This window comes from Nocardioides jejuensis (assembly GCF_004337475.1).
Classification (GTDB): Bacteria; Actinomycetota; Actinomycetes; order Propionibacteriales; family Nocardioidaceae; genus Nocardioides; species Nocardioides jejuensis.
On record NZ_SJZJ01000008.1, the window covers coordinates 1 to 57,671 of the forward strand.

At 71.5% G+C, this 57,671-nt stretch carries 46 protein-coding genes and 1 tRNA gene (1 of these 47 running past the window's edge); 28 read left to right on the forward strand and 19 right to left on the reverse strand.

Annotated features, from left to right (window positions below; genetic code table 11):
* On the reverse strand, positions 1 to 803 hold an 803-nt coding region (locus EPD65_RS16425; protein WP_207891433.1), incomplete at its 3' end, for a DUF8189 domain-containing protein.
* A gap of 244 nt (positions 804 to 1,047) precedes the next feature.
* Here EPD65_RS16425 and EPD65_RS06525 point away from each other — a divergent pair.
* Positions 1,048 to 1,956, forward strand: coding sequence for a hypothetical protein (locus EPD65_RS06525; protein ID WP_131582395.1), 909 nt, complete (start codon positions 1,048 to 1,050; stop codon positions 1,954 to 1,956).
* Here the strand turns inward: EPD65_RS06525 and EPD65_RS06530 are convergent, their stop codons facing one another.
* The gene (locus EPD65_RS06530; protein ID WP_165872912.1) at positions 1,957 to 2,469 is read right to left on the reverse strand and encodes an RDD family protein; all 513 of its coding nucleotides are present in this window, start codon (positions 2,467 to 2,469) and stop codon (positions 1,957 to 1,959) included.
* A gap of 219 nt (positions 2,470 to 2,688) precedes the next feature.
* Between EPD65_RS06530 and EPD65_RS06535 the strand changes: the two genes are divergently transcribed.
* From EPD65_RS06535 to EPD65_RS06570, 8 genes are all read left to right on the forward strand, one after another.
* Positions 2,689 to 3,312, forward strand: a complete 624-nt coding sequence (locus EPD65_RS06535) for a TetR/AcrR family transcriptional regulator (protein ID WP_243640482.1) — start codon at positions 2,689 to 2,691, stop codon at positions 3,310 to 3,312.
* Positions 3,309 to 4,136, forward strand: coding sequence for a TIGR03084 family metal-binding protein (locus tag EPD65_RS06540; RefSeq protein ID WP_131582399.1), 828 nt, complete (start codon positions 3,309 to 3,311; stop codon positions 4,134 to 4,136). The genes EPD65_RS06535 and EPD65_RS06540 overlap by 4 nt, the downstream gene beginning before the upstream one ends.
* Positions 4,133 to 5,899 (forward strand): acyclic terpene utilization AtuA family protein, encoded by a 1,767-nt coding sequence (locus EPD65_RS06545; RefSeq protein ID WP_131582401.1) that lies wholly within the window; start codon positions 4,133 to 4,135, stop codon positions 5,897 to 5,899. Before EPD65_RS06540 ends, EPD65_RS06545 begins: the two co-directional genes overlap by 4 nt.
* A complete protein-coding gene (locus tag EPD65_RS06550; RefSeq protein ID WP_243640483.1) occupies positions 5,896 to 7,062 on the forward strand; it encodes an acyl-CoA dehydrogenase family protein in 1,167 nt (388 codons plus the stop codon). Before EPD65_RS06545 ends, EPD65_RS06550 begins: the two co-directional genes overlap by 4 nt.
* A 7-nt stretch (positions 7,063 to 7,069) precedes the next feature.
* Positions 7,070 to 8,239, forward strand: a complete 1,170-nt coding sequence (locus tag EPD65_RS06555; protein ID WP_243640484.1) for an acyl-CoA dehydrogenase family protein — start codon at positions 7,070 to 7,072, stop codon at positions 8,237 to 8,239.
* A gap of 68 nt (positions 8,240 to 8,307) precedes the next feature.
* Entirely contained in the window at positions 8,308 to 9,861 is a 1,554-nt protein-coding gene (locus EPD65_RS06560; RefSeq protein ID WP_207891437.1) for an acyl-CoA carboxylase subunit beta, read from the forward strand.
* The gene (locus EPD65_RS06565; protein ID WP_131582407.1) at positions 9,858 to 11,834 is read left to right on the forward strand and encodes an acetyl/propionyl/methylcrotonyl-CoA carboxylase subunit alpha; all 1,977 of its coding nucleotides are present in this window, start codon (positions 9,858 to 9,860) and stop codon (positions 11,832 to 11,834) included. The genes EPD65_RS06560 and EPD65_RS06565 overlap by 4 nt, the downstream gene beginning before the upstream one ends.
* On the forward strand, positions 11,834 to 13,000 hold the full coding sequence (locus EPD65_RS06570; protein ID WP_131582409.1) for an acyl-CoA dehydrogenase family protein: 1,167 nt from the start codon (positions 11,834 to 11,836) through the stop codon (positions 12,998 to 13,000). Before EPD65_RS06565 ends, EPD65_RS06570 begins: the two co-directional genes overlap by 1 nt.
* 85 nt (positions 13,001 to 13,085) lie before the next feature.
* Here EPD65_RS06570 and EPD65_RS06575 read toward each other — a convergent pair whose 3' ends face one another.
* The 10 genes from EPD65_RS06575 to EPD65_RS06620 all read right to left on the reverse strand — a co-directional run bounded on the left by EPD65_RS06575 (position 13,086) and on the right by EPD65_RS06620 (position 23,114).
* Positions 13,086 to 13,607, reverse strand: coding sequence for a pyrimidine dimer DNA glycosylase/endonuclease V (locus EPD65_RS06575; protein WP_131582411.1), 522 nt, complete (start codon positions 13,605 to 13,607; stop codon positions 13,086 to 13,088).
* Between the two features lie 13 nt (positions 13,608 to 13,620).
* Positions 13,621 to 14,115 carry a glutathione peroxidase gene (locus EPD65_RS06580; protein ID WP_131582413.1) on the reverse strand — a complete coding sequence of 165 codons (495 nt, stop codon included), beginning with the start codon at positions 14,113 to 14,115 and terminating at the stop codon, positions 13,621 to 13,623.
* On the reverse strand, positions 14,112 to 14,918 hold the full coding sequence (locus EPD65_RS06585) for a DUF1295 domain-containing protein (protein ID WP_131582415.1): 807 nt from the start codon (positions 14,916 to 14,918) through the stop codon (positions 14,112 to 14,114). The genes EPD65_RS06580 and EPD65_RS06585 overlap by 4 nt, the downstream gene beginning before the upstream one ends.
* Before the next feature lies 1 nt (position 14,919).
* The gene (locus tag EPD65_RS06590) at positions 14,920 to 16,215 is read right to left on the reverse strand and encodes an SAM-dependent methyltransferase (RefSeq protein WP_131582417.1); all 1,296 of its coding nucleotides are present in this window, start codon (positions 16,213 to 16,215) and stop codon (positions 14,920 to 14,922) included.
* A complete protein-coding gene (locus tag EPD65_RS06595) occupies positions 16,212 to 17,531 on the reverse strand; it encodes an SAM-dependent methyltransferase (RefSeq protein ID WP_131582419.1) in 1,320 nt (439 codons plus the stop codon). The genes EPD65_RS06590 and EPD65_RS06595 overlap by 4 nt, the downstream gene beginning before the upstream one ends.
* Entirely contained in the window at positions 17,528 to 19,525 is a 1,998-nt protein-coding gene (locus EPD65_RS06600; RefSeq protein WP_131582421.1) for an FAD-dependent oxidoreductase, read from the reverse strand. The genes EPD65_RS06595 and EPD65_RS06600 overlap by 4 nt, the downstream gene beginning before the upstream one ends.
* A complete protein-coding gene (locus EPD65_RS06605) occupies positions 19,525 to 20,226 on the reverse strand; it encodes an anti-sigma factor (protein ID WP_131582423.1) in 702 nt (233 codons plus the stop codon). The genes EPD65_RS06600 and EPD65_RS06605 overlap by 1 nt, the downstream gene beginning before the upstream one ends.
* Positions 20,223 to 20,822, reverse strand: a complete 600-nt coding sequence (sigK, locus tag EPD65_RS06610) for an ECF RNA polymerase sigma factor SigK (protein WP_131582425.1) — start codon at positions 20,820 to 20,822, stop codon at positions 20,223 to 20,225. Before sigK ends, EPD65_RS06605 begins: the two co-directional genes overlap by 4 nt.
* Before the next feature lie 28 nt (positions 20,823 to 20,850).
* A complete protein-coding gene (locus tag EPD65_RS06615; RefSeq protein WP_131582426.1) occupies positions 20,851 to 21,465 on the reverse strand; it encodes a fasciclin domain-containing protein in 615 nt (204 codons plus the stop codon).
* Between the two features lie 95 nt (positions 21,466 to 21,560).
* Positions 21,561 to 23,114 (reverse strand): molybdopterin-dependent oxidoreductase, encoded by a 1,554-nt coding sequence (locus tag EPD65_RS06620; RefSeq protein ID WP_243640485.1) that lies wholly within the window; start codon positions 23,112 to 23,114, stop codon positions 21,561 to 21,563.
* Between the two features lie 159 nt (positions 23,115 to 23,273).
* Here EPD65_RS06620 and EPD65_RS06625 point away from each other — a divergent pair, with 159 nt between their 5' ends.
* The 5 genes from EPD65_RS06625 to EPD65_RS06645 all read left to right on the forward strand — a co-directional run bounded on the left by EPD65_RS06625 (position 23,274) and on the right by EPD65_RS06645 (position 28,679).
* The gene (locus tag EPD65_RS06625) at positions 23,274 to 23,747 is read left to right on the forward strand and encodes a GNAT family N-acetyltransferase (RefSeq protein WP_165872913.1); all 474 of its coding nucleotides are present in this window, start codon (positions 23,274 to 23,276) and stop codon (positions 23,745 to 23,747) included.
* A 62-nt stretch (positions 23,748 to 23,809) separates the two neighbouring features.
* Positions 23,810 to 24,562 (forward strand): enoyl-CoA hydratase family protein, encoded by a 753-nt coding sequence (locus tag EPD65_RS06630; RefSeq protein ID WP_131582432.1) that lies wholly within the window; start codon positions 23,810 to 23,812, stop codon positions 24,560 to 24,562.
* A gap of 56 nt (positions 24,563 to 24,618) precedes the next feature.
* Positions 24,619 to 25,143, forward strand: a complete 525-nt coding sequence (locus EPD65_RS06635; RefSeq protein ID WP_131582434.1) for a SigE family RNA polymerase sigma factor — start codon at positions 24,619 to 24,621, stop codon at positions 25,141 to 25,143.
* On the forward strand, positions 25,140 to 26,426 hold the full coding sequence (locus EPD65_RS06640) for a hypothetical protein (RefSeq protein WP_131582435.1): 1,287 nt from the start codon (positions 25,140 to 25,142) through the stop codon (positions 26,424 to 26,426). Before EPD65_RS06635 ends, EPD65_RS06640 begins: the two co-directional genes overlap by 4 nt.
* A gap of 84 nt (positions 26,427 to 26,510) precedes the next feature.
* On the forward strand, positions 26,511 to 28,679 hold the full coding sequence (locus EPD65_RS06645; protein WP_131582437.1) for a HelD family protein: 2,169 nt from the start codon (positions 26,511 to 26,513) through the stop codon (positions 28,677 to 28,679).
* Between the two features lie 152 nt (positions 28,680 to 28,831).
* Here EPD65_RS06645 and upp read toward each other — a convergent pair whose 3' ends face one another.
* Positions 28,832 to 29,473, reverse strand: a complete 642-nt coding sequence (upp, locus tag EPD65_RS06650; RefSeq protein ID WP_131582439.1) for a uracil phosphoribosyltransferase — start codon at positions 29,471 to 29,473, stop codon at positions 28,832 to 28,834.
* Between the two features lie 71 nt (positions 29,474 to 29,544).
* On the opposite strand from upp, the gene EPD65_RS06655 reads away from it, so the two are divergent.
* The 5 genes from EPD65_RS06655 (at position 29,545) to EPD65_RS16430 (ending at position 32,305) form a co-directional block, all read left to right on the forward strand.
* Positions 29,545 to 30,027 (forward strand): tRNA adenosine deaminase-associated protein, encoded by a 483-nt coding sequence (locus EPD65_RS06655; protein ID WP_131582441.1) that lies wholly within the window; start codon positions 29,545 to 29,547, stop codon positions 30,025 to 30,027.
* Positions 30,028 to 30,053: 26 nt separating this feature from the next.
* Positions 30,054 to 30,485 (forward strand): nucleoside deaminase, encoded by a 432-nt coding sequence (locus tag EPD65_RS06660; protein ID WP_131582573.1) that lies wholly within the window; start codon positions 30,054 to 30,056, stop codon positions 30,483 to 30,485.
* Positions 30,486 to 30,580: 95 nt separating this feature from the next.
* A tRNA-Ser gene (locus EPD65_RS06665) sits at positions 30,581 to 30,670 on the forward strand.
* A 125-nt stretch (positions 30,671 to 30,795) separates the two neighbouring features.
* Positions 30,796 to 31,983 carry an MFS transporter gene (locus EPD65_RS06670; RefSeq protein ID WP_243640486.1) on the forward strand — a complete coding sequence of 396 codons (1,188 nt, stop codon included), beginning with the start codon at positions 30,796 to 30,798 and terminating at the stop codon, positions 31,981 to 31,983.
* A gap of 151 nt (positions 31,984 to 32,134) precedes the next feature.
* Positions 32,135 to 32,305 (forward strand): hypothetical protein, encoded by a 171-nt coding sequence (locus tag EPD65_RS16430; protein WP_207891434.1) that lies wholly within the window; start codon positions 32,135 to 32,137, stop codon positions 32,303 to 32,305.
* Position 32,306: 1 nt separating this feature from the next.
* Here the strand turns inward: EPD65_RS16430 and EPD65_RS06675 are convergent, their stop codons facing one another.
* Together EPD65_RS06675 and EPD65_RS06680 are read right to left on the reverse strand one after the other, a co-directional pair.
* A complete protein-coding gene (locus tag EPD65_RS06675; protein WP_165872914.1) occupies positions 32,307 to 32,978 on the reverse strand; it encodes a GOLPH3/VPS74 family protein in 672 nt (223 codons plus the stop codon).
* 75 nt (positions 32,979 to 33,053) lie between these two features.
* A complete protein-coding gene (locus EPD65_RS06680) occupies positions 33,054 to 35,102 on the reverse strand; it encodes an SDR family oxidoreductase (RefSeq protein ID WP_131582445.1) in 2,049 nt (682 codons plus the stop codon).
* Positions 35,103 to 35,223: 121 nt separating this feature from the next.
* On the opposite strand from EPD65_RS06680, the gene EPD65_RS06685 reads away from it, so the two are divergent.
* From EPD65_RS06685 to EPD65_RS06695, 3 genes are read left to right on the forward strand one after another with little or no spacing between them, the layout of a single operon-like run.
* Positions 35,224 to 35,856, forward strand: a complete 633-nt coding sequence (locus EPD65_RS06685) for a TetR/AcrR family transcriptional regulator (protein ID WP_131582447.1) — start codon at positions 35,224 to 35,226, stop codon at positions 35,854 to 35,856.
* A gap of 56 nt (positions 35,857 to 35,912) precedes the next feature.
* Entirely contained in the window at positions 35,913 to 36,809 is an 897-nt protein-coding gene (locus EPD65_RS06690; protein ID WP_131582449.1) for an oxygenase MpaB family protein, read from the forward strand.
* A gap of 1 nt (position 36,810) precedes the next feature.
* A complete protein-coding gene (locus tag EPD65_RS06695; RefSeq protein ID WP_131582451.1) occupies positions 36,811 to 37,689 on the forward strand; it encodes an oxygenase MpaB family protein in 879 nt (292 codons plus the stop codon).
* A gap of 85 nt (positions 37,690 to 37,774) precedes the next feature.
* Here the strand turns inward: EPD65_RS06695 and EPD65_RS06700 are convergent, their stop codons facing one another.
* The gene (locus EPD65_RS06700; RefSeq protein WP_131582453.1) at positions 37,775 to 43,297 is read right to left on the reverse strand and encodes an ATP-binding protein; all 5,523 of its coding nucleotides are present in this window, start codon (positions 43,295 to 43,297) and stop codon (positions 37,775 to 37,777) included.
* Positions 43,298 to 43,446: 149 nt separating this feature from the next.
* Between EPD65_RS06700 and EPD65_RS06705 the strand changes: the two genes are divergently transcribed.
* Positions 43,447 to 52,329, forward strand: a complete 8,883-nt coding sequence (locus EPD65_RS06705) for a type I polyketide synthase (RefSeq protein WP_131582455.1) — start codon at positions 43,447 to 43,449, stop codon at positions 52,327 to 52,329.
* A complete protein-coding gene (acpS, locus tag EPD65_RS06710; RefSeq protein WP_165872915.1) occupies positions 52,326 to 52,784 on the forward strand; it encodes a holo-ACP synthase AcpS in 459 nt (152 codons plus the stop codon). The genes EPD65_RS06705 and acpS overlap by 4 nt, the downstream gene beginning before the upstream one ends.
* Here acpS and EPD65_RS06715 read toward each other — a convergent pair.
* The gene (locus EPD65_RS06715) at positions 52,754 to 53,371 is read right to left on the reverse strand and encodes a TetR/AcrR family transcriptional regulator (RefSeq protein ID WP_131582457.1); all 618 of its coding nucleotides are present in this window, start codon (positions 53,369 to 53,371) and stop codon (positions 52,754 to 52,756) included. The two genes, acpS and EPD65_RS06715, sit on opposite strands and share 31 nt — an antisense overlap.
* A gap of 138 nt (positions 53,372 to 53,509) precedes the next feature.
* Complete coding sequence (locus EPD65_RS06720) at positions 53,510 to 54,310, reverse strand: zinc metalloprotease (protein ID WP_131582459.1); 801 nt, start codon at positions 54,308 to 54,310, stop codon at positions 53,510 to 53,512.
* A 176-nt stretch (positions 54,311 to 54,486) separates the two neighbouring features.
* Here EPD65_RS06720 and EPD65_RS06725 point away from each other — a divergent pair, with 176 nt between their 5' ends.
* Positions 54,487 to 54,717 (forward strand): toxin-antitoxin system protein, encoded by a 231-nt coding sequence (locus tag EPD65_RS06725; protein ID WP_131582462.1) that lies wholly within the window; start codon positions 54,487 to 54,489, stop codon positions 54,715 to 54,717.
* Positions 54,710 to 55,048 (forward strand): type II toxin-antitoxin system PemK/MazF family toxin, encoded by a 339-nt coding sequence (locus EPD65_RS06730; RefSeq protein ID WP_165872911.1) that lies wholly within the window; start codon positions 54,710 to 54,712, stop codon positions 55,046 to 55,048. Before EPD65_RS06725 ends, EPD65_RS06730 begins: the two co-directional genes overlap by 8 nt.
* Before the next feature lie 8 nt (positions 55,049 to 55,056).
* Here EPD65_RS06730 and EPD65_RS06735 read toward each other — a convergent pair whose 3' ends face one another.
* The gene (locus tag EPD65_RS06735; RefSeq protein WP_131582468.1) at positions 55,057 to 55,692 is read right to left on the reverse strand and encodes a TetR/AcrR family transcriptional regulator; all 636 of its coding nucleotides are present in this window, start codon (positions 55,690 to 55,692) and stop codon (positions 55,057 to 55,059) included.
* Positions 55,693 to 55,772: 80 nt separating this feature from the next.
* On the opposite strand from EPD65_RS06735, the gene EPD65_RS06740 reads away from it, so the two are divergent.
* Positions 55,773 to 57,254 carry a flavin-containing monooxygenase gene (locus tag EPD65_RS06740; RefSeq protein WP_131582471.1) on the forward strand — a complete coding sequence of 494 codons (1,482 nt, stop codon included), beginning with the start codon at positions 55,773 to 55,775 and terminating at the stop codon, positions 57,252 to 57,254.
* On the forward strand, positions 57,247 to 57,671 hold the 5' end (the start) of the coding sequence (locus EPD65_RS06745; RefSeq protein WP_131582473.1) for a patatin-like phospholipase family protein. 514 nt of this gene lie beyond the right edge of the window; the window shows 425 of its 939 coding nt (coding positions 1–425); the start codon lies at positions 57,247 to 57,249; its stop codon lies beyond the right edge, outside the window. Before EPD65_RS06740 ends, EPD65_RS06745 begins: the two co-directional genes overlap by 8 nt.

Here is a 57,671-nt window from a genome sequence, read left to right on the forward strand (position 1 = left end):
GAGAACGTCGAGCCGTTGAGGGCGAAGAGCTCGAGCCGGCCATCGGCGTTCGGGACCAGGCTGAGCTTGGCGTCCGTCGGGCCACCGATGAGGGACCAGGTCGACCACGTGCCGTTCACCTGGTTCTGCCACGCGTGGTAGATGCCGTTGGAGGCAGCCGCGAAGGTCTCGAGTCGCCCGTCAGCCGAGCGGGCGGAGACGATCCGGCCCGCCTCGAACGACGAGCCGGTCGACGAGGTGGACCCGCCGCCGTCGTTCATGACCTTCTTGTAGCGGTAGGGCTGCGCGGTGAGGGAGCCGACCTGGAAGCCCTTGGACTCGGTGGTCCGGATCGCGCCGGCGCCGCCCTGCTCCTCGAGGCTGTTGAAGACGGTGTGCTCGGGGTTGGCCCAGCCGTTGAAGATGACGACGTGGCCGTTGTCGCCGCCCGAGCCCGCGCCGAGGGTGCCGACGATGTCTCCCGGCAGGAGTTGCTCCCATCCGATCGGGTCGAGGAACGCCGGCAGGCCCTCGGTGTTGGGCTGCTGGCCCAGGTGCAGCGCCATGTCGACGAAGCCTGAGCAGTCGTTGCGGTACGCCGCCCCCTGCGGGTCGGTGTAGCCCTGCGTGCACTGGCAGTAGGGCACGTGCTGGTCGATCCAGGTCTGGGCCCGCGACAGGATCTCGGTCCGGGTGATCGGGCCGTCGACGGCCGAAGCCGCCTCGGCGTGCGGCGTGGTGCTCTGGGTGATCGGCGCGACGAAGCCGAGGGTGAGGAGCGACAGGGCCACGCCCTGTGCGTAGCGGATGGAGCGGATCGGCATTTCTTCTCCTGAGAGGCGGCAGTCCAGGCCGCGGCGGACGAGTCAGGTGACCCGTCCGCCGTCCCCCTCGGCCCGTCGGGGAGAAGGCAAGCGGAGCGTGACCCAGCCCACAAGTCGCCGCAGTCGCGGAACTGTTCAGAACGGCGTTCATGCAGGTCAGCGGGCAAATGGGACGTTTGTTCAGAGGTGCGCATTTCGCTGGTAGGTTGCTCCGCGCTGACGGGCCAGAGCGAGGAGATCCACGGTGACTGCAGGCGTTCAGACCCGTTTGACGCAGGCACGTTCCTGGGCGGACTACCAGGCACTGCTCCGTTCGCTGCACGTCGAGTGCGGCACGCCGAAGTACGACGCGGTCTCGGCCCGCGGAGGCCTGCCGAAGTCGGCGGTCTCCGGCCTGATCGGCCGCAATCCGCAGCGGCGACCGACCGAGTCGGCGTCCCTGCGTTTCGTCGCCGCGTGCCTCGCGCACGCCGGCGTCGCCCCCGATCTGGCAGCCGTGCAGGTCGAGGAGTGGCGCACGGCGTGGCGCCGGCTTGCGACCCTGGACGAGGCGGGCGGTCACGTGGAGCGGCCGACGCACGCCGCACCTGTGGCGACGCGCGCTGTCCCGACTCCGGTCGGCCGTCGCTGGTCGAAGCTGCGCTGGAGCGTGACGGTGGGTGTTGCCGCGCTGGCCTGCGTGGCGGCGTTCGTGCTGGGTGCGGTGGTGTGGCAGCAGTTCGCCCCCGCCGGGCACCCCGCAGCATTCGCCGCGGCCGATGCGCACCCCGCGGCGGACGCCCCCGCGACGGCGTCCCGCGGGGGCTGCACGCCGGGCCAGGCCCGGATCCCCGACGCGCGGCTGAAGCGCAAGTGGGACGGCGTCTTCCTCTGCGAGAACGACCGCTCGCTGATGTACCGCTGGCCCACCGTCGACGGGATGCCGACCGCCGTCCTGCGGACCAGCCCGAGCTGGTTCATCTGCTGGACCCGCGGCCAGGAGGTCGGCGGCGACGACGTCTGGTACTACACGCAGGGCGACGACCCGCTGACGGATCCGCCCATCCCGTCGACGTGGGGCTTCCTGCCCGCGTCGTCCGTGCACTCGGCCGCGCACCCGGCGGCAGGGCTCACCCGCCAGTGCACCTTCCCGACGGAGCCCGCGCCCCGCTGATCAGACGCGCTTCACGACCACCGTGCTGAGGATCTTGTCCGTCAGCGTCTGCACCTTCGGCTGGTCCCACAGCGGCCACAGGTAGTCGAGGTAGAGCGCCTCGTTGATCAGGCCGTGCAGGAGCATCCGGCCCAGGCAGGAGCCCCAGCCGGGAGCGGCGCCGGTCTGCTCGTTGACGACCCAGATGCCGACGCGCGCCTTGCCGTACGTCTGTCCCGTGCGGCCCTGGCGGATGACGTAGTTGTTGATCGAGCGCCAGAGCGACCAGCAGGTCGCGGCGACCATGAGTCCGATGCCGGCGCAGAAGAGCGAGACGGCGGGCACGGAGACGGAGTCCTCATCGAACATGCTCCCGCCGATACCCAGCGGGATGATCGCCAGGAACATCAGCACGACCGGCGGCAGGTTGTAGACGAGGTCCCACAGCCAGGCGCGGGCGCGGTCGCCCCAGGTCGCGTACGACGAGGTCGGCTGCGGCGTGGGGGCGGCGTACGGCACGGAGGCGTCGGTCATGCCTGCATCCTGCATCACCGGCAGGGCGTGGCACTCCGCATCCGTGGAGATGCGGCGCCAAGTACGGCAGCAGCGGCCAGTCGGGGCTGGCATTCCGGACAACGCGCCGCAAGGCGCCCGGCGACGACGTTGGTCTGCCGTGGTTGGCGCCGCCGCCTCCCGCAAAACTCACTTAAAGACAGGCTTGACTGTTTCTTTCATGGGGGACAGGCTGTACCCGTGAGCCAGGAGACCGCCACCCAGCACGCGCGCGTGCCGCAGGAGGAGCGCACGCGTCTGATGCGGGCCCGCCTCCTCGAGGCGACGATCCAGTGCCTGGTCGACGCGGGATTCGCCGGCACGTCGACCACCCTCGTCTCGAAGATCGCCGGCGTCAGCCGGGGCGCGCAGCTGCACCACTTCCCGACGAAGAACGACCTCGTCGTCGCGGCGGTGCGCCACCTCTACGACCAGCGGGCGGCGGAGTTCGAGGCGGCCCAGCGCGACCTCCCCGTGGGGGAGGGCCGCACCCGCGCCGTCCTCGGCGCGCTCGCGGAGTACGTCACCTCGCCGTTCTTCACCGCGGCGCTCGAGCTGTGGGTGGCTGCCCGCAGTGACGAGCAGCTGCTGGCGGCGGTGGCGCCGCTCGAGATCGAGACCGGCCGCGGCCTGCACCGGATCGCTGTCGACCTGTTGCAGGTCGACGAGACGCGCCCCGGCGTACGCGAGCTCGTCCAGGCCACGCTCGACCTGCTGCGCGGCCTCGGCCTCGCCAACACGCTCGGCGACGACTCCCGTCGCCGGGCACGGATCCTCGACCAGTGGGCCCAGACCCTCGACCGCGAACTGAAGGAGCTCGGATGAACGCCGTGCTGGACGGGGTCCTCGCGGACCTCCAGGCGGAGAGCGCGTACGTCGAGTCGCTGCTCGCCGACCTCGACGAGGCGGGCTGGCGCACCGCGACCCCGGCCGAGGGCTGGGACGTCGCGACCACGATCGCGCACCTGCTGTGGACCGACGAGTCGTCGGTGAAGGCGGTCGCCGGCACCCTGCTCGTCAACGGCGACGCCGACAAGGAGCCGTGGGACGCGCTCGTGCTGGACGCCTTCGGTGACCCGACGGGCTTCGTCGACACCGCCGCCCTGACCATCGCCAAGACGCACACGGGCGCCGAGCTGCTGGCCCGCTGGCAGGAGTCGAAGGCCGCCCTCGCCGATGCGCTCCGCAGCGTCCCTGACGGCCAGAAGCTGATGTGGTTCGGTCCGCCGATGGCGCCCGCGAGCATGGCGACCGCGCGACTCATGGAGACCTGGGCGCACGGCCTCGACGTCGCCGACGCCGTCGGTGCCCCGCACTCGGTCACCGACCGGATCCGGCACGTCGCCAGCATCGGCTTCCGCACCCGCAACTTCGCCTTCGCGCAGAACGGCCTCGAGGCGCCGGCCGAGCCGATCCGGCTCGAGCTCGTGCTGCCGTCCGGCGAGACCTGGATCGCAGGGCCGGAGGACGCCACGCAGACCGTCACCGGGTCGGCGTACGACTTCGCGGCGCTGGCCACCCAGCGCGTGCACCGCGACGACACCGACCTGGTCGCCACCGGCCCCGACGCGGAGACGTGGCTGACCATCGCCCAGGCGTTCGCCGGCCCCGCCGGCGGCGGCCGAGCACCCAAGGGAGAGAACGCATGAGTCTCGACAAGCTCGACCAGCGTGTGGCCCGCATCGGCAACTGCTCCGGCTTCTACGGCGACCGCCTGTCGGCGTTCCGGGAGATGCTCGAGGGCGGTCCGCTCGACTACCTGACCGGCGACTACCTCGCCGAGCTGACCATGCTGATCCTCGGCAAGGACACCTTCAAGGACCCGAACCTCGGCTATGCCCGCACCTTCGTGCGGCAGGCGGAGGACGCCCTCGGCCTCGCGCTCGAGAAGGGCGTCAAGGTCGTCGTCAACGCCGGCGGCATCAACCCGAAGGGCCTCGCGGAGAAGCTCGCCGAGGTCAGCAACGGCCTCGGCCTCGCCCCGAAGATCGCGTACGTCGCGGGCGACGACATCCGCAGCCAGACGGAGGCGCTGGGCCTGGCCCACCCGACGTACGGCAACCCGCTGACGGCCAACGCCTACCTCGGCGCCTTCGGCATCGCGAGCGCCCTCGACAAGGGCGCCGATCTGGTCGTCACCGGCCGCGTGACCGACGCGAGCGTCGTCGTCGGACCGGCCATCCACCACCACGGCTGGACCCCCGAGTCGTACGACGAGCTGGCTGGCGCCGTCATCGCGGGCCACATCATCGAGTGCGGCACGCAGGCCGTCGGCGGCAACTTCTCCGGCTTCCTGGAGCTGCCGGCCGAGGCGCGGAGCAGGCCGTTCGGGTTCCCGATCGCGGAGATCGCCGCGGACGGCAGCATGGTGATCACCAAGCACGACGGCACGGGCGGTGCGGTCACGGTCGACACCGTCACCGCGCAGCTCGTCTACGAGATCCAGACGACGAAGTACCTCAACCCCGACGTGACCGTGGACCTCACCACGATGCGCCTCGAGCAGGAGGCGCCCGACCGGGTCAAGGTCACCGGCGTCACCGGCACCCTGCCGCCGGCGAAGCTGAAGGCCTGCCTCAACTACTTCGCCGGCTACCGCAACTCCATGGAGCTGATCCTCAGCGGCCTCAACGTCGAGGCGAAGGCGGCCTGGGTCCGCGAGCAGGTCGAGCGGGCATGGGGCGAGGACGGCCCGGCGCGGGTCGTCTGGTCCGACGTCATCCAGCCCGACACGGACGCCGACAGCCAGGAGGCGGCCTCCGCGCTGCTGCGAATCACCGCGTTCGACAACGACGCCACCAAGGTCGCCAAGGGCTTCACCGGTCCGGTCATCGAGCAGGTCCTCGGCTCCTACCCGGGCTTCGCCCCGATGCGGATGCCCGGTGCCGGCACGGCGTACGGCGTCTACACCCCGGCGTACATCGAGCGGGACGTCGTCGAGCACACCGTGGTCCACCACGACGGCTCCGTCGAGGTCATCGCCGACCCGGCGACCGACCCCGCTCCGCTCGACAAGAGCATCGGCCTGCGCCCGTCGCCGTACCCCTCGCCGGCGGACACGCTGACCCGACGGGTGCCGCTCGGCACGTTCGTCCACGGGCGCTCGGGCGACAAGGGCGGCGACGCCAACATCGGCCTCTGGGTGAAGAACGACGGCCACCCGAAGTACGCCGAGCGCGTCACGTGGCTGACCAAGTACCTCAGCCCGCGCAAGGTGCGCGAGCTGATCCCCGAGGCTGCCGACCTCGACATCGAGGTCTACCCGCTGCCCAACCTGGGCGGCGTCAACATCCTCATCCACGGCCTCCTCGACGAGGGCGTGGCTGCCACCGCACGTTTCGACCCGCAGGCCAAGGGCCTCGCGGAATGGGTTCGTGGCCGGACGGCCACGATCGAAGGGAGCCTTCTGTGAGCTGGTCGCCGACCTCGGGGTTCAACGAGGACCAGATCGCCCTCAAGCAGAGCGCCAAGGCGTTCGCCGAGCGTGAGCTGATGCCGCACATGGACGACTGGGAGCGCGCGGGCGAGGTGCCGCGCGAGATCCAGAAGAAGGTCGCCCAGGCGGGTCTGCTCGCGGTCGGCTTCCCGGAGCGCGTCGGCGGCGACGGTGGCAACCTCTTCGACAACCTGGCCCTGCAGGAGGGCTTCATGGAGGCCGGCGTCTCGGGTGGCGCCCTCACCGCGATCTTCACGCACGGCATCGCCCTGCCGCACATCGCGCGCAACGGCTCGCAGGAGCTCATCGACACCTGGGTCAAGCCGACGCTCGCCGGCGACCTGATCGGCTCCCTCGGCATCACCGAGCCGGGTGCCGGATCGGACGTCGCGGGCATCACCACCCGTGCGGTCCGCGACGGCGACGAGTGGGTCATCAACGGCGCGAAGATGTTCATCAGCTCGTCGGTCCGCGGTGACTTCGTCACGGTCGCGTGCCGCACGGCCGACACCGGTGCGCACGGCATCTCGCTGATCGTCGTCCCCAAGGGCACGCCCGGCTACACGGTCTCCCGCAAGCTCGACAAGATGGGCTGGCTCGCCTCCGACACCGGCGAGCTGTCGTTCGTCGACGTCCGCGTGCCGATCACCAACCTCGTCGGCCAGGAGAACCACGGCTTCTACTACATCGCCGACCAGTTCGTCACCGAGCGGATCGGCCTCGCCCTGCAGGGCTACGGCCACGCGATCCGGTGCCTCAACCTGACGGCCGAGTACGTCGCCCAGCGCACGGCGTTCGGCAAGCCGCTCAACGCCAACCAGGTGGTCCGCGCGAAGCTCGTCGAGATGCGCCGGCAGACCGAGGTGGCCCGCACCTACACACTCGAGGTCGCCCGCCGGTACGCCGCGGGGGAGTCCGTCGTGGCGGAGGCCTGCATGGCCAAGCAGACCGCGGTCGAGGCCGGCTGCTGGGTCGCCGACGCGGCCGTCCAGCTCCACGGCGGCATGGGCTACATGCGCGAGACCGAGGTCGAGCGCCACTACCGCGACGTACGCCTGCTGCCCATCGGGGGTGGCGCAACGGAGGTCCTGACCGATCTCGCCGCTCGCCTCCTCGGCTACGCGCCGGACAAGAAGTGAAGCCCTCGTGACGTACTCACCCACCCACGGCTGGACGCCGGAGCAGCTGGCGCTCAAGCAGTCGGCGATGGCGTTCACGCGACGCGAGGTGCTCCCGCACCTCGACAGCTGGGAGCGCGCCGGCGAGATCCCGCGTGAGCTCCAGAAGAAGCTCGCGCACGCGGGGCTGCTGGCCGTGGGGGTGCCCGAGGATGTCGGGGGAGACGGCGGCACGCTGCTCGACGTCTCGGCCATCCAGGAGGGCTTCATGGAGGCCGGCTGGTCCGGCGGCCTCATGGCGAGCGCGTTCACCCACGGCATCTCGGTGCCGCACGTCTACCAGAACGGCACGCCGGAGCAGGTCGACCGGTGGGTCCGGCCGGTGCTCGCGGGCGATGCGATCAGCTCGCTCGCCATCACCGAACCGGGCACCGGCTCCGACGTCGCGGGCATCACCACGCGCGCCGTCCGCGACGGCGACGAGTGGGTCATCAACGGCGCGAAGACCTTCATCACCAGCTCGGTGCGCGGTGACTGGGTCGTCACGGTCTGTCGCACGTCGGACGCCGGTGCCCATGGCCTGTCGCTGATCGTCGTACCGCACGGCACGCCGGGCTTCACGGTCTCCCGCAAGCTCGAGAAGATGGGCTGGCTCGCCTCCGACACCGGCGAGCTCTCCTACGTGGACGTGCGGGTGCCGGTCGGCAACCTGATCGGCGCGGAGAACGCGGCGTTCTACTACATCGCCCAGAACTTCGTCACCGAGCGGATCTTCCTCGCGCTGCTGGGCTACGGCCATGCGCTGCGCTGCCTCAACCTGACCTCGGAGTACGCCGCGCAGCGCACGGCGTTCGGCAAGCCGCTCCACGCCAACCAGGTGGTCCGCGCGAAGCTGGTCGAGATGCGGCGTCAGGTCGAGGTCGCCCGCGCCTACACGCTCGAGGTGGCCCGGCGGTTCGACGCCGGCGAGGACGTCATCGCCGAGGCCTGCATGGCCAAGCAGACCGCGGTCGACGCCGCGGTCTGGGTCGCTGACGCGGCCGTCCAGCTGCACGGCGGCATGGGATACATGCGCGAGACCGAGGTCGAGCGCCACTACCGCGACGTACGGATCCTGCCCATCGGGGGCGGCGCGACCGAGGTGCTCACCGACCTCGCCGCGCGCCTCCTCGGCTACGCACCGGAGAAGAAGGCATGACTACTGAGACACCCGAAGCACCCGCACCCGAGCAGGAGCTGACGCAGGAGCAGAGCCGGCGCCGGGCGATGCTCGCGAAGATCGCGCACATCGACGAGCAGAACCAGAAGGCCGTCAACGCCGGTGGCAAGTACATCGCCCGCCACCACGAACGCGGCAAGCTCACCGCCCGCGAGCGGATCGAGCTGCTGGTCGACGAGGGGTCGGCGTTCCTCGAGCTGATGCCGCTGGCCGGCTGGGGCTCCGACTTCGCCGTCGGTGCCTCGATGGTCACGGGCATCGGCGTCGTCGAGGGCGTCGAGTGCATGATCGTCGCCAACGACCCGACGGTGAAGGGTGGCGCCCTCAACCCGATGTCGCTGCGCAAGTCGTTCCGCGCGGCGGAGATCGCCGAGCGCAACTGGCTGCCGACGATCAACCTGACCGAGTCCGGTGGCGCCGACCTGCCCACGCAGAAGGACATCTTCATCCCAGGCGGCAAGGGCTTCCGCGACCTCACGCGTGCCTCCGCCCGCAAGCAGCCGACCATCTCGGTCGTCTTCGGCAACTCGACCGCGGGCGGCGCGTACGTCCCCGGCATGAGCGACTACGTGATCATGGTCAAGGAGCAGGCGAAGGTCTTCCTGGCCGGCCCGCCGCTGGTGAAGATGGCGACCGGCGAGGAGTCCGACGACGAGTCGCTCGGCGGCGCCGAGATGCACTCGCGCATCTCCGGCTCGTCCGACTTCCTCGCCCTCGACGAGCGCGACGCCCTGCGCCTCGCGCGCCGATGCGTCGCCCGCCTCAACTGGCGCAAGAAGGGCACCCCGCCCGACCCGACGTCGTACGCCGAGCCGGATCTGGATCCGGAGGAGCTGCTCGACCTCTTCCCGGAGGACCTCAAGGAGCCGTTCGACCCGCGCGACGCGATCCTGCGCATCGTCGACGGGACATCGGCCACCAACGGCCAGGCGTTCGACGAGTTCAAGCCGCTCTACGGCTCGGCACTGGTCACCGGCTGGGCGACGCTGCACGGCCACCCGATCGGCATCATCGCCAACGCCCGCGGCGTCCTGATGAGCGAGGAGGCGCAGAAGGCTGCCCAGTTCATCCAGCTGGCGAACCAGAAGGACACCCCGCTCCTCTTCCTGCACAACACCACCGGCTACATGGTCGGCGCGGAGTACGAGCAGGGCGGCATCATCAAGCACGGCGCCCAGATGATCAACGCCGTCTCCAACTCCAAGGTCCCGCACCTCACCGTGATCATGGGAGCGTCGTTCGGTGCTGGCAACTACGGCATGAACGGTCGTGCCTACGATCCGCGCTTCCTCTTCACCTGGCCGTCGGCCAAGTCCGCGGTGATGGGGCCGGCGCAGCTCGCCGGCGTCATGGAGATCGTGGCCCGCGAGTCCGCGGAGAAGAAGGGGATGCCGTGGAACCAGGAGGAGTTCGACGGGATCAAGGCCTTCGTCATGCAGATGGTCGAGGACCAGTCGCTCCCGGAGTTCCTCTCCGGCCTCGTGTACGACGACGGCGTCATCGACCCGCGTGACACCCGGACGGTGCTGGGCATCTGCCTCTCCGTCATCGACAACCAGCCGATCGAGGGCGCCATGAACTTCGGAGTGTTCCGCCTGTGATTACACGTCTCCTCGTCGCGAACCGGGGCGAGATCGCCCGCCGCGTCTTCCGCACCTGCCGCGAGCTCGGCATCGACACCGTCGCGGTCTTCTCGTCCGCGGACGAAGGCATGCCCTTCGTCCGGGACGCGGACCAGGCCGTCCACCTTCCCGGCAACACCCCGGCCGAGACCTACCTCCGCGGTGACCTCGTGATCGCCGCTGCCCTGGCGGCCGGCGCGGACGCGATCCACCCGGGCTACGGCTTCCTCTCGGAGAACGCCGCGTTCGCGCGCGCCGTCGTCGACGCCGGCCTGACCTGGGTCGGACCCGCGCCGGAGTCGATCGAGTCGATGGGCTCGAAGATCGAGTCCAAGAAGCTGATGTCGAGTGCCGGTGTCCCCGTGCTCGGCTCGCTCACGGCCGACTCCGCCACCGAGGCTGACCTGCCGCTGCTGGTGAAGGCGTCCGCCGGTGGTGGCGGGCGCGGCATGCGCATCGTCCGCTCGCTCGGCGAGCTGGCCGGCGAGATCGACAAGGCCGCGTCCGAGGCGGCCTCGGCGTTCGGAGACGGCACCGTCTTCGTCGAGCCCTACATCCAGACGGGCCGCCACATCGAGGTTCAGATCGTCGGCACCGCCGACGGCGCGATCGTCTTCGGCGAGCGCGACTGCTCGGTGCAGCGCCGTCACCAGAAGGTGATCGAGGAGGCCCCGGCCCCCGCGCTCCGCGATGCGACCCGCAAGGCGCTGCACGACGCGGCGCGGCTGGCCGCCGAGGCGATCGACTACCGCGGCGCGGGCACGGTCGAGTTCCTCTACGACGTGGCCAAGGACCGCTTCTACTTCCTGGAGATGAACACCCGCCTCCAGGTCGAGCACCCGGTCACCGAGGCGGTCTACGGCGTCGACCTGGTCGCGCTGCAGATCGCCGTCGCCGAGGGTCGTTCGTTGGCTGATGTCACGGTGGGGGAGCCGCAGGGCCACGCCATCGAGGTCCGGCTCTACGCCGAGGACCCGGCCAACGGCTACCAGCCGCAGTCGGGCGCCATCACCCGCTTCGAGCTGCCCGGTGTGGTGTCGGAGTTCGAGACCGTCCGCCACGGCATCCGGCTCGACTCCGGCGTCGGTGCAGGCGACGAGATCGGCACGTTCTACGACGCGATGATCGCCAAGGTGATCGCCTTCGCGCCGACCCGTGAGCAGGCGCTGCGCCAGCTCGCCGGGTCGCTCGCGAAGGCCGAGCTGCACGGTCTGAAGACCAACCGCGATCTGCTGGTCAACCTGCTCCGCTCGTCCACTGTCGTGGACGCCACGATGGACACCACGTGGCTCGACGGTGCGGACCTGGCCGTCCTCGGAGCTCCCGTTGGTGGCGCGGACGCCATCCCGCTCTCGGGCTTCTCGGCCGCTGTCGCGCTGGCCGAGCGCGCGCGTCTCGACGCCCCGGTGCAGAGCCGGATCCCCGCCGGCTTCCGCAACGTCGTCTCGCAGCCGCAGGTCACCACCTTCCTCATCGGGGACGACGAGCTGGCAGTCGGCTGGTACGGCGGGCGGTCCTTCCGCTCCGCCGACGTCGACGGTGTCGTGGTGGTCGCAGCAGGGCCGGACGCGGTCACTCTCGAGCACGGCGGTGTCCGTCGTACCTTCGCGGTGTCGGTGGTCGGTGACCACGTCGACGTCGAGTCCTCGCTCGGCCACGTCGCGCTGACCCGCAAGCCCCGCTTCGTGGACCCGTCCACCCAGGTCGCCGCGGGTTCGCTGCTCGCGCCGATGCCGGGTTCGGTCGTGGCGGTCCACGCGGCCGTCGGCGACGCGGTCACCGAGGGCCAGCCGCTGCTGGTCATGGAGGCCATGAAGATGCAGCACACCATCGCCGCGCCGTACGCCGGCGTGGTCACCGAGCTCGACGTCACCGTCGGGCAGCAGGTCGAGGCCGGCGCCGTGCTGGCCATCGTCGAATCCGACAGCACCGACTCCGAGGAGGAGAACTGATGAGCACGATGTTCACCGAGCCCGAGGAGCGCGTGGCCCTGCGCGAGGCGGTCGCGAAGCTGGCCGGCAAGTACGGCCGTGAGTTCGTCGAGAAGCAGGCGGCGACCGGCGGCAAGATGACCGACATGTGGCTCGAGATGGGCCGCAACGGCTTCCTCGGCGTCAACCTCCCCGAGGAGTACGGCGGCGGTGGCGGCGGCATGAGCGACCTCGCCGCGGTGCTCGAGGAGGCCGCGGCCGCAGGTGCCCCGCTGCTGATGATGGTGGTCAGCCCGGCGATCGTCGGCTCGATCATCGCCCGCTGCGGCACCGAGGCCCAGAAGAAGCAGTGGATCCCGCAGATCGCCTCCGGTGAGGTGACGGCGGCGTTCGGCATCACCGAGGCGGACGCCGGATCCAACGCCCACAACATCACCACGACTGCCTCGCGCGATGGCGACGAGTGGGTGCTCAACGGAAGCAAGACCTTCATCTCGGGCGTCGACGAGGCGCAGGTGATCCTGATCGTCTCCCGCACCGAGGACGCCAAGACCGGCAAGCTCAAGCCGGCGCTCTTCATCGTGCCGACCGATGCTCCGGGCCTGACCCGGCAGGTCATCCCGATGGCCTGGAAGGCGCCGGAGAAGCAGTTCACGCTCTTCCTCGACAACGTCCGGGTCCCGGCCGACGCGCTCGTAGGTGACGAGGACGGCGGCCTGTGGCAGCTCTTCGCCGGCCTCAACCCCGAGCGGATCATGGGCGCGGCGATGTCCTGCGGTCTGGCCCGCTACGCCCTCGACAAGGCGGTGGAGTACGCCAAGGTCCGCTCGGTCTTCAAGGATGTCCCGATCGGCGCCCACCAGGGAATCGCGCACCCGCTCGCGAAGATCAAGATCGAGCTCGAGCAGGCCCGCCTGCTCTGGCAGAAGGCGGCCGCGCTCTACGACGCCGGCGACGACTTCGCTGCCGGCGAGTACGCCAACATGGCCAAGTACGCCGGCGGCGAGATCTCCTGCAACGCCACGGATGTCGCGGTGCAGACCCATGGCGGCAACGGCATGACCGAGGAGTACGGCCTGGCCAACCTCCTGGTCGCCTCCCGCCTGGGCCGGATCGCCCCGGTGAGCCGCGAGATGATCCTCAACTTCGTCGCGATGCACTCGCTGGGTCTGCCGAAGTCCTACTGATCGCCCCCGCTGTAACGCGGTGTTCTCGTCGCGTGTGCGCCTCTGCAGCGGCGCCGAGGCTACGAGAACACCGCGTTACAGCTGCTCACTGGCGGCGGGTGACCGGCCAGAGTCCGTCCGGGTCGGGTACGTCGGTCCAGCCGAGGCGGCCGTACCAGTCCGGGTCCTTGGCCAGCAGCGTCGCGCGATGGGCAGCGTGGAAGCGGTCGCTGCCGAGCCACGCGGGCTGCGCGGGGTCGTCGTCGGCGTGCCCGGTGGCCTCGAGCAGGAACGCGGTCTTCTCCGCGCAGGTGTCGCGGTAGCCGCGGCCGGTCCACTCCGCGCAGATCGCCTCTTGATACGCACCGAGCGCGGCGAGATGCCCGCTCCACATGAGGACCGCCGGATGGTGTGACCAGCCGCCAACCGCCCGCGCCTCGAGGTGCCACTCCGCAGGCGGCAGGGGCACCGCGCGCGCCGCCCCCTCCTTCCGGGCGGAGCTCACCAGCCGGAAGCCGGTCAGGACCTGGAGGATCTGGAGCGTCTCCACGCGCTGCTTCCCGAGGCGCTGCCGGTCCAGCACGGCCGCGCTCCCGGCGTACGACGGATACGGGAGGAAGGTCTGCATGCGGAGGACGACGTTAGTCGAGCCGGTGCTCGGCCAGGGCTGCCTCGATCCGCGGCGCGATGCTGGCGGGCGTCGTGGAGCTGCCGTAGCGGGCGAGCACGGTGCCGTCGCGGTCGATGAGGAACTTCGTGAAGTTCCAGCGGATCTTCCGACCGAGCAGGCCGGGGCGTGCGTGGGTGAGCCAACGGAAGAGCGGATGGGCGGTCGACCCGTTGACGTCGACCTTGGCGAACATGGGAAAGCCCACGCCGTAGTTCCGTGCGCAGAAGGCGCCGATCTCGGCCTCCGTGCCGGGCTCCTGGGCTCCGAACTGGTTGCAGGGAAAGCCGAGCACGGTGAAGCCCCGGTCCCCGAACGTGTCCTGGAGCTCCTGCAGGCCGGCGAACTGCGGGGTGAAGCCGCACTGCGAGGCGGTGTTGACGACCAGCACCAACTGCCCGGCGTACGACGAGAGCGGCTGCTGCTGGCCGCCCAGCGTGGTGGCGGTGAAGTCGGCGAGGGTCGTCATCGAGCCTCCCGGGGTCCGCGCCCGGTGTGCCGTGGCGGCCGGGGCAGGAACATGCTGGTGCGGGAGGCGTACTCCGCCCAGCCGGGCCGGCCCTCCATGTGCCGGTCGAGGAGCCGGGCGCCCGTGGCGAAGACGAGGAAGTAGGTCATGGCGAGCGGGGCGACGACGGTGAGCAGCGACCACGGCGTGGTGAGGGAGACCAGCCAGATGCCCCACCAGACGCAGGCGTCGCCGAAGTAGTTCGGGTGCCGGGTCCACGACCAGAGCCCGCGGTCCATGATCAGCCCGCGGTTGGCCGGGTCCGCCTTGAACCGGGCCAGCTGGGCGTCCCCGACGGCTTCGAAGGAGACGCCCAGCAGCCAGAGCGCCACGCCGGCGGCGGCCATGGGGGGCCAGCCTCCGGTGGTCACCGCGGCGACGGTGACCGGCAGTCCCACCAGTACGACTGCGGCGCCCTGCGTCACCCAGACCTTGACCGCCCGCTGGAGAGGGCTCGCCCCGGCGAGCATCGCGGTGTAGCGCGGGTCCTCGCCGTGGCCGCTGTTGCGGCGGTGCATGTGCCACGACAGCCGGCTGCCCCACACCGCCACGAGGACGACCAGCAGCCAGCGCCGCCACGACTCGCCCGTGTCGAGGGCGGCCCCGCCGGCGGCGGCGACCAGGGCGACCGCGGCGAGGGCCAGCCCCCACGTGGTGTCGACGACCGAGTAGCGGCCCGCGCGGCGGGCGGCGTACGCAGTCAGCGCCATCGCCGCGGCCACGACCAGGACCTCGACCGCGAGCACCTGCAGCAGCTCGGTCATCTCACCAGCCTCGCTCGGGGGCCAGCGCGTGGGGCTCGCCGGGACGGACCGCGAGGATCTGGTCGACGCCCATGCGTCCGTCGCGGAACGCCATCCGGCCGCCCACCAGGTAGAGGTCCCAGACCCTCATGACCTCCTCGCCGACCAGGTCGGTGAGGTGCTCGCGGTGCGCGGTGAAGTTCTCCAGCCAGGCGTCGACGGTCCAGACGTAGTGCTCGCGCAGGGCGTGGACGTCGCGCACCTCGAGGCCCGCCTGCTCGATCAGGTCGACGGTCCGCCCGACGGGACGCATGTGCATGTCGGGCGCGATGAACGACTCGATGAACGGGCCGCCGCCCGGGTGCTTCCCGCTACGGGACATCTGCTGGACCAGCACGCGGCCGCCGCGGCGTACGGTCCCGGCCAGGACGCGGGTGTACTCGGGGTAGTTCTCCTCCCCGACGTGCTCGCCCATCTCGATCGAGGCGACGGCATCCCAGCGTCCGACGACCTCGCGGTAGTCCTGGAGGCGGATGGTGACCCGGTCCTCCAGCCCGCGCTGCCGGATCTGTTCGTCGATGAAGGCCTTCTGCTCCGCGGCAATCGTCACGCCGGTCACGCGGGCGCCGAAGTGCTCGGCAGCGTGGAGCGACAGGGAGCCCCACCCGCAGCCGACGTCGAGCAGTGTCATGCCGGGCTCGAGGCCGAGCTTGCGGCAGATCAGCGAGAGCTTGTCGCGCTGGGCGTCGGCGAGCGTGTAGCCCGCGGTGCCCGGCGGCTTGCGCCAGTACGCCGAGGAGTAGGCCATCGTCTCGTCGAGGATCCGGCCGTAGAACTCGTTGGAGAGGTCGTAGTGGTGGCTGATCACCGCACGGTCGCGACGCTTGCTGTGCAGTCGGCCGTGGACGCGCGCCTGGGTGGCCGGCGGTGCGGGAGGGCGCCCGAGAGCGCCGGCCCGGGCTGCTGCGCTGAGGGCGCGGGCGAGTGCGGCCAGTGCCGGGCGGCCCGCGAGGCCGCGCTGCCGGACGACGTCCCAGACCTGGGTGAGCGCATCGTCGAGGTCGTGGTGCACCTCGAGCTCGCCGGTCACGTAGGCCTGCGCCGCACCGAGCTCGCCCGGGTGCCAGAAGATCCGGCGGAGGGCGTCGGCACTGCGGATCTCGACGAGCGGCGCGTCCGCCGGACCCGCCTCCGAACCGTCCCAGGCGCGCAGGCGGACCGGCAGCTCGCCGCCGACGACGGGCCCGAGTCCGCGCGCGAGCTCCTGGGCGATTCCGGAGCCGGCCGGTGCGGCGACGGGGTGGAGGGTGGTGCTCATTGGTTCTCCTTGACGAACGTCATCTGCTGGACGTCGGTGTAGCCGGCGGCGAAGCCGCCCTGGCAGTAGGCGAGGTAGAAGTGCCACATCCGGAGGAAGGTCGGGTCGAAGCCGAGAGCCCGGACCCGGTCGAGGTTGGTGCGGAAGGTCTCGTCCCACACACGCAGGGTCTCGGCGTAGTGGGAGCCGAAGGAGAGCCGGTCGGTGAGGCGCAGCGCGGTCTCGCGGGCGGTGATCTCCTCGATCACCTCGACCGAGGGCAGCAGCCCGCCGGGGAAGATGTACTTCTTGATCCAGGTGAAGTCGTCGCGGGTGTCGAGCATGCGCTGGTGCGGCATGGTGATCGCCTGGAGCGCGAAGCGCCCGCCCGGCGCCAGCAGGCCGTCGACCTGCCGGAAGTACGCCGACCAGTACTCGTCGCCGACCGCCTCGATCATCTCCACCGAGACGACGGCGTCGTACTCACCGTCGACCAGGCGGTAGTCGAGCAGCTCGATGCTGACCCGGTCGGCGTAGCCGGCAGCGACCACCCGCTCGCGGGCGAGCTCGAGCTGCTCCTGCGACAGGGTGACGGTGCGCACCGTGGCCCCGCGGGCGGCGGCGCGGAGGGCGAGCTCACCCCAGCCGGTGCCGATCTCGAGCAGGCGTGTTCCCTCGCCGACACCTGCCTCGTCGAGGAGCCGGTCGATCTTCCGCTGCTGCGCGTCGCGGAGAAGCTCGGCCATGCGGTCGGTGGGGACCGGCGCGGGGGCGGCCGCGACCCGGTGGTTGGCCGCCGGGACCAGCTCGGTGTCGAAGAGCGCCGAGGAGTAGCTCAGGGTCGGGTCGAGGAAGAGCGTGAAGAGGTCGTTGGAGAGGTCGTAGTGGTGCGAGATGTTCGACCGGCTCTGGGCGACGGTGTTCTGGTGGCGCCGGGGCTCGCGGCGTACGTGGACGCGCCGGAGGCGCTGCATCCACGGCGGCACGAGGCGGTCCACGCTCGTCGCCAGCTGGGTGACGAGCAGGGCGATGTCGGGGGAGTCCCACGCTCCGGTGAGGTAGGCCTCGCCGAAGCCGATCAGGCCGTCGGCGCCGACCCGCCGCAGGAACTCGTCCTGGTCGTGCACGACGATCGCCGGGACGTCCGGCAGCACCGCCGTCTCCGGCGTGACGAGCTGGATCCCGAGGCGGCGACAGGCCGCCGCGACGATGCCGCCGGCAACGCGGGCAGATGCGCGCGCTCGCAGACCGGACGGCACGACGGCCAGGTCGGGCCAGAGCTCGGGGTCGGGCCGTGGTGCGCGCGCCGCGGAGCTGCGGGTGGAGGTGACGGTCATCGGGTTCCCTCCTGGGGATCGTGGTGCGGGCGGGGCTGGACGGGGACCCGGCGCAGCCAGAGCCGGATGCCCTGCCACTGGATGCGCAGGCGGCCGAGGAGCGCAGGCCACGGGGTGCGGACGAGGGTGCCGAGCGCGGCGCGCCGGCCGGGCGGAAGGGCAGTGCCGGTGAGCGTCGCGGCGAAGCCGTGGGGCTGGAGCGTGATGCCGATGGCGACCCGGTCGCCGGGGTTCGGCACGCTCACCTGGTAGTCGCCGGAGACGTCGTGGAACGGCGAGACGTACATCTGCTTCGGGACGGTGGCCCGCCCCGCGGCGTCCGGGTGCACGACGTACGCGTGCCGGTCGCCGTAGGTGTTGTGCACCTCGACCAGGACGCACGCGAGCTCCCCGGAGGCGCGGTGGCACCAGTAGACGGTGATCGGGTTGAAGCAGTAGCCGAACGCCCGCGGGGTGGTGAGCATCAGGATGCGTCCGTCGACCTCGATGCCCCGCTCGGCGAGGAAGCCGGCGACGTTCTCCCGGATCGAACGACTCGGGTCGCCGATGTGGTCGGACGCCCGGAACTCCCGGTGCACGCGTGCCGGGGGTACCTCGTCGAGGTCGACCAGCCAGGTGCGCGACCGGTAGCTGAAGGTACGCCGCGGCGCGCGACGCGCGTGGCGGATCGTCGTCGTGTAGACGCGGCCGCCACGGGGAACGGCGTTCGGCGCCTCCCAGGAGAAGCCGAGCCGTTCAGCCGCCGCTGCACCTGAGCGTGCGCCGTCCTCGTGGAAGCCCCAGCCGTGATAGGCGCCGGCGAAGACGATCCGGTCGCTGTCGCATGCCGGGAGCCGGCGCTGCGCGGCGATCGACTCCGGTGTGTAGAGCGGGTGCTCGTACTCCCGGGTGGCGATCACGGTGGCGGGGTCGACCAGGTCGGTGCCGCCGAGGGTCACCAGGTAGGCCGTCTCCGTGGGCAGGCGCTGCAGGCGGGTCAGGTCGTAGGTGACCGTGACCCGACCGGCAGCATCGGTGCGCCGGCGGAAGTTCCACGAGGCACGGGCTCGCTGCGCCTGCGGCAGCAGGGAGGCGTCGGTGTGCAGCTGCGCGGTGTTGGCGGAGTACTCCAGGGCACCGAGGACCTCGCGCTGCGTGGCGGTCGGCTCCGCGAGCATGGCCAGTGCCTGGTGAGGGTGGGTGGCGACGACGACCGCGTCGAAGCGCTCGGTCACGCCGTTGCCGTCGGTCAGCTCGACACCGTGGGCCAGCTCGCGCAGGGCCGTCACCTTGGTCCCCGTGCGGACATCGGGCAGCCGGGCCGCGACCCGCTCGACGTACGCGTGGGAGCCGCCGGTGACGGTCCGCCACTCCGGCGATCCCCAGACCGAGAGCATCCCGTGGTGCTGGAGGAAGGTGAAGAGGTAGCGCGCCGGATAGGCGAGCGCGGTGTCCGGGTCGCAGGACCAGACCGCGGCCACCATCGGCTCCATGAAGTGCCGGCGGAAGTACGCCGAGAAGCCGTGCCGCTCGAGGAACGCCGCGAGCGTCTCGTCGTCCCCCGCCGGGGTGGCCAGGAGCCGTCGCGCGGCGCGGTGGAAGCGCGGGACCTCGCCCAGCATCCGCAGGTACGCCGCCCGGCCGAGGTTGCCGCGCGTCGGGAAGAGGCCGCGCAGCCCGAGGGCGCCGGCATACTCCAGGCCGGAGGCGTCGTCGCGCACCGACATGGACATCTCCGACGGCTGCGTCTCCACGCCGAGCTCCCGGAAGAGGCGGAGCAGGGTCGGATAGGTGCGTTCGTTGTGGACGATGAAGCCGGTGTCGATGGCGAGCTCGCGGCCCTCCGCGTCGACGACCCGGTGCGTGTCGGCGTGGCCGCCCAGACGCTCGTCGGCCTCGAAGAGGACGACCTCGGCGGACGTTGCGATCACGTGGGCGGCGGTCAGCCCGGCGACGCCTGAGCCGATGACAGCCACCCGGCGCGGGGTCTCCCGGGCCGGTGCAGTGCTGGACATCAGGTGTCCTGGGTCAGATCGAAGAGGGCGATCGGGGTGGTCGTGGGCTGCTTCGAGCCACCGTCGGGCTCGATGGTGATGCCGGCAGCGGTGGCCTTCGCGGCGTCTCCGGTCAGCAGCACCTCCTTGTCGCCGGAACCCTCCAGCAGGCCCGCCGGCACCATCGCGCCGTCGACCTGGAGCCAGAGCTCGTAGACCTTGCCGGCCGAGACCTTCGGCAGGTCCTCAGCCACGAGGGCGGCCTTGCCGAGCTTCTCGGAGCGGTAGACGGTGAGCGTGCCACCGTCGAGCTTCGTCGACGCGTGGTCGGCATCGGCAGCGGTGATCACCTGGTCGACGGGGCTCTGGTCGTCGGACCAGGGCTGCGTCACCACGGCTCCGGTGCCGACCGCTGCGACCGCCGCGGCGGCCACGAGGAGGCCGCGAAATCGGCGACCACGTCCGGCGTTCCGGCCGTGGCCCTGGCGGGGCAGCGGGGGGAGCGGGCGGACCGTCTTGATCGCGCTGAGCACGTCGGTGCGGAGCTGCGGCGGGGGAGCGACCTCGGTCGTCTCGGCCAGGGAGGCGGCGGCGCCGCGGAGGCTGTCGACCTCGGCGCGGCAGTCCGCGCACTCGGCCAGGTGGCGCTCGAACTGGGCACGCTCGTGCTCGTCGAGGGCGTCGATCGCGTAGGCGCCGGACAGTGCGTGGATGTCGCTCATTGTCCGACTCCCATCGTGTCGCGGAGACGGATCAGTCCGTCTCGAATACGTGTCTTGGCGGTGCCGAGTGGCAGGTCCAGCATGGATGCCACCTCCGTGTGCGTGTAACCCCCGAGGTAGGCCAGCTCGACGGCTTCGCGCTGGGTCGGGGTGAGGGTCTCGAGCGCCTGCCGGACCCGGCCGGCCTCGAGGGATGCGGTGGCTGCCTCGGCCGTGACGTCATGCTCCACCGGCTGGGTCTCGCGGTGGTAGGTCGCGTCGCGGCGGGTGGCCGACTCGGCGGAGCGGACCCGGTCAACACCCTTGCGGTGCGTGATGGTCAGCATCCAGGCGACGGCGCTGCCCCGGCCCGGATCGAAGCGGGACGCGGTGCGCCAGATCTCCAGGAAGGTCTCCTGGGTGACCTCCTCCGCCTGGGCGGGATCGCGCACGACGCGGAGCAGGAGGCCGTAGACCCGGGACGACATCGCGTCGTACAGGGTGGCGAAGGCTGCCTCGTCGCCCCGTGCGGAGAGCCGCAGCAGGACGCCGAGATCGGGGGAGGCCGCCCCCTCCGGCGACGGATCGCCAGAGGGGACGGAGCGAAGCCCGCTCATGTGCTTCATCCTTGCTGAAACTCGAGGGTCAGGGCATCAGAACGGTGTCGATGACGTACACCGTCGCGTTGGCGGTCGGGATGTTGCCGCAGAGGACGGCGGCGTTCTCCTTGCCGACGGTGAACTCCTCGCCGGAGCCCTTGACGGTGATCGAGTCGCCCTCGAGGGTCTTGTGCGTGCCCGCGAGCTCGTCGGGGGAGAGCTGGCCGGCGACCACGTGGTGCGTGAGGATCTTGGTCAGCGTGGCCTTGTCGGCGAGGACACCGTCGAGGGTCTTCTTCGGGATCTTGGCGAAGGCGTCGTCGGTCGGGGCGAAGACGGTGATGCCGTCCGCGCTGTTCAGGGTGTCACCGAGGTCCGCCGCACCGACAGCGGCGACGAGCGTCTTCAGCAGCGGGTTGGCGCTCGCGGCAGTCGCGACCGGGGCGGTGGCCATGCCGTTGAACGAGCCGGCACCGTCCTTGGGGATCAGCTTGCAGCCCGGGCCGAAGGTGTCGGCGCCGGCGTTCATCGCGGCCGAGGAGGAGCTGTCGGACTTCTCCGGGGCGGCCGACGAACCGGAGTTGTCGGACCCACAGGCCATCAGCGAGAGGGAAAGGGTGCCGAGCAGGAGGGCGGCGGAGCCGGTGCGACGGAGGTTCATGGTGGTGCCTTTCGGTTCGGGTCTCTAGCGGGTGGATCGGTGATGGTGATTCGGGGCGGGGGCCTCAACGGATTGGACGTCTTTTGTGGCCTGGGTCACGACACGTTGACGACGACCTCCTGGATGCCGCTGGAGCCGTCGGGGAACGGCGTACGCCGGACGGCGGTCTGCACATCGCCGTCCTTCGTCACTGCACGGACCGCGACCAGGTGGCGTCCCTTCGGCGCGTCCCAGGGCAGGTACCACTGGCGCCAGTAGTCGAGGCCGGCGTCCGGGCCGAGCCGGGCGGTCTGCCAGGCGCCGCCGTCGATGCGCACCTCCACGCGGGCGATGCCGCGGTGCTGCGCCCAGGCCACGCCGCCGATGACGGTCTGGCCTGCGTCGACGGTGGAGAAGGGCTTCGGGGTGTCGATCCGCGCCGACACCTTGATCGGTGCGTCGGTCGCCCATTTCCGCTTGGTCCAGTAGGCCTGCTTGGCGGCGTACGTCGTGAGGGTGAGCCGCTCGAGCCACTTGGTCGCGCCGACGAAGCCGTAGACGCCCGGGGTGACGAGCCGGGCCGGGAAACCGTGGTCGGCGGGCAGCGGCTCGCCGTTCATGCCGATGGCGACGAGGACGTCGCGGCCATCACGCACCACGTCGAGTGGCGTGCTGATCGTGAAGCCGTCAACAGCGGTGCTCAGCAGCTGGTCGGCCTTCGTGCCGATGCCGGCCTGGTCGAGCAGGTCCATGAGCGGGACGCCCAACCAGCGCGCGGCTCCGACGTACTTGCCGCCGACCTCGTTGGAGACGCAGGTGAGAGTGATGTCGCGCTCGACGAGCGGCATCGCGAGCAGGTCGTCGTAGGTCAGGGTCAGCTCCTGACGGACGTCGCCGTCGATCCGCAGGCGCCAGCTGTCGAGGTTGACTCGCGGCACGACGAGGTTGGTGTCGACGCGGTAGAAGCGGTCGGTCGGGGTGCGGAGCGCGGAGATGCCCGCGTGGGCCTTCTCGAGCCCGGCCGGGAGCGGCGGCAGCGGCTTCGCGGCGCGCGGCAGCACGATGTCGGCGATCTGCGTGCCCGTCCGGATCACCCACTGGCCGGTCGCCGCAGCGAGGCCGCTGAACGCTGCGACAGCGCCCGCGCCGAGAAGCAGGCCGCGGCGGCTGGCCCGCGCAGCCAGGACGGCTTCCGGGGAGCCGGGCAGGGCGGTCGCGAACGTCGCGGTCGCGCTCGCGGTACGCAGCGAGCGGACCGAGGCCGCGAAGACGCCGAGACCGATCGCCGCCGAGACCAGCGCGGGGACGACGTCAACCGGGCGTGCAGCCGGGCGGTGCAGCGCGAGCGCCCCCGCCAACGCCACCAGCGCGAGCAGGACCACGGCACCCAGCCGGGCCGAGCGTCGCGCAACGACGCCGGCGAGTCCGGCCAGCACCAGCGTGCCGACCGCGACGGAAGCCAGCAGCACCGGCTTGTCGGCGTTCCCGAGCTCGCGGACCGCCCACTCCTTCAGCGGGGTCGGGGTCAGGTCGATCACCGTCGAGCCGACGGCCAGCACAGGCGAGGCGGCCGGGTCGGTCAGCGCCGCGGCGAGGTGGCCCGCTGCGACTCCGGCTGCGGTCGAGAGCAGTCCGGCGGCGGCGTACGACATCCGGGATGAGGGGTCCATGGACGGCATTCGTCGCCGCGGGCGCCCCGGATGGGTCGGACGGGCTGGTCGCGCGGTGTCGCGTACGCCCGGGGGCGTCCGGGTATGTCGCGTGAGACCGGCCACGCACGGCCTGGTCAGGTGGCTATCGGCGGCGCGATCTGCCTAGCGTCGAGGGCAATGAGCCACACCGACAGCGCCACCCTCCGTCCCATCCAGCACCACGACTTCGACACCATCGTCGAGCTCAACCAGGACGCCCTCGAGGGGGTCGGCCGACTCGATCACGAGGGGCTGGCGCTCCTCGTGAAGCAGGCCGACCAGGCCCTCGTGCTCGAGGACGACGGCGACATCGCCGGCTTCGTCATCACCCTGCCGCCCGGTGCCGTCTACGACTCCAGCCGCTACGACTGGTTCGAGGACCGGCTCGACGACTACGTCTACCTCGACCGGATCGTCGTCTCGCGCGAACACCGCCGCAAGGGCGTGGCCAGTCGGCTGTACGACGCGGTCGAGGCCGACGTACCGGTCGCCCTCGAGGTGTACGACACCAACGAACCGTCGCTGGAGTTCCACCGCCTGCGCGGCTACCAGCAGGTCGGCGAGCTCGAGCACGCCGGCAAGAACAACCTGATGATGCTCAAGGCGGCGTGAGGTTCGGGCTCCCGCCTGCGCGTCCCCTTCCGGGAACGCCATGTACCCGGCAGAGTGGCGCCATGACCGAGACGCCCTTCGTCCAGTACGCCGTCGACGGTGCCGTCGCGACCCTGACCCTCGACTCGCCCCACAACCGCAACGCGCTCTCGCGCAAGCTGGTGACGGAGCTCTTCGAGGGACTGACCAGCGCCGAGGCCGATGACGCGGTCCGGGTGATCCTGCTGCGTTCGGCCGACCGGGTCTTCTGCTCCGGCGCCGACCTCTCCGAGGCCGCGACCACGCCGATGGAGGAGGGCACGCGCGCCATCGTCGAGCTCCAGCGCCGGATCGTGGCATCGGAGAAGCCGGTCGTCGTCCAGCTCGACGGCCCGGTCCGGGCCGGTGGCACCGGCATCGTGGCGGCCGCGGATGTCTGCATCGCCTCCGAGGACGCCCACTTCGCGCTCACCGAGGTGAAGCTCGGCGTGACGCCGGCGATCATCTCGCTGACCATCCTGCCCAAGATGTCCTCGCGGGGAGCTGCGCTGACCTGCCTCGGCGGTGAGAAGTTCACGGCGGCCGAGGCGGCGGCGTACGGACTGGTCACGGAGGCTGTCCCGGCCGATCGCGTCGCGGACCGTGTCGCCGAGGTGTGTGCGAGCTTCGCGACCGGCCACCCGCAGGGTCTGCGCGAGACCAAGAAGCTGCTCAACCGCGAGGTCCTCGCCGGCATCGAGGCGCGCGGCGAGGGGCTCGCCCTGCTCTCCGCCCGTCTGTTCGGCACCGACGAGGCGCGCGAGGCGATGATGGCGTTCCTGTCGCGAGGAAAGTGAGTCTCGCCCGCGGAACGTAGGCAACCATCGGTGGTGCCCGCGTCGTAGTAGCGGGCATGACCACCACGACTGGGTTCGACGCGGGGGGACGGGTGACGGAGACGATCGGCTTCGACGAGTTCGTCGCCCTCCGCTCCGGCGCGCTGCTCCGGACGGCGTACCTCCTGACGCGGGACCACGCCCTGGCCGAAGACCTGCTGCAGACCGCGCTCACCAAGGCGTGGTTCGCATGGGGCCGGATCGCGGGCAACCCCGAGCCCTACGTCCGCAAGATCATCGTCAACACCTATGCCACCTGGTGGCGGCGCAAGTGGCACGGCGAGCACCCGACCGACGTGCTGCCGGAGCGCGCCGTCGCGTCCGCCGACGAGCCGGACACCGACCTCTGGGCAGCGATGGCCCGGCTGGCGCCCCGGCAGCGCGCGGTCGTCGTTCTCCGCTACTTCGAAGACCTCACCGAAGCCCAGACTGCCGCCGTCCTCGGCTGCTCCGTCGGCACCGTGAAGTCCCAGACCAGCAAGGCCTTCGCCAGGCTGCGGCTCGACCCCGCACTGGCCCTCCAGGAAGGGGCTGCCCGATGAGCGCCCAGGAGATCCGCGAGGCCCTCGAGGCCCACGCCCGCTTCGACGACACGGCCGCGCTTGCCCGTCTCGGCTCGGTGAAGGCCCGTGTCCGGGTGGTACGCCGTCGGCGGCGCGCGGCACTGGCCGGAGCCGCTGCCGCCGTGATCGCTGTCGCCGGTGGTGTGGCGACCCACCTGCCCGGTCGCCATGGGGCCGCTCCGGCCAGCCGGACGTTCGGTGACCTCACCGCGCCGGCCACCATGACCTCCGAAGGCGCGACCTACCGGTTCAAGGAACTGGTTACGGGTGAGGACGAGGTCCGCTGGGCCGATGACGTCGATGGCCCGGTGCTGGTCAGCTGGGCAGCGACAGGCGACGGCCCGGTGCACATCCTGAAGACGGTCGACTTGGACTTCACGTACTCCTCGGTGGAGGACTTCCGCGACTTCCTCCCCGTCGACCATGTCGACGACCAGACGATCCAGGCCGTGGGCAAGGGACGCGTCGCGCTCGCGGTCTACACCTTCGCCGAGCCCGCAGCGGGTGCCCGTGCGGACATCGACGGAACGCCGGTCGTGTTCCGCGACCGGATGCCCGGCTACCGCGCGGTGGCGTCCGGCTGGGGCGCCGCCGGACAGACGGACCTGAGGATGAGCTTCGCCTACCCCGAGGGTCAGCTCGAGATGACCTCGTTCTGCATGGCGCCGAAGGGCTACGAGCTGCACGTCGACGTCGCCGGGCCCGGCATGGGGATCGGTTGTCACGACGCGCCCTCCGTGCACGGACCGGGAAGTCGGCACGGCTTCAGCGAGGGGCTCACGCGGCCGGACGGCAGCAATGTCGTCGCGGGTGCCAGGGTCACGATGCACGCGTGGCTCAGCCGGCAGGGATCCGACCAGCCGGTCCGGGGACCGATCGAGGGCGTGCGGATCGGAGCGGCGGCGTACGAGACGGAGCCCGGTGTCGCGGTCCTCAACGGCTGGAGCCTGACCGAGCTCCGGGAGGAGGCCGGCCACGCGTGGCGCTTCGTGAAGGTCCTTCCGGAGGTGCCCGCGGGGGATGCGACCGCCCTGCAGGTCGACGGGCACGGGCGCCCGAAGCTGGTGCTGGTCAGCGTCTCGCCTGGCGCCGGCCGGGTCCAGCTGCGGGTGGACGGCTCGACGGTGGTCGGCTTCAGCGGTGGCGTCGGTGGCGGATTCCTCACCCCGGCGGGCCCGTTCGGGGCCGGGCAGCACACCGTCGGTGTCCGCAGCCAGCACCCCGCGACGATGGAGGCGGCGCTCTACGAACAGGTCGACTGACATTCGCGGTGGGCGGCGTCCGGCGGGGGCGCTGGATCCCGTAGGCTTGGATGCTTCCGTTTTCGAGCCAGAGCAGGGGATCACGTGTCGACTGACACCAGCGCCGAAGAGATTGCCGTCCGCGAGGTCGCGGCGGAGCAGGCCTTCGTCGACCGGGTCCACGCACAGCTGACCGCCTCGCAGGAGCAGGCCGCCGAGCTCGCGAAGGAGGGCCGCGGTCGCGGCCAGCTTGGTCACGAGGGTGGCCTCGTCGAGCGCGACGCGATGCTCTACCAGGCCGCGAAGCGGATCGCGCAGCTCGACGCCGCCGCCGAGGGCCTCGTCTTCGGCCGCCTCGACCTGTCGACGGAGATCGACCCCGAGCCGCGGTACGTCGGCCGCATCGGCCTGCGCGACGAGAACCGCGACTCGCTCCTCATCGACTGGCGCGCCCCGGCCGCCGCGGTCTTCTACCAGGCCACCGCGGCCGACCCCCACGGCGTCGTACGTCGACGGGTGCTGCGCTCCAAGGCGACCACCGTCCTCGGTGTCGAGGACGAGCTGATCAACGCCGAGGACCCGCGCGCGCAGGAGCTGCCGATCGTCGGCGAGGGTGCGCTGATGGCGCAGCTGTCCCGTGCCCGCGACCGCCGCATGCACTCCATCGTCGCCACGATCCAGGCCGAGCAGGACAAGGCGATCCGTGCTCCCGGCAAGGGCGTCACGTCGATCTCCGGCGGCCCCGGCGTCGGCAAGACGGTCGTCGCGCTGCACCGCGCGGCGTACCTCCTCTACAACGACCGCCGGCGCTACGAGACCGGCGGCGTCCTCATCGTCGGCCCGTCCGGCGTCTTCATGCGCTACATCGAGCGCGTCCTTCCGTCCCTCGGCGAGACCGCGATCGCGCTCCGGTCGCTGGGTGAAGTGGTCGACGGCGTGAAGGCGTCGCGGCACGACGAGCCGGCGTTCGCGGACGTCAAGGGCAGCGCCCGCATGGCCGAGGTGCTGCGTCGGGCCGCGCGCCAGGCGGTGCCGGGTGCTCCGCGCGAGTTCCGGATCTTCTACCGCGACAACGTGCTGCTGCTCGACAACCGGATCCTCGGCCAGCTCCGTCGTCAGATGCTGTCGCAGGGGCGCAGGAACAAGCAGATTCCGCGCGTCGCCTCCACCCTGCTCGACGCCCTGTGGCGCCAGGTGAAGTCGGAGCGCGGCAAGGAGCGCGGGCGGCAGGCGTTCCAGGACGACATGCTCGACAACCACGACTTCCTCGAGTTCGCTGCCGACTGGTGGCCGCCGCTCGAGGCGCGGTCGGTGCTGGAGTGGCTGCGTGACGCCGACTTCCTGGCGCGCGTCTCCGACGGGATCCTCAGCCACGACGAGCAGGCCCTGCTGCTGAAGTCGTGGTCGGTCGCCGACGACCTGAGCATCGAGGACGTCCCGCTGCTCGACGAGCTCCGCTACGCCATCGGCGACGTGCCGCTCAAGACCGACGAGGACTCCGGGTTCGGCGACTTCGTCGGCTCCGACATCCAGGAGCTGTCCACGGTCGGCGAGCGGGATCTCCGCTCGGCCCGCGCCTGGACGCCGCCGACGCACCGCATCGAGGACGACCCGTTCGCCCACGTCCTCATCGACGAGTGCCAGGACCTCACGCCGATGCAGTGGCGCATGGTCGGCCGCCGCGGCCGCACCGCGTCGTGGACGATCGTCGGCGACCCGGCGCAGTCGTCGTGGCCGATCCGTGCCGAGGCGGACGCCGCGCGGGCCGAGGCGCTCGCCGGCAAGGACCTCCACGAGTTCCACCTCTCCACCAACTACCGCAACTCCTCCGAGATCTACGCGTACGCCGCGGCCTACGCCGCACGCGTGGGCCTCGATGCCGACCTCCCGACCGCGGTCCGCTCGACCGGTGTCGAGCCGGTCCAGATGCGGGTCGACGACCTCGAGACCGGCGTACGCGCCGAGGTCGTGCGCCTCGCCGCCGAGGTCGAAGGCACGGTTGGCATCGTCGTCCCGGCCGCCCGTCGGACCGAGGTCGAGCGCTGGCTCGCCTCGTGGCCGGAGGTCGCCGCCGAGGCACCCAACGCCGCGACCGGCCGCGACACGAGCGGTGACCGGATCGTCGTACTCACCGGTCTCGACACCAAGGGCCTGGAGTTCGACGGCATCGTCGTCGCGCGCCCGCAGGAGATCGAGGACGAGGCGTCGACCGGTCGCGCGACGCTGTATGTCGTGCTCACCCGCGCCACGCAGCTGCTCTCCGTCGTGTCGTAGCGGTCCGGTTCGCCGCTCGGGCTTCCGGGTGCTGCAGGGTCAGCCGGTCGCGGCCATCTGAGGTAACGCGGAGTCCTCGTAGCCACTGCGGGGCTGCAACCCCGCGGACGCGGCGAGGACACCGCGTTACAGCCAGGTGGGTCGACCGAGCCTCAGTGGGCGACGCCGTACAGGCGGTCGCCGGCGTCGCCGAGGCCGGGGACGATGTAGCCCTGCTCGTTGAGTCGCTCGTCCATCGCGGCCGTGACGATCGTGACCGGCACGTCCACGCCGGCCAGGCCGGCCTCGAGCGCGGCGCAGCCCTCCGGGGCGGCCAGCAGTACGACGCAGGTGATGTCGTCGGCGCCGCGGTCGACGAGGAACCGGATCGCCGCAGCGAGCGTGCCGCCGGTCGCGAGCATCGGGTCGAGGACGTAGCACTGGCGGCCGCTGAGGTCGGCCGGCAGCCGTTCCGCATAGGTGGACGCCTCCAGCGTCTCCTCGTTGCGCACCATGCCGAGGAAGCCGACCTCCGCGGTCGGGAGGAGGCGCATCATGCCGTCGAGCATGCCCAGACCGGCTCGCAGGATCGGGACGACGAGCGGCTTCGGCGAGGCCAGCGCGGTCCCGACCGTGTCGGCGACGGGGGTCGAGATCGCGCGTGGCTCGACGCGCACCGAGCGGGTCGCTTCGTAGGCCAGCAGGGTGACCAGCTCGTCGGCCAGGCGACGGAAGGTCGGCGAGTCCGTGGAGACATCGCGGAGGGTGGTCAGCTTGTGGGCGACAAGGGGGTGGTCGACGACGACGGTCTGCATGAACGGAACTTTTGCATGACGGCAACACAAACGGGGTTGGAGCGAGGTCACGAACCTGTCACGCTGGGCGCATGGCGAGCCCCGATGACGTCGACATCGCGCTGGCGGCGTACCGCGAGGAGGGGGTCTGGCAGCTCCAGGAGCTGGCGGACCCGGTACTCACGAGCCTCGACGCGGTGATCACCGGGCTGCGCCGGTTCCCCGGCGACGGGGGAGCGATCGGCCTGCTGGCGCTCGACGAGGACGTCTTCCTGGTCGTCCGCGTCGCGGGTCCGCAGGTGCGGCTGCTGCTCTCCGACGTGACGGCCGCGGACATCTTCGACCTGGCGCGCGAGGCGATCGAGCACCTGGGCCTGCCCTACCCGGAGGAGGACGACGAGCCCGTCCCCGCCGGCGACCTGGCGATCCTGTCCGACATGGGCATGCACGCCGACGACATGGGCGAGCTCATCGACGACTTCGACCTCTACCCTGACGAGATGCTCTCCGACATCGCCGAACGCCTCGGCTTCGGCGACGCCTTCGACGACCTCGTCGGGCTGACGAACGCGTGATCCCGCACCAGCAGTGGGTCGCCCCGATGCGGCTCGCCCTCGACGAGGCGCGCAGCGCGCTGGCGACGGACGACGTCCCGATCGGCGCGGTCGTGCTCAACCCTGCCGGCGACGTGATCGGCCGCGGCCGCAACACCCGCGAGGCCACGGGCGACCCGACCGGCCATGCCGAGGTCGTCGCGATCCGTGAGGCCGCCCAGGCCGTCGGCGAGTGGCGGCTCTCCGGCTGCACCCTGCTCGTCACGCTCGAGCCGTGCACGATGTGCGCCGGCGCGATCGTCCTGTCGCGGCTGTCGCGGCTCGTCTTCGCGGCGTACGACGACAAGGCCGGCGCAGTGGGCTCGCTCTGGGACGTGGTCCGCGACCGCCGCCTCAACCACCGGCCGGAAGTGGTGGCCGGAGTGCTGGCGCGCGAGGCCTCCGGCCTGCTGGACGACTTCTTCCGCACGCACCGCTGAGTCGTGAAGCGAACGGCGGCCTGTCTGCGCCGCGCTCGTTTCACAACCGGGAGCCGATTTTCGACCGACGGCGCTGCTCCGGTAAGGTTCCGCACGGTGCCGTGTCCGAGCGGCCTAAGGAGAACGCCTCGAAAGCGTTTGTGGGGGTGACTCCACCGAGGGTTCAAATCCCTCCGGCACCGCCAGTCGATCAGCCCCGGGTTCGCCCGGGGCTGATCGCATTTCTGCTGCGGGATCCACAACCGGGCAGCGTGAATCGGCGCCGAAACCGGCACTTCACGCCGAGGCGCCGAGACGGCACGGTTGGCCCATGTCCGTCTTCGTCAGCATGCGCCGTGTCTGGGGCGTCGTCGCCGCCTTCTCGCTCGTCGGCGCCGTCACGCAGCTGGTGTGGCTGACCTACGCGCCGATCACCGATGCAGCCGCGGACCACTACGGCGTCTCCACTGCGGCGATCGGGTGGCTCGCGAACATCTTCCCGCTCTGGTACGTCCTGCTGGCCGTCCCCGTCGGCATCGCCCTCGACCGCTGGCTGCGCGCGACCGTGCTGGTGGGCGCGGTGATCATGGCGATCGGCTGCCTGGTCCGCCTCGGCGACGGCTTCGACATGGCCTTCGCCGGGCAGACCCTGACGGCGATCGCCCAGCCGCTCGTGGTCACCGCGATCACGCCCATCGCAGCGCGCTATCTCCCGGACGCCGAGCGGGCCAAGGCGATCGCGCTGGCCACGGCCAGCACCTTCGCGGGCATGATCGCGGCCTTCGTCCTCGCCACGACGGTCGACCTGGGGCCGCTGCTCCGGATCGAGGCGGGCGTCGCCGTGCTGGCTGCCGGAGTGCTGGCCCTCGCCTTCCGGGCCGAACCGGCGCCCGTCGAGCTGCCCCGCCCCGGGGCGCTGGCCGACTTCCGCGCGGCCTGGAGCAGCCCTGTCGTACGCCGGATGTGCTGGCTCGTGCCGGTGCCGTTCGGGACGTTCACGGCACTGACGACCTGGGCCGAGCCGCTGCTCTCGCCGGCCGGGGTCACCGCCGACCAGACCGGGCTGATGCTGATGGGCAACGTCGTCGCCGGTGTGGTGGCGTGCGCGGTCCTGCCGGTCTGGGCTGCCCGGCACGGCCGTCGGCGCCTGACGCTCGTCGTGGGCGTGGCGGCCGCCGTGCTCGCGTGCGTGGCCCTCGCGGTGTTCCCGTCATTCCCGGTCGGTGTGGTCGGCCTGCTGGCCGTCGGCGCGCTCCTTCTTCCGTCGCTCCCGATCGTCCTGGAGCTCAGCGAGCGCGCGGCGCCGCTGGTCGCTGGTTCCGCCGCCGGGCTCGTCTGGCTGGCCGGGCAGTCCGGCGCGCTCGTCGTCACTGGCGTGACTGGTCTCTGGCTCGACGAGCCCGCGGTGGCGTTCGTGGTCCTCGCCGTCATCACGGCGGCAGCGCTACCGCTGATCCCGCGCCGCGCGATCCTGGACGGCAACGCCGTCGCGGGTCACCAGGTCGTCAACCGGGCGTGACGCCGCCGAAACCTGCGCGGGGTTGAGTGGTCCCACGACACGACGGCGACGGGAGACGCTCATGGGCACCACTCGACGGGGTCCTCTCCGCCTCGCGCACCTCCTCGTTACGCGGCGGCACGGTGGCGTCGCCCCGAGCAGTCCCGCGCCCGTGTCGCCCGGTGACGACGGCGCGGTCAGCGTCGACAGTGCCGTCGTCACCGTTGATTTTCGTCGCGCGGCCCGGCTCCGCATGCCCACCGAGCCCCCGGCGTACGGCGCCACGGTGCTGTTCTTCGCCCGGACGCCGGCCGAGGTGCTGCTGCACCCCGCGGTCCGGTAGGTCAGCTGGCGGCGCCTGCGCCGGCGGTCGTCGTCGCGGCCAGGACGGCGATCATCATCGCGTCCTCGGAGGCCTTGACCGCGGCGCGGACCGCCTCGGATGCCCAGTCGCCGTCCGCGAGCGTCTTCGCGCGCTTCTCTGCTTCCTTGCGTCGCTCCTTCGGCACGACCAGCTTCACCTGGCGGCCGGCGCCCAGCAGTGCTCCGAGCGTCCCGAGGCGCTCGTCGGGTGCGCGTTCGCCGAGCAGTACTGCCCGCACGCCAGCCACCAGTTCGTCGCGCCGGGCCTGCGGCAGGGCGACGTACCGGGGCGAGGGGAAGAGGCCGAGCACCGTGGTCGGGTGCGCCTCCACAAGGCCGTCGGCCACCAGCGCCTCGTAGGTCGTGATCGGCAGCTTCCTGCCGAGCCGCGTGACCGCGTCGCGTGACTTGAGCGGCTTCGTCCGCGAGGTCAGTCGCGCGAGCGCTGCATCGAGGTGAGCAATGCCGGTCGGGGTCGGGTCGGCGACGGAGACCAGAGCCTTCTTGCCCTCGCCAGCGACCGACAGGCGACCGGCGAGGAGCAGGTCCTTGAGGGCGGCCCCGCCGAGGACGATCTCCCCGTAGGTGCCGAGCCGGCGCTTCCCGGTGGTCGGGTCGAGGGCGATGAGCGCGAGGTCCGTGGTCGTGGTCATGTGTGCAGCATGCAACGGGCGGTACCCCGGTCGCATCCGACCCGGGTACCGCCCGTCAGCGACTTTCGTCGGTGCTCACCGGCCCCAGCGCAGCCCCTTCAGCAGGCGCGCGACCATCTCCTTCTGGGAGCTGGTCTCGGAGCCGGAGTGAGCCGTGTCGGACGACTCGGCGTGGGCACGCGCGGCGGCGGAGTCGGGGAACGCGTTGTAGGCGAGGTTGAGGACCTTGTGCGCGGTCTTCGGGGCGGCGAGGTGCATCGCCGCACCCATCTGGCCGGACAGGGTGTTGATCGCCTCGGGCTTCTCCACCAGCGCCTTGATCACGATGTCGCCCGCCTGCGCGGGGGAGATGGTCGGGAACTTCTCGTACATCTTCGTCGGCGCGATCATCGGCGTGCGCACGAGCGGCATCCGGATCGTCGTGAAGGAGATGCCGTCGCCGTGGAGCTCGCTGCCGACGACGTTCGACCAGGAGTCGAGCGCGGCCTTCGACGCGGCGTACGCCGAGAAGCGCGGGATCTTGGTGAGGACCGCGATCGACGACAGGTTCACGACGTGGCCGCCGCCGGTCTCGGCCATCTTCGGGATCAGGCCCATGACCAGACGGATCGCGCCGAAGTAGTTGAGCTGCATGGTGCGCTCGAAGTCGTGGAAGCGCTCGAGCGAGAGCTTGACCGAACGGCGGATGGAGCGGCCGGCGTTGTTGACGACGAAGTCGATGCGGGGCAGCTCGGCCGAGAGCTTCGCGGTCAGGGCGTCGATCGCCTCGTAGTCCGAGAGGTCGCACGGGTAGACGTACGCCGTGCCGCCGCGCATCTCGATGGTGCGCTGGAGGGCCTCGAGCTTCTCCACGCCACGCGCGACGAGCACGGGGATGCCGCCGGCCTGGGCGACCTTCTTCGCGGTGACCTCACCGATGCCGGACGAGGCGCCGGTGATGACGACGTACTTGCCCTTCAGGGACTTGTGCGCCTTCTTGTCGTGCGCCGTGGTCTGGTCGAGGTTTTCCTCCCAGTAGTTCCACAGCAGCTCGGCGTACGACTCGAGCGGCGGCACCGTGATGCCGGAGCCCTCGAGCAGCGCCTGGGCCTTGGAGGAGTCGAAGACCGCGGTGAAGTTGACGTGGCCGAGCACCTCGGACGGGATGCCGAGGCGACCGATCGTCTGGTCGAAGACCATCGTGGCGGGCTTCGAGTGGACCGCGGCCGCAAAGAGGGACGCCGGGCGCAGCGAGGCCGGGAGTGCCTTGATCGGGCCGGCCTCGGAGAAGCGGCGGTCGATCGGGGTGGCGAACTTCGGCGCCCGCGCCGCACGGCAGAAGAGGTTGATCATCTCGATCGCGCCCTGCGGGTCCGGGTTGGTCAGGAAGAACGCCTGACCGTCCTGACCGGGCGCGTGGCCGATGTGGTCCATCGCCTTGGCGACGTAGTCGACCGGCACGACGTTGGTGTCGCGCAGGTCGAGGCCGAGCAGCGGGATCCAGCCGGGCAGGGTGTCGCGCAGGCGCTTGATGAGCGGGAAGAAGTAGTAGGGGCCGTCGATCTTGTCCATCTGGCCGGTCTGCGAGTCGCCGACCACGATCGCCGGACGGTAGACGCGCCACGGCACCGGCGACTCCTCGCGCACGATCCGCTCGGACTCGAACTTCGTCCGGTGGTACGGCGACGGCAGCGGCTGCCCCTCGTCGAACATGTCCTCGGTGAAGACGCCCTTGTAGTCGCCGGCGGCCGCGACCGAGGAGACCTGGTGGAACGTGCCGGCACCGAGGGCGCCCGCGAGGACGAGGGCGTTGCGGGTGCCGTCGATGTTCATTGCGTCGTTGGTCGCGTCGTCCGCGGTCATGTCGTAGATCGCGGCGAGGTGGAAGAAGTGGCCGATCGTGCCGGCGTGCTCGGCGATCCAGGCCGAGTCGACGCCCAGGCCCGGGGCGGAGAGGTCGCCGACGACCGGGACCACGCGTCCCTCGTTGCCGCCGGCGGTCCACTCGGCGATCAGGCCGTCGAGGCGCTTGAGCGATCCCGCGCGGCACAGGACGTAGAGGGTGCCCTCCCGGTTGGCGAGGAGCTCACGCACGAGGAAGCGGCCGATGAAGCCAGTGGCGCCGGTGACGAAGTAGTCGGACATGGTGTGCACGCTGCCGTTCTGGTGGGAGCCCGTCAAGGGTCGGGAGGGAGGGTTGTGAAGTCTTTGGGTACGCTGTAGTACCAAGATAGGACCAATTGCTGCGAACGGATAGGGTTTCCGCGTGTCTGTGCCCGACGTCTCACCCGCCCGCCTCCCGCGCGGACGGCACGGCATCGATGCCGAGGTCGTCGCGGCGTCCCAGCGCCAGCGCCTCATGCGTGCCGTGATCCAGGTGGTTGGCGAGCGCGGCTGGAGCGAGACCCGGATCGCCGACGTCGTTGCGGCGGCTGCAGTCTCGCGGCGCACCTTCTACGAGCTCTTCGGCGGCCTCGAGGCCTGCTTCATGGCGGCCGTCGACGCGGGCTTCGACCTGCTGACGGCGGCGCTGGACGAGCCCGACCCTGCGGGGGAGATCGACTTCGAGGCGCGGGTGCGCCGCTTCCTCCGCTACTACCTTCAGCTGCTCGAGGCGACTCCTGGCGCGACGCGGGCGCTGCACATCGAGATGGTCCGCGCGACGGACGAGGTGCGCGCCCAGCACGACCGCGTGATGGATGCGATCGGCGAGCGACTCCTGGCCTCCCGCTTCGGCGACGGCGACCGCACCGGTATCCCGGCCGATGTCGGCGTCGCCCTCGTCGCGGGCTTCGAGCACCTGCTCAGCCGGCACATCCGGGGCGGCGGCGACGTGTCGGCACTGGCGTCGGTGATCGACGACGCCGCTGCGATCGCCGTACGCGCGCTGGCTGACTGAGGATCGCCTGCGTCACAGTCGTTGACTACGGGCGTTGTCGGGCGTTTCCTTGGGTCATGGCGAAGCGCAGTCGCAGCATCGGCCTCGACCCGGACGTCGACTTCCTCGACGTCGCCCGCAACCTCACGCTCTACGAGTTCCCCTGGGACACCCTGCAGGCGCTGAGCCTCGCGCTCTTCCGGACGTACGCCGTCCCGAGCGTCGGTGCCCTCCTCGACCGCACCGCAGCGTTCGAGACCGCGACGCAGAAGCGCTACGACGACACCGCGATCCTGCTCGAGGTGCCGCTGATCGATGGCTTCGACAGTCCGCGCGGCAAGGCTGCGCTGCGGCGGATCAACCAGATGCACCACCGCTACGACATCAGCAACGACGACATGCGCTACGTGCTGTCGACGTTCGTCGTCGTCCCGCGGCGCTGGATCGGCGACTTCGGGTGGCGTGATCTCACGGACCTGGAGGTCCGCGCCGTCGTCGCCTACTACCGCGAGCTCGGCCGCCACCTGGGCATCCGCGACATCCCGACGACGTACGACGAGTTCGCGCGGCTCATGGACGACTACGAGGCCACCCACTTCGCGTACGACGAGGGCGCAGCCCGCGTCGCAGCCTCGACGCTCGGACTGCTGACGACCTTCTACCCGCGGCCGCTGCGACCGGCGATCGGCGTGATCAGCCGGGCGCTCATGGAGCCGGAACTGCTGGCGGCGTTCGGGCTGCGTGAGCCGGGGAGGCTCGCCCGTCGCCTCACGCGGATGCTGCTGAAGCTGCGGGCGCGCTACGTCGCCCTGCTCCCGGCGCGACGTCGTCCGTTCCACGTCGCCGACATGCGCCGGATCCGCAGCTATCCCGACGGCTACGTCGTCGAGGAGATGGGCACGTTCGAGAAGGGCACGTTTGCCCCGGGCTGTCCGGTGCCGCACGTGCGTCCGCCCGTGCAGGAAGGAGCCTGAGATGGGGTTCGGACCCGGGTCACTGCTCTACGAGTCCTACGGAGACCGCGCGGGCTTCCTCTTCGCGCCCGCGACCGGCCTGATGCAGCTGATGTACCCCGCGCTCGGCAAGGGCGTCGAGGAGCACTCGGCGTTCTACGAGGAGCCGTTCGAGCGTCTGGTCCGCTCGGTGCCGCAGATCCTCGGGATGATCTTCGACGGTGACACCGCGGGCGAGCAGGCGCACCGCGTGCGCGACTTCCACCGCGACATCAAGGGCACGATGCCGGACGGCGAGCGCTATCACGCCCTCGATCCGGAGACCTTCTTCTGGGCGCACGCGACCTTCGTCGACGTCGCCTTCCGGGTGGACGACTTCATCGAACGGCGGATGTCGCGCACCGTGCGCGAGGCCTACTACGCCGAGACCGTCGACTGGTGGCGGATGTACGGCATGACGATGCGCGTCGTCCCGCGGACGTACGGCGACTTCCTGGAGTACTGGGACCACCACGTCGAGAACGTGCTCGAGGTGACGCCCGCCGCGCAGGCGTTCATCGACTACGTGAACGCGCCCTGGCGGATGGAGCAGCCGTGGGTGCCGAAGCCGCTGTGGCAGGTCGCCTCGCGGGTCGGCGGCATCCCGTTCCGGGACGTCTCCGTCGGCTGCCTGCCGGCGCAGCTGCGGGAGCGGTGCGGGTTCGGCTGGAACCCGGCGCAGGCCGCGGGGCACGCGGCGTTCATGGCGTCGGTGCGGCTAGCCTGGCCGCACGTCCCGGAGCGTGTCCGGATGCTGCCGCGCGCCCGGGCGGCGTACAGGCGGCAGGGTCGCACCGGCTTCGACGCCGCGATGGCGCGGGTGGCCACTCGCCCGGGCCCCGCGTTGGCGCAGGAGGCCTGAGTCGTCTGCTGTGTTTATGAGGTCACCAGTGACCTCATAAACACAGCAGACACCAGGCAGGGCGTCGGGTACGGCGAGCGCGCCCTCAGTCCGCCTGGCCGCGGACCAGGGCACCGATGATCTCCGGGCGCAGGCGCTCGGCCGAGATCACCGCGTCGACCGAGCCCACGCGGACCGCACGGTGGATGTCGTGCACGCCGTCGAACTCGGCCGCGACCTCGCCGAGCTTCTCGGCGCGCACTGACGAGCGCAGCCGTCCCAGCTCGACCGCGAGCCGGCCGCGCTCGGCGGGGGCCGCGTCGGTGACGGCCTGCTCGAGCTCGGTCACCTGCGGGTCTGCAGCGGTGCGCTTGTCGACGTCGGCCGAGAAGACCACGGCCGCCGCCGGAGCGCCGCCGATGACCGAGGCGAACGAGCCCTCGAGAGCGAGGACGGTCATGCGCGGGTTGAGCGCCTTGGAGAAGACCACGAACGCGCCACCGTGATAGCGCGAGATCACGACGAAGACGATCGGGCCGTCGAAGTTCGTGATCGCGCGGCCGATCTCGGCGCCGTACTCGAGCTGCAGGTTGCGCATCGAGTCGGGGGAGCCGTCGAAGCCGGACAAGTTGGCCAGCACGACGAGCGGGCGGTTGCCGCTGGCGGCGTTGATCGCCCGCGCGGCCTTCTTCGACGAGCGCGGGAAGAGCGTGCCGCCGGTGTAGACGTCGGGGCCGTCGGCCGGCGGGAAGCCGCGGCGCGGCACCGGCTTGGACTCGATGCCCAGCAGACAGACCGGCTGGCCACCGAGGTGGGCATCGAAGACCACCGCGGTGTCGGCGTCGGCCATGCCGGCCCAACGCTCGAGGGTCGCGTGGTCCTGATCGGCCACGGCCCGCATGACGGTGCGGATGTCGAACGGCTTCTTGCGGTCGGGGTTGCTCTCCTTCGAGAAGATCTGTCCCACGGTCGTGAAGTCGCTCGACGGGTCACTGTGCGGGAACGGCCGCACGTCGCGGTCGACCGGGTCGGTCGTTGCAGCGATGCGCGGACCGGCCTCGCCCGGGGCGACGTAGGTGTGCTCGTAGTGCGCCATCAGCACGTCGAAGGCCCCCGGCAGGTCCGCCGCCCAGTACTGCGCCTGGCCGTTGGCGCCCATCACGCGGTCGTAGCCGCCGATGCCGAAGTTGTCCTCCGCGGAGACGCCGCCGGAGAAGTCCAGCGACTGCTTGCCGGTCAGCACCATCGCACTGTCCGGTGTCATCACGAGGATGCCGCGGGTATGCATGAGCATCGTCGCCTCGGCGTTCCAGTAGGGCTGGGCGCCGACGTTGATGCCGGCGACCACGACGTTGATCTCGCCGCCCGCCTGGGTGAACTCGATGATCCGGCGCAGGCCGGCCGCCACCCAGTCCATGTTCTCCGTGCCGGACTCCATCGAGATCCGGGCGCCGGCCGACAGCGCGTACCACTCCAGCGGTACGCCGAGCCGCTCGGCGAGGTCGATCGCTGCGATGACCCGGGTGCACTCGGCCTCGGACACGGCACCCAGTGCCTTCGTCGGGTCGCCGCACAGGATGACCCGCTGGACGCCCTCGGGGTGCAGGGCCGTCGGGGTGGAGACGAGGCCGGCGATGATGCCCGCCGTGTTGAGGCCGCGCGGGCGGTCGACCGGCACCAGCGCGCCGGTCGCGTCGAGGTCGTGCTCGACGAACGAGCCGCTCGGCCCGGTCAGCAGGGGCAGGAGCTCGTAGGGGTAGACCAGGCCGCGGCGGCGGGCACGCAGCACCTTGCCGTCGTACTCGTCGAGGGTCTTGAGCGGCTCGGTCGACGGAGCCTCGACGGAGGCCTCCGCGCGTCCGGCCGCACCGCGGGAGAAGCGGATCGATGCGGGGTGGGCCGAGCCGTCGGGGCCGGCGAGGCGGCCGCTGACGACCACCTCGGAGATGCCCGCGGCATCGGTCAGCGGGGTGATCTTCCGCTGCAGGGCGGTCAGCTGGTCGACGTCCGCGTCGACGACCGGCCAGACGTGCACCCACACGTGGTTGAGGTCGAGCTTGACGCCCGCCGCACCCCGCGACGTACGGGCCCGGCGGACCGCCTCGAGGCAGTTCTCGATCGCGCGCTCGGCATGGGGTACGCCGCTCACCCGGCCGTCGGCGTCGCGGACGACGGCGAGCTGGCGGACCTGGGCGAGTGCGACGAGGCGCCGGTCGTCGGCGTTCTCCCGGGCGACGCACTCGTAAAGAAGGACGTCGTCGGGAGCGTCGAGCCGGGTGATCCGGAAGTCGCGCAGGCGCCAGAGGTCGAGGCGGCGCGCGACCATCGGGTGCACGCCGTGGACGAGGTCGTCCTCGACCACGGCCCCGCCCTCCGGGCGGAAGGTGAAGTAGTCGACGCGGCCCTCGTGGCCCGGGCTGACGGCGATCGTCACCCGGCGGGCCAGCGGCATCACCCCGGATGCGGCCAGGGCGTCGCGCAGCGCGCCGACGATGTCGTCTGCTGCGGCGGGAGCGGTCGGCCAGTGCAGGAACACGTCAGCGACGACGTCCGCGGGCGCCGCTGTCGCTGCCAGTGCGGCGCCGAGGTCGCGCACGAGGGCGGAGTCGGCAGCAGTCAGCTCGTCCCAGGTGCCGGTGGTGGTGACCAGGTGCCGCGGCTCGCCGTCGATCACGTAGGCCGCCCGCAGGAACGCGCGTCCTTCCCGCTGCTCGACGACCACGTCGCTGAGGTCCTCGCGGTAGTGGCGGTGGGTCATCACCTCGAGCATCGGCTCGGGGCCGCCGACACCGGCGGCGATGCGTTCGCCGAGGAAGCTGACGATCTTCTCCGGGATAGCGGCGAGGGCCTGGATCCGCGCGGCCCGGTCCGGTGCGTCCGGCGATGCGGCGAGCGCCGCGACCTCATCCCGTACGCCGACCACGACGGCCGCGCGCTCGGCGTCGACCAGCGGCTGGTCGAACCACCGGAACCGGATGCTGCGGGCCAGGTCGCCGACGACGGGGAAGCGTCGCTGGCTTGCGCCCTTGAGGCGTTCGAGCCGGTCGCGGATGGCGGCGGCATCGGTGCCGGCCGGGGCCGGCTCGTCGATCCAGCGCTGGAGCAGGGCGACCACGAGGTCCGCGTCGGCCGCTGCGCCCTGCTGGGCGAGGAACATCCGGAAGACGGCGTCCTCGAGGGTCGCGGTGCGGTCCAGGCCGGAGACGCCGTAGTGGGCGAGGACGCGGCACAGGCGCTGCCGGAAGTTCTCCGGGAGGCCGCCGCGGTCGGCGTCCAGGCTGCGGAGGTAGGTGTGGAAGTGCTCGCGGGAGCTGTGGACGCGCAGCTCGGTGCGGCGTTCGTCCTCGGCCGGACGGTCGCGGTGGAGGTCGGCGACGTCGGTGAAGAGGTCGACGAGGGCCGAGTCGGTGCCGAGCACGTCGCCGCCGGCGGCGTGCAGCTCGTCGCGTGCGGTGAGGTACTCCTTCAGGGCCGTGCTGCGGCTGCCGCGGGGCACGTCGTAGCCGAGGAGGAGGGCGGTCAGGGTCGCCCGGGCCTGCTCGACCCGCTCCTCGAGAGAGGTCGCGGCGGCCGCGCTGGGCAGGACGAGGTCGGGCCCGTCGTCGGTGGCGGTCGTGGTGGTGCTGACGTCTCCCGAGACGGGTTCGATCCGCAGGAGCGGGGCGCCGGTCTCGACCTGGCTGCCCGTGATGACCTGGAGGTCGCGCACGCGCGCCTCGAACGGCGCCGGGATCACCGTCTCCATCTTCATGCTCTCGAGCACGAGAAGCGGTGCGCCGGCCCGGACGACGTCGCCGACGGCAGCGGGGGTCGCGACGACGAGGGCCGGAGCGGGGGACCGCACGATGCCGCCCTCGTCCCGGCTGATCCGGTGGGTGACGCCGTCGACCTCGACGAGGTGCACGGGCCCGTGGACGGCGGAGACCACGCGGTGGCGGTGGCCCCCGACCGAGAGGTGCGCGTGGAAGGCGTCGAGCCATTCGATGTCGACGTCGGCGGTGGCCGTGCTGGCGCCGGACGCGAGCGTGATCCGGTAGCGGCCGGGGGCCAGCTGCAGCGCCGTGAGCAGGTACGTCGTGCCCCGCAGCTTGACCTCGACGGGCTCGCCGACGGTGTGCTGGGCCTGGGGCCGGCCACCGTGCGCGGTCTCGAGGAGGCGCGTGCGCTCGACGCCGAGCTGCTCGTCGTACGCCGCGATGGCGGCCACGAGGAGCGCGATCTCGCGGTGTGCGTCGGAGACCAGACGGCCCTCGGCGCGGGCCCGGTCGATCCAGGCGGTGTCGGCCCAGGCCGGCTCGCCGATGGTGACCTCTGGCTGGTCCAGCAGGTCGAGGATGAAGCCCTTGTTGGTCGTGCCGCCCTCGATGACGACGGTCGTGTCGGCCATCGCGCGGCGCAGCCGGGAGAGGGCCTCGTCGCGGTCGCGGCCGTAGGCGATGACCTTGGCGATCATCGAGTCGAAGTCGGCGGGGATCACGTCGCCTTCACCGAGGCCGGTGTCGACGCGGACGCCCGGGCCACTGGGGAGGCGGAGGAGCGCGACGCGTCCCGGGGCGGGTGCGAAGTCCCGGTCGGGGTCCTCGGCGTTGAGTCGTGCCTCGACCGCGTGACCGGCCTCGGCCGGGCGCTCGTCGGTGCCCGTGAGGTCCTGCAGGCGGCCGCCGGAGGCGACGTGGATCTGCGCCTTGATCAGGTCGACGGAGGTGGTGACCTCGGTGATCGGGTGCTCGACCTGGAGGCGGGTGTTGACCTCGAGGAAGGCGAACGACTCCTCCTCGGGCTGGTAGAGGAACTCGACCGTGCCGGCGCCCACGTAGCCGACGGCAAGGGCGAGCCGCTCGGCGGACTCCTTCAGCAGCGCCACCTGGTCGGGGGAGAGCAGGGGAGAGGCGGACTCCTCGATGACCTTCTGGTTGCGGCGCTGCACCGAGCAGTCGCGTACGCCGAGGGCCCAGGCGGTGCCGTGACCGTCGGCGATCAGCTGGACCTCGACGTGGCGGGCGTCGGTGACGACCCGCTCGAGGAAGACGATGCCGTTGCCGAACGCGCGCTCGGCCTCGTCGCGCGTGCGCTGGTAGGCATCCGTGAGCTCCGCCGCTGAGCCCACCTTGCGGATGCCGCGCCCACCGCCACCGGCGGTGGCCTTGAGCATCATCGGGTAGCCGATCCGCTCGGCCTGCGCCAGGGCGTCCTCGAGGGTGTCGACGGGTCCGTTGCTCCACGGCGCCACCGGTACGCCGACCTGCTCGGCGATCCGCTTGGACCCGATCTTGTCGCCGAGTTGGCGCATCGCGTCGGCGCTCGGTCCGATGAAGGTGATCCCGAGGCGGTCGCACAGGTCGACGAAGGTCGGGTCCTCGGCGACGAAGCCCCAGCCGACCCAGACCGCGTCGGCGCGGGTGGCGGTCAGGGCGCGCTCGAGCACGGCCAGGTCGAGGTAGGGGCGTGCGGAGGCGGGCCCGAGCCCCCAGGACTCGTCGGCCTCGCGCACGAACATCGCGTGCCGCTCGGCGTCGGTGAACAGGGCGATCGTGGTCAGGTCCTGACCCGCTGCGGCGAGGTCACGGGCGGCGTGGATGAGCCGCATGGCTGACTCGCCGCGGTTCACGATCGCGATTCGGGAGAACACCAGTACCTCCGAGGTGGGCGCCCTGGCGGCGCGTCGAACGGGCAGGAGGAGTCATCGCAGGAGCGACGACCCCGGGGTCCGACGATCATTGCAAAAACATGAGGAAATACTCAAGAAAAACTTGAGAAAAGCCTCATGTTTCTGATCTCATGGTTCTCGTGACCATCGAGACCCCGGCCCGCGCCCCCCACCAGACCCGCACTTCTGCAGCGCCCGCTTCGCCTCGTCGACTGCTCGACAGGCTGGCCGCTGGCACCCCGTTCGCCCTGGCCTTCGGTGGCCAGGGAGTCGGGTGGCTCGAGCCGCTCGCCGAGCTCGTGCGTGTCCACTCCCTCGAGCTCGGAGGCCTCGTCGCCGAGGCCGACGCCCGGCTCGCTCCCGTCGCCGGCGAGCTCCTCGCCGCGGACGCCGCGTTCGCTCCCATGACCTGGCTCGACGCCGTCCTCACCTCCCACTCGGCCGAGACCGACGAGTCCGCCGACGTCCCGGACACCGAGCGCCTCGTCGCCCCGAGTCGTTCGCTCCCCGGCGTCACGTTCACCCAGCTCGCCGCCCTCCGGGCACTCAGCGGCCTCGGCCTCGATGCGCGCGGTGCGGTCGCGACCATCGGCCACTCGCAGGGTTGCCTCCCGATCGCCGTCCTCGGCGGAGCGGCCGAAGCCGACGTGCTCGCCCTCTCGCGCCTGATCGGTGCCGCCACCGAGGTCGTCGGCACCCGCCGTGGCCTGCTCGGTGCCTGCATGGTCTCCGTCCCGCTCCCGCACGCGGCCGTCGCCGAGGCGATCGCGTCGCTGCCCGCATCGAGCCGCCTCACCGCCGGCATCGTCAACGGCGCCGCCACCGTCGTGTCCGGTCCGGCTGTGGGCATCGAGCGCCTGCGCACCGCCCTCGGCGACGACATCGAGCCGGACGCCGTGCTCGCCCGTGCGGCGTTCCACCACCCCGAGCTGGCCGAGGCCGTCGAGCTCGCCACCGCCTGGGCCGTGCAGTGCGGCCTCGACGAGGCCTGGGCACGCGACCTCGCGCACCGCTGCCTCGTCGCGCCGATCGACTGGCCCGCCGCACTCGAGGAGGTCGCCGCCGCCGACGCCCGCTGGCTGCTCGACCTCGGCCCGGTCAACCTGGCCGCCCAGATCTCCGCCGACGCGCTGCGTGCCCACGGCATCGGCGTCGTCGCCCCCACGACGTCGCGCGGCCTGCGCGAGCTCACCGTCGCCGGTGCTGCGCCGAAGAAGTCGCTGCCCTGGTCGGCGTACGCCCCCGAGGTCGTCGCCCTCCCCGACGGCACGCGTCGTGTCGAGACCCGCTTCACGCGCCTCACCGGCCGCTCGCCCGTCCTGCTCGCCGGCATGACGCCGACCACCGTGGACCCCGCGATCGTGGCGGCCGCTGCCAACGCCGGCTTCTGGGCCGAGCTCGCGGGCGGCGGCCAGGTCTCGGAGGAGATCTTCGCCGCGAACGTCGGCCGCCTCGGCGAGCTGCTCGAGCCGGGCCGCACAGCGGCGTTCAACACGCTGCTGCTCGACCCGTACCTGTGGCGCCTGCAGATCGGTGGCAAGCGCCTGGTCCAGCGCGCCCGCGCGGCCGGTGCGGCCATCGACGCGGTCATCGTCACCGCGGGCGTCCCCGAGCTCGACGACGCCGTCGCTCTGGTCGAGGAGCTCCGCGAGGCAGGCATCCAGCACGTTGTCTTCAAGCCGGGCACCGTCAAGCAGATCAAGCAGGTCCTCGCGATCGCGGATGCCGTCGCGCCCGTCCCGCTGATGATCCAGGTCGAGGGCGGCAAGGCCGGTGGCCACCACAGCTGGGAGGACCTCGACGACCTCCTCCTCGCGACGTACGCCGACCTGCGCCGCCGCGACAACGTCATCGTCTGCGTCGGCGGCGGCATCGGTACGCCGCAGGACGCGGCCGCCTACGTCACCGGCGACTGGGCCGCTGCCCACGGCCGCCCGTCGATGCCGCTCGACGGCGTGCTCGTCGGCACCGCCGCAATGGCCTGCCTCGAGGCGACCACCTCGCCGGCCGTGAAGCAGCTCCTCGTCGACACCCCCGGCTCCGACGCCTGGCTCAAGGACGGTGCCGTCGACGGCGGCATGACCTCCGGCAAGAGCCAGCTCGGCGCCGCGCTCTACGAGGTCGAGAACACCTCGGCCCGCCTCGGCCGCCTCCTCGACGAGGTCGCCGGTGACGCCGACGCCGTTGCCAAGCGACGCGACGAGATCCTTGCCCTGATCGACCAGACCGCGAAGCCCTACTTCGGTGACCTCGCGACCCTCACCTACGAGGCCTGGCTGCGTCGCTTCGTCGACCTCGCCGGTACGCCGACCTGGCTCGACGTCACGCTCCGCGAGCGCTTCCAGGCGATGCTCCAGCGCGCCGAGGCCCGCCTCGTCGATGCCGACCACGGTCCGGTCCCGACCCTCTTCGCCGAGCTCACCGACCTCGACGACGGCCTGGCCGCCCTCGAGCGTCTCGTGGCGGCGTACCCGGAGGCAGCGACGGTCCTGCTGCACCCGGCCGACCACGCCTTCTTCGTCCAGGTCTGCAAGCGGCCCGGCAAGCCCGTGCCGTTCGTGCCGGTCATCGACGCCGACGTACGCCGCTGGTGGCGCTCTGACTCGCTGTGGCAGTCGCACGACCCGCGCTTCGCTGCCGACGCCGTCTCGGTGATCCCGGGCCCGGTCGCGGTCGCCGGCATCACCCGTGTCGACGAGCCCGTCGCCGAGCTGCTGGCCCGCTTCGAGGCCGGCATCCTCGACGCCATCGACTCCGCCTCCCCGGCCGCGGTCGCCGGCCTGCGTCGTGCGGCCGACACCGCGGGCGTCGTCTCGCTCGTGCTCGCCGCCCCGGACGCTGTCTGGGCCGGCCGCACCGTGGTCAACCCGGTCGTCCGCCTCGTCGGCACCTCCGGCTGGCTCTCCGTCAGCCCGGAGCGCGCCGAGCACCACGAGACGGGTGCCGTGCTCACCGCCGACGGCGACGACGCCGCGCTCCTCGTCGTTCCGGTCGGGGCTGCGGAGCTCCGCTTCCGGATCGCCGCGGGTGCGGACGTCGCCACCGGCGCCGCTCCGACCGTCCTCGAGCCGACCGAGCAGATGCGCGTCCTGCTGGCGCTCGCCGCCGGCTCCGCCGGCGTCACGCGCTGGGAGCCCGGACAGGGCTCGGCGCACGCCGCCGTCACCGCCGCCGGTGGCCCGGCCGCCGACGTCGTGCCGGACGCACTCGTCGGTCTCGGCTGGCCGGCCGTCTTTGGTGCCCTCGCCCAGCGCGAGGACGTCGTCGAGGGCATGCTCGACCTGGTCCACCTCGACCACGCTCTCCAGGGCTCGGTCCCGACCGACGCCACCGACCTCACCGTCGACGCGGTCATCCGCGACGTCGAGGACACGGAGGTCGGCCGCGTCGTCACGGTCGACGTCACGCTCACGTCGCCGACCGGCGAGGCTGTCGCCTCGCTCGTCGAGCGGTTCGCGATCCGTGGCCGCACCGGTGCCGCGGCACTGGTGGACCCGCTCCGCGCCGGCGGGCTGAGTGGAGACGAGCGGGCCACGTCCCGCCGCACCCGGGGCGCGCGCAAGGTGACCTCCCCGCTCGACCTGCGTGCCTTCGCGCAGGTCACGGGCGACCACAACCCGATCCACACGAGCAACGCCGCGGCCCAGCTCGCTGGCCTCGGCAGCCCGATCGTCCACGGCATGTGGATCTCCGCCGTCGCCCAGCGCGTCCTCGTGGAGGAGAGCCGCCGCCCGCTGCTCGGCTGGACCGCCCGCTTCCTCGCTCCCGTGCGCCCCGGTGACGTCGTCGACATCGCGGCGCACCGCGTCGGCGTGGTCGACGGCGACGAGATCGTCGACGTCACCGCCCGGGTCAACGGCACTCCCGTCCTCAACGCGACGGCCCGCCTCGGCGCGGCCCGCACGGCGTACGTCTTCCCGGGCCAGGGCATCCAGCACGCCGGCATGGGCATGGAGGGCTACCGCCGCAGCAAGGCGGCGAAGGAGATCTGGGACCGCGCCGATGCGCACACCCGCGAGGTGCTCGGCTTCTCGGTCCTCCAGGTCGTCCGGGAGAACCCGACGGACCTCGAGGCCAACGGCACGACCCACCACCACCCCGAGGGCGTCCTCTTCCTGACCCAGTTCACCCAGGTGGCCATGGCCGTCCTGGCGGCTGCGCAGGTCGCCGAGCTCCGCGAGGAGGGCGTGTTCGCCGAGGGCTCCGTCATCGCCGGCCACTCCGTCGGCGAGTACAACGCGCTCGCCGCGTGCTCCGACGTCCTCTCGCTCGAGGCGGTCGTCGAGGTCGTCTTCCAGCGCGGCTCGGTCATGCACACGCTCGTCCCGCGCGACGAGAAGGGCCGGTCGAACTACCGGCTCGCGGCGATCCGCCCGGCCCAGTTCGACCTCGCTGACGACGACGTCCGCGCCTTCGTCGACCAGATGGCCGAGGAGTCGGGTGAGTTCCTCGAGGTCGCCAACTACAACCTGCGCGGCTCGCAGTACGCCATCGCCGGCACCGTCGCGGGCCTCGAGGCCCTCGAGGCCGAGATCGAACGCCGCCGCGCGGCGTTCGGCGGCAAGGCGTCGTACATCCTCGTCCCCGGCGTCGACGTGCCCTTCCACTCGGGCGTCCTGCGGGGTGGCGTGGACGACTTCCGCGCCAAGCTCAACGAGCTCCTGCCGCAGACGATCGACGCAGCCCCGCTGCTCGGTCGCTACGTGCCCAACCTCGTGGCGCGTCCCTTCTCGCTCGACCAGGAGTTCATCGCCTCGATCCTCGAGGTCGCTCCGTCGGTCCGCGTCCAGGCCGTCCTCGCGGACTGGAAGGCGTGGGAGCGCCAGCCCGAGGCGCTGTGCCGCCTCGTGCTGATCGAGCTGCTGGCGTGGCAGTTCGCCAGCCCGGTCCGCTGGATCGAGACCCAGGACCTGCTCGTTGCCGATCGTGCCGATGGCGGCCTCGGTGTCGAGCGCATCGTCGAGGTTGGTGTCGGCCGTGCCCCGACGGTCGCCAACCTCGCGTCCTCGACGTTGAAGCTGCCCGAGGTGCGTTGCACCCTCGGCGGCCCCGTCGAGGTGCTGAACGTGGAACGTGACGCTGCCGTCGTCTTCGGTCGCGACGAGGATCCGGCTCATGTCGACGAGCCCCTCGTCGCCGACGACGCAACCCCGCAGGCGGCTGCCGCCTCCCTCGATGCAGCCCCTGTGCGTCCGTCCACGACCGAGGCAGCAGGCGGGCCGCGGCCGGAGGATCTCCCGTTCTCCGGAGCCGACGCGACCCGCCTGCTGCTGACCTGGTGGACCAAGGTCCGCCCCGACCAGCTCGGTGCCGCCGACTCGATCGAGTCCCTCACCGACGGCGCGTCCTCGCGTCGCAACCAGCTGCTCGTCGACCTCGGTGCCGAGCTCGGTCTCGGCGCGATCGACGGTGCGGCGGAAGCCGACCTCGCTTCGCTCACCGCACAGGTCAACGGCCTGGCCCGTGGCTACAAGCCGCTCGGCCCGGTCCTCTCCGCAGCGGTCTCCGACCACCTGCGCAAGGTGCTCGGCCCGGTGGGCGCGCGCCAGTCGGCGATCGCCGACCGCGTGACCGGTGTCTGGCAGCTCGGCCCCGGCTGGGCGCAGCACGTCACGGTCGAGGTCGCGGCCGGCACCCGTGAGGGTGCCAGCGTCCGCGGCGGCGACCTCGCTACCCTGCCGCTGCCCAAGGCTGCGGCTGACCTCGACGCCCTCGTCGACGCCGCGGTCGCCGCGGTCGCCGCCCGTGCCGGCGTCCAGGTCTCCCTGCCCTCCGCAGGTGGCGGTGACGTCACCGTCGATGCAGCCGCTCTCGCCGGCATCACCGGCGGCATCACGGACGCCCTCGTCTCGACCGCCCGGCACCTGATCGCCCAGTTCGACGACGGCGCCGCCCCGGCTGCCGAGGCCGATGACGCCGCCGCGCTGCGTGCGCAGATCGACCAGCTCGAGGCCGAGCTCGGCTCCGACTGGCTCGGCGCGACCGCTCCGGCGTTCGACGAGCGTCGCGCGCTCCTGCTCGACGACCGGTGGGCCTCGGTCCGCGAGGACCTCGCACGCATCGCCATCGGCGACGGTCTCGACGTCGACCTGGCCGGCGCGGGTCCGGTCGTCGCCGCGCAGGCCCGCTGGTACGGCCTCGACGACATCGCAGCGGTGGCCGAGTCCGCCCCGGCCGGTGTCTGGGCCGACGAGGTCGCGGTCGTCACGGGTGCGAGCAACGGCTCCATCGCGGCTGCCGTCGTCGGTGACCTGCTGGCCGGAGGTGCGACGGTGATCGCCACGACCTCGAACCTCGACGGCAAGCGCCTCGCCTTCTTCAAGGAGCTCTACCGCAGCCGTGCCGCGGTCGGTGCCGCCCTCTGGGTCGTCCCCGCCAACATGGCGTCGTACGCCGACGTGGACGCTCTGGTCTCGTGGGTCACCACCGAGCAGGTACGCCGCCTCGGCCCCACGACCGAGGTCGTGAAGCCGGCGCTGCGCCCGACGCTCCTCTTCCCCTTCGCGGCCGGTCCGGCCCGCGGCGGTCTCGAGGACGTCGACGGCGGCACCGAGGTCCAGGCCCGCATCCTGCTCTGGTCCGTCGAGCGCCTCGTCGGCGCCGACTGGGGCCCGCAGCGGGTCCACGTGGTCCTGCCCGGCTCGCCCAACCGTGGCCTCTTCGGCGGCGACGGTGCCTACGGCGAGGCCAAGGCCGCGCTCGACGCGCTGGTCCTCAAGTGGAAGGCCGAGTCCGGCTGGTCCACCCGTGTGACGCTGGCCCACGCCATCATCGGCTGGGTCGCCGGCACCGGCCTCATGGGCGGCAACGACGCCATGGTCGAGGCGGTCAAGAAGGCCGGCGTCATGGTCTGGAGCCCCGAGCTGATGGCCGGCGCCCTGCTCAAGCTCTGCACGCCCGAGGCCCGCTCCGAGGCCGCGACCGCGCCGCTGCAGGTCGACCTCGCCGCCGGTCTCGACGGCATCGACCTGAAGGCCATCGCCGCCGAGGCACAGCGCGCCACCGGCGCCACCGACGACCGGGAGGGTGCCGAGACGGTCGCCACCATCGACGCCCTCCCGGCCTCGCCCGCCCAGCTCCCGTCGTACGCCGCGCCCGAGGTGGCCGACGTTCCTGCTGCCCCCGAGGACCTCGTGGTCATCGTCGGCGCCGGTGAGCTCGGTCCGTGGGGCTCGGCCCGCACCCGCCACGAGGTGGAGGTCGATGGCCTGTCGGCCGCCGGCGTCCTCGAGCTGGCCTGGCTCACGGGCCTGGTCCGCTGGGACGGCACCGCGGGTGCCTGGGTCGAGACCGCCTCGGACGAGGCGGTCGAGGAGCACGCGATCCGCGAGCGCTTCCACGACGCGGTCGTCGAGCGCTGCGGCATCCGGTCCTACGAGAACGACGGCACGATGGTCGACCACACGGCGCCGCTGATGGCGCAGGTCTTCCTCGACCAGGACATGACCTTCCGTGTCGACGGTGAGGGTGAGGCGCGTGCCTTCCTCGACGCCGACCCGGCCCACACCCGGATCGCCTCGCTGCCGGACGGCGGCTGGCAGGTCACCCGCACCGCGGGCACCGAGATCCGGGTCCCGCGCCGCGTGCAGATGACGCGCACGGCCGGTGGCCAGGTGCCGACCGGCTTCGACCCCGCGGTCTGGGGCGTGCCGGCCGAGATGATCGAGTCCGTCGACCGCCTCGCGCTCTGGAACCTGGTCTGCACCGTCGACGCGTTCCTCGCCAGCGGCTTCACGCCGGCCGAGCTGATGCGCTGGGTCCACCCGGCGCGCGTCGCCAACACCCAGGGCACCGGCATGGGCGGCATGACCTCCATGCAGTCGCTCTACCTCGACAACTTCCTGGGCGAGCCGGTCGCCAACGACCTGCTCCAGGAGGCGCTGCCGAACGTCGTCGCTGCCCACGTCGTCCAGTCGTACGTCGGCTCGTACGGCGCGATGATCCACCCGGTCGCCGCCTGCGCGACGACTGCGGTGAGCATCGAGGAGGGTGTCGACAAGATCCGTCTCGGCAAGGCCGACTTCGTCGTGGCCGGTGGCTTCGACGACCTCGGCACCGAGGGCGTCCAGGGCTTCGCCGCCATGTCTGCGACCGCGGACACCGCGGCCATGGAGGCGCAGGGCATCGACATCCGACACCTGTCGCGGGCCAACGACCGCCGTCGTGGCGGGTTCGTCGAGTCCCAGGGTGGCGGCACGATCCTGCTGGCCCGCGGTGACGTGGCGGCCCGGATGGGTCTGCCGGTGCTCGGTGTGGTGGCCTACGCGGCCAGCTTCGCGGACGGCATCCACACCTCGATCCCGGCGCCGGGCATCGGTGCCCTCGCGGCCGGCCTCGGCCGGGAGCAGTCGCCGCTGGCGACGGCGCTCGGCCAGCTCGGCCTGACCGCCGACGACGTGGCCGTGGTGAGCAAGCACGACACCTCGACCAACGCCAACGACCCCAACGAGTCGGACCTCCACGAGCGGCTCGCCGCGGCCCTGGGCCGCAGTGAGGGCAACCCGCTCTACGTGGTCAGCCAGAAGAGCCTGACCGGTCACGCCAAGGGTGGCGCCGCGGCGTTCCAGGTGATCGGCCTGTGCCAGACGCTGCGCGCCGGCGTCCTTCCGCCGAACCGCAGCCTTGACTGTGTCGACCCGGAGCTGGAGAAGCACCCGCACCTGGTCTGGCTGCGTCAGCCGCTGGCGACCGGGCCGCTCAAGGCGGGTCTGGTGACCAGCCTCGGCTTCGGCCACGTCGCCGGTCTGCTGGCGATCGCCCACCCCGAGGTCTTCGTGCAGGCGCTCGCGGCCGCCGACCGGGACGACTACGTCGCCCGGGCCCGGCAGCGTGAGGTCGACGGTCGCCTCCGGATCACCCGGACGATGCTCGGCGAGCCGGGCTTCGTGAAGACCTCCGACCGCCGTCTGGGCGCCGACACCGACCACGGCGGTGCGCGCAAGGAGCGCGAGGCCGCGCTCCTGCTCGACCAGGACGCGCGCCTCTCCGAGGCGGGAAGGTTCGAGTGCCGATGACCAGCAAGGCCGACCTGGCTGTCCTCAAGGAGCTCTTCCAGGACCTCCCGCCGACCGGGCTGCCCGTGCAGGGAGTGGGCGTGGATCTGGTCCACGTCCCCTCCTTCGCCGAGCAGCTCGCCCAGCCGGGCTCGCGCTTCGCGGACGTCTTCACCCCGGGCGAGCGGCGTGACGTCGCCGCCCGGGGCGGGCACGCGCGTCACTTCGCCGCCCGCTGGGCGGCGCGTGAAGCGCTGGTCAAGGCCTGGTCACAGCTCGTGTACGGCGAGCCGCCGCTGCTCGGCGACGAGGCGCTGCGCCAGATCGAGGTCGCCTGCGACGCCTGGGGCCGACCGCGTCTGCTGCTCGGCGGCGACGTGGCGGCGTACCTGGGGGAGTGCCGGGCCGACCTCTCGCTCTCCCACGACGGGGAGTACGCCGTGGCCTACGTCGTGCTCTCGGCGGCCAGCAGGTAAGCCGACAGCAGTCGCTTGAGCTCGATGACCGCCTCGGCGTGCTCCTGGCCGTCGCGCACCGAGAAGTTCAGCATCGAGTAGACGACGTGGACGACGATCTCGGCGACCACGCGGCGGCGTTCGCGCGGGGTGTTGGGGGTGAGCGGGGCCAGGACGCGCGCCACCTCCGCGGCGAACTCGCGCTCGGTCACCGCTGCCGTCGCGCGGGTCGACGGCGTCGACTGCACGGCGTGCCAGACCGCGCGGCGCGAGGGGTCCTCACGCCACAGCGTCGCCATGTGGTCGAGCAGCCGGTTCATCACCGAGAGCCAGTCGAGCGACGGGATCTGCGCGGCCAGCTCGGCGAGCTCCTCGTGGACGGCGACGGCCTGCTGGCGGTCGAGCTCGCACACGATGACGTACTTGTTGGCGAAGAACTGGTAGAGCGTGCCGATCGGTACGCCGGCCCGCCGCGCGACCTCTTCACAGGTGAACGCCTCGAAGCCGACCTCGAGCAGCAGCTCGCGCGAGACCCGCAGCAGGGCGTCGAACTTGACCCGCGATCGCTCCTGCGTGGGCCGACGTCGGGGCTCGAGGAGGTCGGTCATGGGCGTGAGGATAACTTAACCCGTCGGTAAGATGAGGAAAACCTCAGGTATCTGGTGTTTCCGCTCTGGCTCGCCATGACAACGAGGCCCGCCCGGCAGTGCCGGACGGGCCTCGCCCGCGGGGGGAGGGGTGCGGGATCAGTTGCCGTACAGCGCCCGGACGCCCTGGGCGTCGAGGCTGCTGAACTGCAGGTTCGTGGAGCCGCCGTTGCACTGCGGGTAGTGCATGATCGACACCGAGTCGTACGGCGTCAGGGGACGCCAGTTGTTGTCCTCGAAGCAGGTGCCGGCCTCGGGCCGGGTGTGCTCGTGGCGGAAGCCGAGCGTGTGGCCCAGCTCGTGGCCGAGGACGTTGGCCGGCGTCCAGGAGCCGGAGCTCCAGATCGAGTCGTCGACGAGCACGTTGCGCGAGCGCTTCGCGGTCGAGGGGAAGAACGACCGCGCGATGTACTGCGAGGTCTGCACCGGCTCCACCGAGAACAACACGTTGTTGTTGCGCGTCGAGCAGTTGCTGTCCTGGGACGGCACGTAGACGAAGTCGATCGCGGAGGAAGCGTTCTCCCAGAGAGAGGCGCCGCCGTCCATGGCGGCGACGATGCCGGCCTTGTCGGCACCGAACTTGTCGCTCACGCAGTAGGTCAGGTTGCCGACCTGGCTCGCCGACCATCGGTCGTCGGCGCCGTTGGCGGTGTTGACGATGAGGCCCTCGTCGAGGGTCTTCTTCGGGGTCGCCGTGAGCTCGTCGTAGAACTTGTGCAGGTCTCCGGTGGTGCCCATCGCCTCGTCGCCGTTGACGACACGGACCCCCGTCGGATCCGTGTAGGTCGAGGCTTCGAACTGCTGCCACGACGGCACGTCTGCGGCGTACGCAGTGCCAGCGATCGCGGTGGTGCCGACGGCGGCGGCGAATGCCACCTTCCACTTCCGGGTAAGGGTCATGTGGTCCTCCAGGGTCAGGCCTGCGGTAGCAGGTGCCGTCACCGTAGGAAGTTCGCGCAGACCCCGGAAGCGATTCGGAACTGCGGGTTTCTGCAATGCAGAAAGGCGCAGGTCACGCGCCGATCACGACTGCCTATAGGGATTACTATGGGGATCCCTAGAGTGAGGGGATCACCATGGCTGCCACCACCACGATCGCCGTCTCGCCGGTGCTGCGGGACCGGATCAATCGCGATGCCGGTGCGCACGGGCTGACCGCGGCCGGCTTCCTCGAGCGCCTGCTCGATGCCTATGAGCGCACGGAGATGCTCGACTCGTTCGGCACGGCGTTCGCGGCTGCTGGTCCGGACTATCGAGCCGAGCTCAGCTGGTGGTCGGGTCTCGAGCTGGACCTGCTGCGTGACTGATCTTGTCCGGGGATCCGTGGTCTGGTTCAACGGCGATCCGGTCGCAGGGCGCGAGCAGGGCGGCCGCCGTCCGGGCCTGGTGGTGGCGAGCAACGGCTACCTCGCCCGGGCCACGACCCTTGTGATCGTCGTGCCGGTGACGACCGTCGATCGGGGCTGGCCGAATCACATCCGGCTCGACGGAGCGCTCGATCTCGACCGAGCCAGCTATGCGATGACCGAGCACGTGCGGACGATCTCGCGTGACCGGGTCAGCGGCACGGCCGGGCAGGTCGACGCGGCCACGCTCGGTGCCGTCGATCGTTGGCTCAAGGTCTTCCTCGACCTCTGAGCCCGGCGTCAGCGCCGACCGGCGATGCCGTCGTACATCACGCGCTGGATGGCGAGGCGGAGCTTGTGCTGGTCGATCCCGGGATCGTGGAGAGCGGCCAGGACCGACGACATGATCATGCCGTTGATCGCACGCGCGGTGTTGTCGACGTCGAGGTCTTCGGGGAGGTAGCCCTCCTGCACTCCGTGCCCGACGTACGCCGCGGTGAGGCTGGTCGCCAGCGCGTAGAAGTCGAGGATGCGCTGGCTCATCTCCTTGTCGATGCCCGGCGCCTCGAGCAGCAGCATGCGGGGGACGCGCGGGTCCTCGCCGAAGACGTCGGCCAGAGCAATGCCGATCCGGACCGTCTGGGCGCGGTACTCCTCGAGTGAGTGCGGCGCATCGGGGGCGTTCTCCGCGGTGAGGGTCGCGACGAGGCGCTCGATCAGGTCGGTGATGACGTGCTCGACGATGTCCCGCTTGTTGGCGAAGTAGCGGTAGAAGGTGCCGTGCCCGATGCCGAGTCGTGCGGCGATGTCGGCGATGCCGGTCGCGTGGTAGCCGGCCTCGGCGAAGCAGTCGAACGCTGCGTCGATGATCTCGCGGCGCAGCTCGGCCTTGCGTCGCTCGACGCGGCTCAGCGGGGCGATCTCCTCGGCGGTCACGTGCCGGAGTCTATTGCCTGACACCAGAAAATGACATACCGTTCCGGCACTGACGTTTCATTCCGTTCTGAGGAGTTTCCATGCGCAGCCACCACGACGCGATCATCGTCGGTGCCGGATTCGGCGGCATGGGTGCCGCGATCCAGCTCAAGCGCCTCGGCTACGACGACCTGCTGATCCTCGAGCGCGAGGACGACCTCGGCGGCACCTGGCACGTGAACCGCTACCCGGGCCTGGCCGTCGACATCCCGTCGGCGACGTACTCCTACTCCTTTGAGCCCAACCCGTACTGGTCGCGCCTCTACGCCCCCGGCGCCGAGCTCAAGAAGTACGCCGAGCACGTCGCCGACACCTACGACCTGCGCCGCCACATGCGCTTCGGCACGGTCGTCGAGGGGGCGCGCTGGGACGAGGAGGCGAAGCTGTGGCGGGTGACGCTCGCCGGTGGCGAGACGGTGTCGGCGGTCTACCTGCTGACCGCCACGGGCTTCCTGTCGCAGCCGAAGATGCCTGACATCCCGGGCATCGACACCTTCCAGGGCAAGGTCATCCACACCACCGCCTGGGACGACTCCTACGACCTCGCAGGCAAGCGCGCCGCGATCATCGGCACCGGCGCGACTGCCGTCCAGCTGATCCCGGAGCTCGCCAAGCAGGTCGCCGACCTGACCGTCTACCAGCGCACGCCGATCTGGGTCACCGCGAAGCCCGACTTCGACGTCCCGAAGGCCGTGCAGACGCTGTTCGCGCGGCTGCCGCTCACGCAGAAGGTTGCCCGCTTCGGCGGCTCCTCGATCCTCGAGGTGCTGATGGTCGCGGGTGTGCTGAAGTACAAGGAGTTCCGCCCCTTCGGCAAGGTCGCGGAGCGCGTCGCCAAGGCTCACCTGCGCCGTCAGGTGAAGGACCCCGAGACCCGCGCGAAGCTCACGCCCGACTACACCTTCGGCTGCAAGCGCCCGACGTTCTCCAACACCTTCTACCCGACGTTCAACAAGCCGCACGTGCACCTGGAGACGACCTCGATCGCGTCCATCGACGAGACCGGGATCGTGACCTCCGACGGCAACCGCACCGACATCGACGTGCTCGTCCTGGCGACCGGCTTCAACCTCTGGGACGTCAACTTCCCCGCGATCGAGATCATCGGCCGCGACGGCAAGAACCTCGGGAAGTGGTGGCGCGAGACGCGCTTCCAGGCCTACGAGGGCATCACCATGCCGGGCTTCCCGAACCTCTTCTCGCTCAACAGCCCCTACTCCTACAGCGGCCTGTCGTACTTCACGACGATCGAGTCGCAGATGAAGCACATGGACCGGCTCGTGACCGAGATGCAGAAGAAGGGGGCGACCGTCGTCGAGATCAGCGAGGCAGCCAACCAGCGCTTCCTGGACCGGATGACCGCCAACCTCGAGGACTCGGTCTTCCTGCTCGGCTCGTGCGCGTCAGCCAACAGCTACTACTTCAACCAGCACGGCGAGGCGACGCTGCTGCGGCCCACCTCGACGCTCGGTGCCTTCCGCGAGGCCGGCCGCTTCCCGCTCACGGACTACACCTATGCCTGATTCCCGTACGCCGCGGCGCGGTGTCGTCTTCGGCTGCGGCGGCACGCTCGGCTTCGCGTGGAGCGCGGTTGCGCTGGCCGAGATCGAGCGCGCCCTCGACTGGGACGTGCGGACCGCGGAGGTGCTCATCGGCACGTCGGCGGGATCGGAGATGGTCGCCGCGCTGGGGGCAGGACGGTCGTCCGCGCAGGTGCTGGCGGCCCTCGACGGAGAGCCCGCCGCCGACCCGGTGCTCGCCGCCCACCTGGCGATCCACCCGGGCATGGTGCCGCCCACGCCGGTGCCCGCGCTGCCGCACCCGCGTGCGGTCGCGGCCGGCCTGCGCCGCGGCGATGCGCTCGCTGCGCTCTCCGGTCTGGCCCCGCGGGGTCGGGGCGACGCGACCTGGCTGCGTGACTTCGGCGACGAGCTCGCCGG

Bases quoted from the DNA above. Each gene is read 5' to 3' on its own strand.
- EPD65_RS06530 (WP_165872912.1), bottom strand. From the start codon at position 2,469: ATGACCGACGCCTCCGTGCCGTACGCCGCCCCCACGCCGCAGCCGACC.
- EPD65_RS06540 (WP_131582399.1), top strand. From the start codon at position 3,309: ATGAACGCCGTGCTGGACGGGGTCCTCGCGGACCTCCAGGCGGAGAGC.
- EPD65_RS06545 (WP_131582401.1), top strand. From the start codon at position 4,133: ATGAGTCTCGACAAGCTCGACCAGCGTGTGGCCCGCATCGGCAACTGC.
- EPD65_RS06560 (WP_207891437.1), top strand. From the start codon at position 8,308: ATGCTCGCGAAGATCGCGCACATCGACGAGCAGAACCAGAAGGCCGTC.
- EPD65_RS06570 (WP_131582409.1), top strand. From the start codon at position 11,834: ATGAGCACGATGTTCACCGAGCCCGAGGAGCGCGTGGCCCTGCGCGAG.
- EPD65_RS06575 (WP_131582411.1), bottom strand. From the start codon at position 13,607: ATGCAGACCTTCCTCCCGTATCCGTCGTACGCCGGGAGCGCGGCCGTG.
- EPD65_RS06580 (WP_131582413.1), bottom strand. From the start codon at position 14,115: ATGACGACCCTCGCCGACTTCACCGCCACCACGCTGGGCGGCCAGCAG.
- EPD65_RS06585 (WP_131582415.1), bottom strand. From the start codon at position 14,918: ATGACCGAGCTGCTGCAGGTGCTCGCGGTCGAGGTCCTGGTCGTGGCC.
- EPD65_RS06590 (WP_131582417.1), bottom strand. From the start codon at position 16,215: ATGAGCACCACCCTCCACCCCGTCGCCGCACCGGCCGGCTCCGGAATC.
- EPD65_RS06595 (WP_131582419.1), bottom strand. From the start codon at position 17,531: ATGACCGTCACCTCCACCCGCAGCTCCGCGGCGCGCGCACCACGGCCC.
- EPD65_RS06600 (WP_131582421.1), bottom strand. From the start codon at position 19,525: ATGTCCAGCACTGCACCGGCCCGGGAGACCCCGCGCCGGGTGGCTGTC.
- EPD65_RS06605 (WP_131582423.1), bottom strand. From the start codon at position 20,226: ATGAGCGACATCCACGCACTGTCCGGCGCCTACGCGATCGACGCCCTC.
- sigK (WP_131582425.1), bottom strand. From the start codon at position 20,822: ATGAGCGGGCTTCGCTCCGTCCCCTCTGGCGATCCGTCGCCGGAGGGG.
- EPD65_RS06615 (WP_131582426.1), bottom strand. From the start codon at position 21,465: ATGAACCTCCGTCGCACCGGCTCCGCCGCCCTCCTGCTCGGCACCCTT.
- EPD65_RS06620 (WP_243640485.1), bottom strand. From the start codon at position 23,114: ATGGACCCCTCATCCCGGATGTCGTACGCCGCCGCCGGACTGCTCTCG.
- EPD65_RS06625 (WP_165872913.1), top strand. From the start codon at position 23,274: ATGAGCCACACCGACAGCGCCACCCTCCGTCCCATCCAGCACCACGAC.
- EPD65_RS06630 (WP_131582432.1), top strand. From the start codon at position 23,810: ATGACCGAGACGCCCTTCGTCCAGTACGCCGTCGACGGTGCCGTCGCG.
- EPD65_RS06635 (WP_131582434.1), top strand. From the start codon at position 24,619: ATGACCACCACGACTGGGTTCGACGCGGGGGGACGGGTGACGGAGACG.
- EPD65_RS06640 (WP_131582435.1), top strand. From the start codon at position 25,140: ATGAGCGCCCAGGAGATCCGCGAGGCCCTCGAGGCCCACGCCCGCTTC.
- upp (WP_131582439.1), bottom strand. From the start codon at position 29,473: ATGCAGACCGTCGTCGTCGACCACCCCCTTGTCGCCCACAAGCTGACC.
- EPD65_RS06655 (WP_131582441.1), top strand. From the start codon at position 29,545: ATGGCGAGCCCCGATGACGTCGACATCGCGCTGGCGGCGTACCGCGAG.
- EPD65_RS06660 (WP_131582573.1), top strand. From the start codon at position 30,054: ATGCGGCTCGCCCTCGACGAGGCGCGCAGCGCGCTGGCGACGGACGAC.
- EPD65_RS06670 (WP_243640486.1), top strand. From the start codon at position 30,796: ATGTCCGTCTTCGTCAGCATGCGCCGTGTCTGGGGCGTCGTCGCCGCC.
- EPD65_RS06675 (WP_165872914.1), bottom strand. From the start codon at position 32,978: ATGACCACGACCACGGACCTCGCGCTCATCGCCCTCGACCCGACCACC.
- EPD65_RS06680 (WP_131582445.1), bottom strand. From the start codon at position 35,102: ATGTCCGACTACTTCGTCACCGGCGCCACTGGCTTCATCGGCCGCTTC.
- EPD65_RS06690 (WP_131582449.1), top strand. From the start codon at position 35,913: ATGGCGAAGCGCAGTCGCAGCATCGGCCTCGACCCGGACGTCGACTTC.
- EPD65_RS06695 (WP_131582451.1), top strand. From the start codon at position 36,811: ATGGGGTTCGGACCCGGGTCACTGCTCTACGAGTCCTACGGAGACCGC.
- EPD65_RS06705 (WP_131582455.1), top strand. From the start codon at position 43,447: ATGGTTCTCGTGACCATCGAGACCCCGGCCCGCGCCCCCCACCAGACC.
- acpS (WP_165872915.1), top strand. From the start codon at position 52,326: ATGACCAGCAAGGCCGACCTGGCTGTCCTCAAGGAGCTCTTCCAGGAC.
- EPD65_RS06715 (WP_131582457.1), bottom strand. From the start codon at position 53,371: ATGACCGACCTCCTCGAGCCCCGACGTCGGCCCACGCAGGAGCGATCG.
- EPD65_RS06720 (WP_131582459.1), bottom strand. From the start codon at position 54,310: ATGACCCTTACCCGGAAGTGGAAGGTGGCATTCGCCGCCGCCGTCGGC.
- EPD65_RS06725 (WP_131582462.1), top strand. From the start codon at position 54,487: ATGGCTGCCACCACCACGATCGCCGTCTCGCCGGTGCTGCGGGACCGG.
- EPD65_RS06740 (WP_131582471.1), top strand. From the start codon at position 55,773: ATGCGCAGCCACCACGACGCGATCATCGTCGGTGCCGGATTCGGCGGC.